This is a genomic window from Proteus vulgaris (assembly GCF_033708015.1).
Taxonomy (GTDB): Bacteria; Pseudomonadota; Gammaproteobacteria; order Enterobacterales; family Enterobacteriaceae; genus Proteus.
In genome coordinates, this window is the sequence record NZ_CP137920.1 from 2,651,917 (window position 1) to 2,709,587 (window position 57,671).

General features: G+C 38.5%; 55 protein-coding genes (2 of these 55 only partly in view). 17 read left to right on the forward strand and 38 right to left on the reverse strand.

What is annotated here, in order from left to right; genetic code table 11:
* Positions 1 to 303, reverse strand: partial view of an NADH-quinone oxidoreductase subunit A gene (locus SB028_RS12610; protein WP_036912633.1) — the 5' portion only. 150 nt of this gene lie to the left of the window's left edge; 303 of the gene's 453 nt are visible here — the first part of the coding sequence; its start codon is at positions 301 to 303; its stop codon lies off the left edge, out of view.
* A 799-nt stretch (positions 304 to 1,102) separates the two neighbouring features.
* On the reverse strand, positions 1,103 to 2,020 hold the full coding sequence (gene hexA / locus SB028_RS12615) for a transcriptional regulator HexA (RefSeq protein WP_069367985.1): 918 nt from the start codon (positions 2,018 to 2,020) through the stop codon (positions 1,103 to 1,105).
* 867 nt (positions 2,021 to 2,887) lie between these two features.
* On the opposite strand from hexA, the gene SB028_RS12620 reads away from it, so the two are divergent.
* Both SB028_RS12620 and yfbR read left to right on the forward strand, forming a co-directional pair.
* A complete protein-coding gene (locus tag SB028_RS12620) occupies positions 2,888 to 4,102 on the forward strand; it encodes a pyridoxal phosphate-dependent aminotransferase (protein ID WP_069367984.1) in 1,215 nt (404 codons plus the stop codon).
* Between the two features lie 135 nt (positions 4,103 to 4,237).
* Positions 4,238 to 4,819: a 5'-deoxynucleotidase gene (gene yfbR, locus SB028_RS12625; protein WP_069367983.1), complete on the forward strand. Its 582-nt coding sequence runs from the start codon at positions 4,238 to 4,240 to the stop codon at positions 4,817 to 4,819.
* A gap of 56 nt (positions 4,820 to 4,875) precedes the next feature.
* Here the strand turns inward: yfbR and SB028_RS12630 are convergent, their stop codons facing one another.
* The 5 genes from SB028_RS12630 to yfbV all read right to left on the reverse strand — a co-directional run bounded on the left by SB028_RS12630 (position 4,876) and on the right by yfbV (position 9,302).
* Complete coding sequence (locus tag SB028_RS12630) at positions 4,876 to 5,376, reverse strand: hypothetical protein (RefSeq protein WP_069367982.1); 501 nt, start codon at positions 5,374 to 5,376, stop codon at positions 4,876 to 4,878.
* A 180-nt stretch (positions 5,377 to 5,556) separates the two neighbouring features.
* Positions 5,557 to 7,386, reverse strand: coding sequence for an SLC13 family permease (locus SB028_RS12635; RefSeq protein ID WP_069367981.1), 1,830 nt, complete (start codon positions 7,384 to 7,386; stop codon positions 5,557 to 5,559).
* A gap of 97 nt (positions 7,387 to 7,483) precedes the next feature.
* A complete protein-coding gene (locus SB028_RS12640) occupies positions 7,484 to 8,158 on the reverse strand; it encodes a sugar phosphatase (RefSeq protein ID WP_069367980.1) in 675 nt (224 codons plus the stop codon).
* Positions 8,159 to 8,212: 54 nt separating this feature from the next.
* Positions 8,213 to 8,707, reverse strand: a complete 495-nt coding sequence (locus SB028_RS12645) for a YfbU family protein (RefSeq protein WP_069367979.1) — start codon at positions 8,705 to 8,707, stop codon at positions 8,213 to 8,215.
* A 139-nt stretch (positions 8,708 to 8,846) separates the two neighbouring features.
* Positions 8,847 to 9,302, reverse strand: coding sequence for a terminus macrodomain insulation protein YfbV (gene yfbV / locus SB028_RS12650; protein WP_069367978.1), 456 nt, complete (start codon positions 9,300 to 9,302; stop codon positions 8,847 to 8,849).
* Positions 9,303 to 9,694: 392 nt separating this feature from the next.
* Between yfbV and ackA the strand changes: the two genes are divergently transcribed.
* The 4 genes from ackA (at position 9,695) to SB028_RS12670 (ending at position 16,299) form a co-directional block, all read left to right on the forward strand.
* A complete protein-coding gene (gene ackA / locus SB028_RS12655; protein ID WP_023581716.1) occupies positions 9,695 to 10,897 on the forward strand; it encodes an acetate kinase in 1,203 nt (400 codons plus the stop codon).
* A 77-nt stretch (positions 10,898 to 10,974) separates the two neighbouring features.
* Positions 10,975 to 13,119, forward strand: coding sequence for a phosphate acetyltransferase (gene pta, locus SB028_RS12660; protein WP_069367977.1), 2,145 nt, complete (start codon positions 10,975 to 10,977; stop codon positions 13,117 to 13,119).
* Positions 13,120 to 13,518: 399 nt separating this feature from the next.
* The gene (locus SB028_RS12665; protein WP_074454076.1) at positions 13,519 to 13,662 is read left to right on the forward strand and encodes a Hok/Gef family protein; all 144 of its coding nucleotides are present in this window, start codon (positions 13,519 to 13,521) and stop codon (positions 13,660 to 13,662) included.
* A 237-nt stretch (positions 13,663 to 13,899) separates the two neighbouring features.
* Entirely contained in the window at positions 13,900 to 16,299 is a 2,400-nt protein-coding gene (locus tag SB028_RS12670; protein WP_069367976.1) for a membrane-bound PQQ-dependent dehydrogenase, glucose/quinate/shikimate family, read from the forward strand.
* A 77-nt stretch (positions 16,300 to 16,376) separates the two neighbouring features.
* Here the strand turns inward: SB028_RS12670 and alr are convergent, their stop codons facing one another.
* The 4 genes from alr to SB028_RS12690 form a co-directional block, all read right to left on the reverse strand.
* Positions 16,377 to 17,600, reverse strand: a complete 1,224-nt coding sequence (gene alr, locus SB028_RS12675; RefSeq protein ID WP_069367975.1) for an alanine racemase — start codon at positions 17,598 to 17,600, stop codon at positions 16,377 to 16,379.
* A 204-nt stretch (positions 17,601 to 17,804) separates the two neighbouring features.
* Positions 17,805 to 19,061 (reverse strand): PTS ascorbate transporter subunit IIC, encoded by a 1,257-nt coding sequence (locus tag SB028_RS12680; RefSeq protein WP_069367974.1) that lies wholly within the window; start codon positions 19,059 to 19,061, stop codon positions 17,805 to 17,807.
* A 10-nt stretch (positions 19,062 to 19,071) separates the two neighbouring features.
* Positions 19,072 to 19,359 (reverse strand): PTS sugar transporter subunit IIB, encoded by a 288-nt coding sequence (locus SB028_RS12685; RefSeq protein ID WP_069367973.1) that lies wholly within the window; start codon positions 19,357 to 19,359, stop codon positions 19,072 to 19,074.
* Positions 19,360 to 19,388: 29 nt separating this feature from the next.
* On the reverse strand, positions 19,389 to 19,832 hold the full coding sequence (locus tag SB028_RS12690; protein WP_069367972.1) for a PTS sugar transporter subunit IIA: 444 nt from the start codon (positions 19,830 to 19,832) through the stop codon (positions 19,389 to 19,391).
* A gap of 227 nt (positions 19,833 to 20,059) precedes the next feature.
* On the opposite strand from SB028_RS12690, the gene SB028_RS12695 reads away from it, so the two are divergent.
* A complete protein-coding gene (locus SB028_RS12695; RefSeq protein WP_069367971.1) occupies positions 20,060 to 21,106 on the forward strand; it encodes a LacI family DNA-binding transcriptional regulator in 1,047 nt (348 codons plus the stop codon).
* Here SB028_RS12695 and yfcD read toward each other — a convergent pair.
* Positions 21,103 to 21,645, reverse strand: a complete 543-nt coding sequence (yfcD, locus tag SB028_RS12700) for an NUDIX hydrolase YfcD (protein WP_069367970.1) — start codon at positions 21,643 to 21,645, stop codon at positions 21,103 to 21,105. The two genes, SB028_RS12695 and yfcD, sit on opposite strands and share 4 nt — an antisense overlap.
* 198 nt (positions 21,646 to 21,843) lie before the next feature.
* On the opposite strand from yfcD, the gene SB028_RS12705 reads away from it, so the two are divergent.
* Entirely contained in the window at positions 21,844 to 22,458 is a 615-nt protein-coding gene (locus tag SB028_RS12705) for a glutathione binding-like protein (RefSeq protein ID WP_069367969.1), read from the forward strand.
* Between the two features lie 66 nt (positions 22,459 to 22,524).
* The gene (locus SB028_RS12710) at positions 22,525 to 23,430 is read left to right on the forward strand and encodes a TIGR01777 family oxidoreductase (protein ID WP_069367968.1); all 906 of its coding nucleotides are present in this window, start codon (positions 22,525 to 22,527) and stop codon (positions 23,428 to 23,430) included.
* 163 nt (positions 23,431 to 23,593) lie between these two features.
* On the opposite strand, the gene SB028_RS12715 is transcribed toward SB028_RS12710, so the two are convergent.
* From SB028_RS12715 to SB028_RS12765, 11 genes are all read right to left on the reverse strand, one after another.
* Positions 23,594 to 24,175 carry a UbiX family flavin prenyltransferase gene (locus SB028_RS12715; protein ID WP_069367967.1) on the reverse strand — a complete coding sequence of 194 codons (582 nt, stop codon included), beginning with the start codon at positions 24,173 to 24,175 and terminating at the stop codon, positions 23,594 to 23,596.
* A 119-nt stretch (positions 24,176 to 24,294) separates the two neighbouring features.
* Entirely contained in the window at positions 24,295 to 25,812 is a 1,518-nt protein-coding gene (purF, locus tag SB028_RS12720) for an amidophosphoribosyltransferase (RefSeq protein WP_069367966.1), read from the reverse strand.
* A 30-nt stretch (positions 25,813 to 25,842) separates the two neighbouring features.
* Positions 25,843 to 26,334 carry a colicin V production protein gene (cvpA, locus tag SB028_RS12725; RefSeq protein ID WP_023581692.1) on the reverse strand — a complete coding sequence of 164 codons (492 nt, stop codon included), beginning with the start codon at positions 26,332 to 26,334 and terminating at the stop codon, positions 25,843 to 25,845.
* A gap of 185 nt (positions 26,335 to 26,519) precedes the next feature.
* The gene (gene dedD / locus SB028_RS12730) at positions 26,520 to 27,170 is read right to left on the reverse strand and encodes a cell division protein DedD (protein WP_069367965.1); all 651 of its coding nucleotides are present in this window, start codon (positions 27,168 to 27,170) and stop codon (positions 26,520 to 26,522) included.
* Positions 27,160 to 28,458, reverse strand: coding sequence for a bifunctional tetrahydrofolate synthase/dihydrofolate synthase (folC, locus tag SB028_RS12735; protein ID WP_069367964.1), 1,299 nt, complete (start codon positions 28,456 to 28,458; stop codon positions 27,160 to 27,162). The genes dedD and folC overlap by 11 nt, the downstream gene beginning before the upstream one ends.
* Positions 28,451 to 29,419 carry an acetyl-CoA carboxylase, carboxyltransferase subunit beta gene (gene accD / locus SB028_RS12740; RefSeq protein ID WP_069367963.1) on the reverse strand — a complete coding sequence of 323 codons (969 nt, stop codon included), beginning with the start codon at positions 29,417 to 29,419 and terminating at the stop codon, positions 28,451 to 28,453. The genes folC and accD overlap by 8 nt, the downstream gene beginning before the upstream one ends.
* A gap of 169 nt (positions 29,420 to 29,588) precedes the next feature.
* Positions 29,589 to 30,290 carry a DedA family protein gene (locus tag SB028_RS12745; RefSeq protein WP_069367962.1) on the reverse strand — a complete coding sequence of 234 codons (702 nt, stop codon included), beginning with the start codon at positions 30,288 to 30,290 and terminating at the stop codon, positions 29,589 to 29,591.
* 24 nt (positions 30,291 to 30,314) lie between these two features.
* Positions 30,315 to 31,175 (reverse strand): tRNA pseudouridine(38-40) synthase TruA, encoded by an 861-nt coding sequence (gene truA, locus SB028_RS12750; RefSeq protein ID WP_069368040.1) that lies wholly within the window; start codon positions 31,173 to 31,175, stop codon positions 30,315 to 30,317.
* A 23-nt stretch (positions 31,176 to 31,198) separates the two neighbouring features.
* Complete coding sequence (locus SB028_RS12755; RefSeq protein WP_069367961.1) at positions 31,199 to 32,209, reverse strand: aspartate-semialdehyde dehydrogenase; 1,011 nt, start codon at positions 32,207 to 32,209, stop codon at positions 31,199 to 31,201.
* Positions 32,210 to 32,254: 45 nt separating this feature from the next.
* Entirely contained in the window at positions 32,255 to 33,397 is a 1,143-nt protein-coding gene (gene pdxB / locus SB028_RS12760) for a 4-phosphoerythronate dehydrogenase PdxB (protein ID WP_069367960.1), read from the reverse strand.
* 149 nt (positions 33,398 to 33,546) lie between these two features.
* On the reverse strand, positions 33,547 to 34,329 hold the full coding sequence (locus SB028_RS12765; protein WP_069367959.1) for an AraC family transcriptional regulator: 783 nt from the start codon (positions 34,327 to 34,329) through the stop codon (positions 33,547 to 33,549).
* A 121-nt stretch (positions 34,330 to 34,450) separates the two neighbouring features.
* Between SB028_RS12765 and SB028_RS12770 the strand changes: the two genes are divergently transcribed.
* Entirely contained in the window at positions 34,451 to 35,371 is a 921-nt protein-coding gene (locus tag SB028_RS12770) for a DMT family transporter (protein WP_069367958.1), read from the forward strand.
* A gap of 563 nt (positions 35,372 to 35,934) precedes the next feature.
* On the opposite strand, the gene fabB is transcribed toward SB028_RS12770, so the two are convergent.
* Positions 35,935 to 37,146 (reverse strand): beta-ketoacyl-ACP synthase I, encoded by a 1,212-nt coding sequence (gene fabB, locus SB028_RS12775; protein WP_069367957.1) that lies wholly within the window; start codon positions 37,144 to 37,146, stop codon positions 35,935 to 35,937.
* A gap of 205 nt (positions 37,147 to 37,351) precedes the next feature.
* Between fabB and mnmC the strand changes: the two genes are divergently transcribed.
* The 3 genes from mnmC to SB028_RS12790 all read left to right on the forward strand — a co-directional run bounded on the left by mnmC (position 37,352) and on the right by SB028_RS12790 (position 40,801).
* On the forward strand, positions 37,352 to 39,403 hold the full coding sequence (mnmC, locus tag SB028_RS12780) for a bifunctional tRNA (5-methylaminomethyl-2-thiouridine)(34)-methyltransferase MnmD/FAD-dependent 5-carboxymethylaminomethyl-2-thiouridine(34) oxidoreductase MnmC (protein ID WP_069367956.1): 2,052 nt from the start codon (positions 37,352 to 37,354) through the stop codon (positions 39,401 to 39,403).
* A 143-nt stretch (positions 39,404 to 39,546) separates the two neighbouring features.
* Positions 39,547 to 39,981: an STM0539 family protein gene (locus tag SB028_RS12785; protein ID WP_069367955.1), complete on the forward strand. Its 435-nt coding sequence runs from the start codon at positions 39,547 to 39,549 to the stop codon at positions 39,979 to 39,981.
* Between the two features lies 1 nt (position 39,982).
* Positions 39,983 to 40,801: a DUF2145 domain-containing protein gene (locus SB028_RS12790; protein WP_286138854.1), complete on the forward strand. Its 819-nt coding sequence runs from the start codon at positions 39,983 to 39,985 to the stop codon at positions 40,799 to 40,801.
* A 68-nt stretch (positions 40,802 to 40,869) separates the two neighbouring features.
* Here SB028_RS12790 and SB028_RS12795 read toward each other — a convergent pair whose 3' ends face one another.
* The 7 genes from SB028_RS12795 to prmB form a co-directional block, all read right to left on the reverse strand.
* Positions 40,870 to 41,430, reverse strand: coding sequence for a GNAT family N-acetyltransferase (locus SB028_RS12795; RefSeq protein ID WP_069367954.1), 561 nt, complete (start codon positions 41,428 to 41,430; stop codon positions 40,870 to 40,872).
* Positions 41,431 to 41,531: 101 nt separating this feature from the next.
* On the reverse strand, positions 41,532 to 42,428 hold the full coding sequence (locus SB028_RS12800) for a hypothetical protein (RefSeq protein ID WP_069367953.1): 897 nt from the start codon (positions 42,426 to 42,428) through the stop codon (positions 41,532 to 41,534).
* Between the two features lie 325 nt (positions 42,429 to 42,753).
* The gene (locus SB028_RS12805) at positions 42,754 to 43,026 is read right to left on the reverse strand and encodes a YfcL family protein (RefSeq protein ID WP_006533359.1); all 273 of its coding nucleotides are present in this window, start codon (positions 43,024 to 43,026) and stop codon (positions 42,754 to 42,756) included.
* Positions 43,027 to 43,179: 153 nt separating this feature from the next.
* Positions 43,180 to 43,734 (reverse strand): elongation factor P hydroxylase, encoded by a 555-nt coding sequence (locus tag SB028_RS12810; protein ID WP_069367952.1) that lies wholly within the window; start codon positions 43,732 to 43,734, stop codon positions 43,180 to 43,182.
* 17 nt (positions 43,735 to 43,751) lie between these two features.
* Complete coding sequence (locus SB028_RS12815; RefSeq protein WP_069367951.1) at positions 43,752 to 44,552, reverse strand: sulfite exporter TauE/SafE family protein; 801 nt, start codon at positions 44,550 to 44,552, stop codon at positions 43,752 to 43,754.
* 166 nt (positions 44,553 to 44,718) lie between these two features.
* Positions 44,719 to 45,804, reverse strand: coding sequence for a chorismate synthase (gene aroC / locus SB028_RS12820; RefSeq protein ID WP_069367950.1), 1,086 nt, complete (start codon positions 45,802 to 45,804; stop codon positions 44,719 to 44,721).
* Between the two features lie 80 nt (positions 45,805 to 45,884).
* Positions 45,885 to 46,817, reverse strand: coding sequence for a 50S ribosomal protein L3 N(5)-glutamine methyltransferase (gene prmB / locus SB028_RS12825; RefSeq protein WP_074454075.1), 933 nt, complete (start codon positions 46,815 to 46,817; stop codon positions 45,885 to 45,887).
* 382 nt (positions 46,818 to 47,199) lie between these two features.
* Between prmB and SB028_RS12830 the strand changes: the two genes are divergently transcribed.
* Both SB028_RS12830 and smrB read left to right on the forward strand, forming a co-directional pair.
* Complete coding sequence (locus tag SB028_RS12830; RefSeq protein ID WP_069367948.1) at positions 47,200 to 47,754, forward strand: Dps family protein; 555 nt, start codon at positions 47,200 to 47,202, stop codon at positions 47,752 to 47,754.
* A 152-nt stretch (positions 47,755 to 47,906) separates the two neighbouring features.
* Positions 47,907 to 48,449 (forward strand): endonuclease SmrB, encoded by a 543-nt coding sequence (smrB, locus tag SB028_RS12835; RefSeq protein WP_069367947.1) that lies wholly within the window; start codon positions 47,907 to 47,909, stop codon positions 48,447 to 48,449.
* Between the two features lie 84 nt (positions 48,450 to 48,533).
* Here the strand turns inward: smrB and sixA are convergent, their stop codons facing one another.
* The 4 genes from sixA to SB028_RS12855 form a co-directional block, all read right to left on the reverse strand.
* Entirely contained in the window at positions 48,534 to 49,007 is a 474-nt protein-coding gene (gene sixA / locus SB028_RS12840) for a phosphohistidine phosphatase SixA (RefSeq protein WP_069367946.1), read from the reverse strand.
* Between the two features lie 389 nt (positions 49,008 to 49,396).
* Positions 49,397 to 51,553: a fatty acid oxidation complex subunit alpha FadJ gene (fadJ, locus tag SB028_RS12845; RefSeq protein WP_069367944.1), complete on the reverse strand. Its 2,157-nt coding sequence runs from the start codon at positions 51,551 to 51,553 to the stop codon at positions 49,397 to 49,399.
* Positions 51,553 to 52,857 carry an acetyl-CoA C-acyltransferase FadI gene (gene fadI / locus SB028_RS12850; protein ID WP_069367943.1) on the reverse strand — a complete coding sequence of 435 codons (1,305 nt, stop codon included), beginning with the start codon at positions 52,855 to 52,857 and terminating at the stop codon, positions 51,553 to 51,555. Before fadI ends, fadJ begins: the two co-directional genes overlap by 1 nt.
* Before the next feature lie 234 nt (positions 52,858 to 53,091).
* Positions 53,092 to 53,388: a YfcZ/YiiS family protein gene (locus SB028_RS12855; protein WP_006533378.1), complete on the reverse strand. Its 297-nt coding sequence runs from the start codon at positions 53,386 to 53,388 to the stop codon at positions 53,092 to 53,094.
* 345 nt (positions 53,389 to 53,733) lie between these two features.
* On the opposite strand from SB028_RS12855, the gene fadL reads away from it, so the two are divergent.
* Positions 53,734 to 55,044 carry a long-chain fatty acid transporter FadL gene (fadL, locus tag SB028_RS12860; RefSeq protein WP_069367942.1) on the forward strand — a complete coding sequence of 437 codons (1,311 nt, stop codon included), beginning with the start codon at positions 53,734 to 53,736 and terminating at the stop codon, positions 55,042 to 55,044.
* A 78-nt stretch (positions 55,045 to 55,122) separates the two neighbouring features.
* On the opposite strand, the gene mlaA is transcribed toward fadL, so the two are convergent.
* Positions 55,123 to 55,860, reverse strand: coding sequence for a phospholipid-binding lipoprotein MlaA (gene mlaA, locus SB028_RS12865; protein WP_069367941.1), 738 nt, complete (start codon positions 55,858 to 55,860; stop codon positions 55,123 to 55,125).
* Between the two features lie 294 nt (positions 55,861 to 56,154).
* Positions 56,155 to 56,730: a fused DSP-PTPase phosphatase/NAD kinase-like protein gene (locus SB028_RS12870; protein WP_069367940.1), complete on the reverse strand. Its 576-nt coding sequence runs from the start codon at positions 56,728 to 56,730 to the stop codon at positions 56,155 to 56,157.
* Positions 56,731 to 57,064: 334 nt separating this feature from the next.
* Between SB028_RS12870 and SB028_RS12875 the strand changes: the two genes are divergently transcribed.
* Complete coding sequence (locus tag SB028_RS12875) at positions 57,065 to 57,295, forward strand: DNA polymerase III subunit theta (RefSeq protein WP_318859498.1); 231 nt, start codon at positions 57,065 to 57,067, stop codon at positions 57,293 to 57,295.
* Positions 57,296 to 57,299: 4 nt separating this feature from the next.
* Here SB028_RS12875 and SB028_RS12880 read toward each other — a convergent pair whose 3' ends face one another.
* Positions 57,300 to 57,671, reverse strand: the final stretch of a protein-coding gene (locus SB028_RS12880) for a hypothetical protein (RefSeq protein WP_318859499.1). The gene runs 1,011 nt beyond the window's last position; the window shows 372 of its 1,383 coding nt (coding positions 1,012-1,383); its start codon lies beyond the right edge, outside the window; its stop codon occupies positions 57,300 to 57,302.

Genomic DNA, 57,671 nt, shown 5'->3' on the forward strand with positions numbered 1-57,671 from the left:
AATAAAGCCTAACCAGCCAACTTCACGAACGGAAACAGCCCAGGCATAAAGAAACAGTGCTTCAACATCGAAAATAACGAAAAACATGGCAACTAAATAGAATTTAGCTGACATGCGCAGACGAGCGCTGCCAACAGAATCAAGACCAGATTCATAAGGAACATGTTTTGCCCTTGCCTGTGCGCGTCCGCCTAAATAGCGGGCACCCAACAACATGAGCGAACATAACCCCAATGCGCCTATGAGGAAGACAGCAAATGCCCAATGATGGGCGATAACTTCGGTGGTTGTAGACATACTCATTGCTTACTCATCAAAGGTGGTGTCAATTAACCAACTCTTATCCGGCGGTTTACACCACATTTCTAATTACGAAAAAAAAGGCGAATTAAACAGACTTGCTAATTAAAGAAATAATAACAGTCTATTTATACCTTTCTTCTTTTTTAGAAAACTTTGCGACAAATCACTCAGTTTTCTATCGCGATTTAACAAATTTAACACTCATTTTTAACACGCAATTACCGGCTAATGCTAAAACGTGTCAGTCAACCGACAAACTTTATGCTAACACGCTTAGTCTAACCGATAATTCGATTTTACTACACCAGTATCTCAGGAAAAACCTGATTCAACACAGGCAAATGTGCCTTATTTTTTTGATCAAACTCACAAAATAGTCGAAAAAATACTTAATCAGTTTAAAATTTATCCAAATTTTAACAAATTAACTTTCTAATATTGTGGCAGAGGTCAAATATCCGTTTAGATTTACTTTTTTATTCTCTTAAAACCTAGACAATCTTTTTATTTGTTAACAAATCCTACAAGTGATTAACCAAGGGGGAAGGTAAACATTTTTTTAACAAGCAATTAAGGTAGTTATGGAATGAAATGTCACAAAGATAAATACATAAAACAACATAATTATTAACATAATGTTATTATTTCAAAAAAGAGCAATAAAAAAACGGAAATAAATGCACTTCATTGCATCTATTCCCGTTTATCATTATTCATCACTATCCAGTTTTATTTGACTCTTTTTTAATCTTTAATTTTTGTGTTTTAACGCTAAAAATTCACACAATTATTAATGTGATTATTCAAGTTCAGTAGAGCTAATATCTTCAGATGCAGTGACAGTATAAGGTGTTTTCTTGTTTTCAATCGCATTGAATACAGTTAATACCGCTTCATTTTGTTCATCCGTGTTACGATACAACCAATATTGTGTTTCAGGTAAACGAGGTAATCCTTCACTTTCACCTAAAATACGTAAATCGGCATTTTGCATTTCAAGTGGACGAGCAGTAATCCCCACTTCTGCATTAACGGCGGCACGAACAGCTGATAAAGAAGCGGCTTCATAAGCAATGCGCCATTGGATCCCGGCATCATCTAGCGTGTTTATTGCTAATTGACGGAATGGGTTAGTTTCATCCATTACAACTAAAGGAATAGGCTCATTCATTTGTAATTGGAAATCTGGCGCACAATGCCATAGCACAGGTGCAGTACGTAACGCTGTACGTGGGTGATGACCAATACGTGCTGTTGTTAATGCTAAATCAATTTCATGATTATCTAGCATCGTCTCAATATATTGAGAGCGCTTAATGCGTACATCAACCGCTAAACGTGGATACACTGACGCGATACGATTTAATAAAAACGGTAATAAAGTATCGACAGAGTCATCAGAAGCACCAATACGTAGCTCCCCTTCTGCATCGCTATACGTTAATGATGCCGTTGCATCATCATTTGCACGCAAAATCTGACGCGCATAACCTAACAGTTGTAGACCATGCTCTGTTAAAAGTTTATTACGACCATGACGGGCGAAAAGCTCTCTGCCCACTAATTGCTCTAAACGTTGCATCTGCTGACTCACAGCAGATTGGGTTCGACATACAGCAGCCGCAGCGGCTGCAAAAGTGTTCAAATCTGCTACAGCTACAAACGTTCTAAGCAGATCGAGGTCGAGATTCATTATCGGACGATTTGCATTAATCATTGTTTATTCTTCACTTATTTTTGATTTTTAAATTACATATACCTGGTGTTTTATATCAAAAGTCTAAAAAAGACTTCCGATTCAGACAGTACTCTACTCTGAAAAGGAGAGCAAAGACATACTGAATACTTTACATTTGTTTCTTATCGTTTACACCTCCTAGATAGAAAGGAATTGCATCTTTTTGTAACAAATTAAATTTTATTATCATTTTAAGTATTCACAAGAAAGAACTGTATACCGTCATCACAAGTTAGACTTGGATCATACTATCTTGCTTTCCTATTAATAAATTTTAACATTTTGAAAATAATTTAAATTATCTTAACTATGCATTCAAGTTTAAGTATCTTCCCCTATAAACTAAATTTAAGATTTAAATTTAATTTATACTTAAACTAATTGATTGCTATCTAATAAAGTAGATTTAACCATATTATTTGAAAATTTAATATATTAAGTCAGATAATACAAATCCGATAAAATTATTCAATAATTGATTATGCAACATTTCGTTTACCTACCTATCACCCAAACTTATTTCTAATCACCACACTAAAAACCACCTTTTCAACAGAATAATATTTCAGTTTATTAATAAAAACCAAAACATAGACCTACCATAAGTAATACAATCAGTCATCAAAATAACATTATAAGAATAAACTGACCTTTTACACCAAAAATTACCTAGCATCTTCAAAAGTTTGTAACGTAAGAGTAGAGTGATAGCACAGTTATTTGCTGGGACAGCCTTTTCATTTATATCTTTCTATATGAATCATCTTTGGCGATAAATGTCGCTAATCGCCACAGTGTTCATCACAGTGTATAGATATGAATCAGACCCTATTAGGTAAACGCGCTATGAATCAGATTAAAAAATCAAACAAACTCGAACATGTCTGTTACGACATTAGAGGTCCGGTTTTGCAAGAAGCAAAACGTCTGGAAGAAGAAGGTAACAAAGTTTTAAAACTCAATATCGGTAACCCGGCACCTTTTGGCTTTGAAGCGCCTGATGAGATTTTAGTAGATGTTATCCGTAATCTACCCAGCTCTCAGGGTTACAGTGATTCCAAAGGGCTATTTTCTGCGCGTAAAGCTATCATGCAGCATTATCAAGCCCGTGATATGCGCGATGTCACTGTTGAAGATATTTATATTGGCAATGGTGTTTCTGAATTAATCGTACAAGCGATGCAAGCCTTATTAAATAATGGCGATGAAATGCTAGTACCTGCTCCAGATTATCCTTTATGGACAGCAGCCGTTTCCCTTTCTGGCGGAAATGCCGTTCATTATATGTGTGACGAGCAACAAGGTTGGTTCCCTGATTTAGATGATATCCGTAGTAAAATTACAAAAAATACCCGCGGTATTGTTATTATTAACCCAAACAACCCAACAGGTGCGGTGTATAGCAAAGAGATTCTGATGGAAATCGTTGAAATAGCACGTCAACATAACCTCATTATCTTTGCTGACGAGATCTACGATAAAATTCTGTATGATGATGCTCAGCATCATTCTATTGCAGCGATGGCGCCCGATTTATTAACTGTAACATTTAATGGTTTATCAAAAACCTACCGTGTTGCGGGCTTCCGTCAAGGTTGGATGGTATTAAACGGCCCTAAAAAACACGCTAAAAGCTATATTGAAGGCCTGAATATGTTAGCGTCTATGCGTTTATGCGCCAACGTTCCGATGCAACATGCCATTCAAACTGCATTAGGGGGTTATCAAAGTATTAGTGAATTTATCCTGCCGGGTGGTCGTTTATATGAGCAACGTAATCGCGCTTGGGAACTGATTAATCAAATTCCGGGGGTTTCTTGCGTTAAGCCAATGGGTGCGCTTTATATGTTCCCTAAAATTGATTTAAATCGCTACAGTATTAAAGACGATCAAAAAATGATCCTCGATTTATTATTGCAAGAAAAAGTGCTATTAGTACAAGGAACAGCATTTAACTGGCCATACCCAGACCATTTCCGTATTGTGACGCTTCCCCGTGAAGATGATTTAGATATGGCAATTCAAAAATTTGGTCGCTTTATTGTGGGTTATCACCAATAAAATTATTCTCTATTTAAATAAAACGCAGTATAACAGCCCGTTATATTGCGTTTTTTATTTTCTTTTTTATTGTCGTTTACATCTGTTAATTATCCACTCACAATAATATCTTCAATCACGCAATTGGGAGATATTATGAGTTACTTTTTTGCCCACCTTTCTCGCTTAAAACTCATTACTCGTTGGCCTTTAATGCGTAACATTCGCCAAGAAAACGTGTCTGAACACAGTTTACAAGTTGCTTTTGTTGCTCATGCGTTAGCGGTGATTAAAAATCGTAAATTTGGAGGTAATGTCAATGCCGAGCGTATTGCATTACAAGCGATGTATCATGATGCTAGCGAAGTGATCACTGGCGATATGCCTACCCCCATTAAATATCACAACCCACAAATTGCGCATGAATATAAAAAAATAGAAAAATACGCACAGCAAAAACTGATTGAAATGTTACCCGAAGAGTTACAAGATGATTTTCGTCCGCTGATCGATGAACAATTACATAGTGAAGAAGAAACCTTTATTGTTAAGCAAGCAGATAGTCTGTGCGCTTATTTAAAATGTCTTGAAGAGTTAGCCGCAGGCAATAGTGAATTTAATTTGGCTAAAAATCGATTAGAAAAAACGCTAGCAGAAAGACATAGCCCAGAAATGGACTATTTTATAAAGGTGTTTGTACCCGGCTTTAGTTTATCGCTGGATGAAATTAGTGAGTAGAAAAAATAAGTGGGTTATTTAAATAAATAACCCACTCTATTATTTATGATTAAAGTTTAATTTGAATTATTAATGTTTTCGATTTTTTTAAAAGAAGAAAAATTCATTTTTCGTTCAGTTATCTCCATATTATTATTCGATTGCAGTAATTCGTCAATATTAAAATCATTTCCTTTTTTCAAAAAATAACCGTTATCTCCTTTAATACTACTATTAGTATTACTTTCGACTGATACTTGCTCAATATTTTTTTGACTTCGAACTACTATTTTATTGAATTTATTATTTTTTACCCTATTACTAATATGTAATTTACTTAAATCTTCTCTTTCTTTTAATATATTATCTTTGTCTTTTTTTTCATTTGTTATTTGGGCTAGAGAGATATTATAAATATCTTCACTTTTAGTTTCTTGAGTTCTAAAAAAATTAGCAATACCATTTTTTATATTACTGATGCTAGATGCTAATTTTTTTAAAATAGATTTCGTTTCTTTGCCATTAACATCAAACTTTGTGTTAATGTTGGTAACATTTGAATTAATATTAATTGTCATATTATACCTTTATCTATAAAATTAATTAATAGATAAAGAATACGCCTTAAACTCAACTCTGTTTTTCAAAAAAAACACACGCATAGTCGACATCTATACAACAAATAAAAAATAACCGACCAATAAATAAAAAACGTCGTTTATTAATTAATAAACGACGTTTCAGCAACATTCAATTATTTAGAATGGGAATAATAGTGGAATTAGGAAAACACTAATCAGCATTACGATTATCGTAAATGGCACACCTATTTTAAGGAAATCAGCAAACTTATAGCCACCCGGCTCAAGAATAAGTGTATTAACAGGGGATGAAACTGGCGTCATAAACGCAGCTGATGCTGCCACACCAATCACCATTGCAAATGGTAATGGAGAAACATTCATTTGATTCGCCGCAGCAATGGCAATGGGCGCCATTAATACCGCTGTTGCGGTATTTGAGATAAATAAACCAATAGTGGCACACAGTACAAATAAACAGACTAGCATCACTTGAGGGCCTGCACTACCCGCAACATCCATTAAGCCATTGACAATCAGCTCTATACCACCTGTTTTTTGTAATGCCGCCGCAAAAGGCATCATACCAACAATTAAAATAATACTTGGCCAATGAATAGAGCGATAAGCACTTTCCATATCAATACAACGGAATTTACCCATTAATAAACAGGCAATAAGTGCCGCAATAAAGTTAGGGACTTCATTCGTTACCATCAATGCCACCATTAACGCTAACGAAAATAATGCATGAGGGGCTTGGGATGAAGCGGGCGCAACAGTTTCAATTTCTGCCGCTAAATTGAGTACAATAAAATTACGAGGTTTAGTTGATAAAATACGGATAAGTTTCCAATCACCAATCACTAATAACACATCACCAAGACGTAATGGCTCATCGACTATTTTACCCGGTAAGGCGTTACCTTCTCGACGAATAGCAACCACATTTAACCCATAGCGAGTACGGAATTTAATCTCTCTTAATGATTTTCCTAATAACTCTGAGTCTGGGTTCATTGAAACTTCAGCAAGCCCTACATCACGAGATTGTTCAGAGAAATATTCACCTCGCAATACCATTGGCTCTAACATCTGTTCACGACAAAACTCTCGTAAATCGACATCACTCGCTGACATATCAACTAATAAAACATCACGCTCTCTTAATTCAGTGCCACCGGTTGCGCTAACCATAACACGCCGAAACCGCCTCCAACGTTCAATACCGACAACATTTGCACCATAACGAGAACGTAAGTGAAGTTCATCCAGTGAATGACCTACTAGCGGGGAACCTTTACGGATCGCTAAACGACGAGCACGCCCTGCTAACTGATAATCACGAATAAGATCGCGGAAAGTACGACGATAAGCTTCTTTTTGCTTACCATTATCGTTATTTCCTAGCCATCGACGTACCACCAGCATATAGAGAATACCTGCGAATAATACAGCGATACCAATAGGCGTAATGGAAAAAAACTGAAAACTGGGTAAACCTTCTCTGACTAATTCACTGTTAACCACCATATTAGGTGGTGTTGCCACTAAGGTCATTAATCCACTAATAAGCCCAGCAAAACCTAATGGCATCATTAAACGACCTGGCGATGTTTTCATTCGAGCAGCAACACTCAATACAACAGGAATAAAGATCGCAACAACCCCTGTTGAACTCATGAAAGCACCTAAACTTGCAACACATATCATTAATAGCACAAGCATTTTAACTTCACTGCTACCCGCAACACGAACTAGCCAATCCCCCATTTGATAAGCCACACCTGTTCTCACTAACCCTTCACCAATCACAAAAAGGGCAGCAATAAGTAATACGTTAGGATCGCTAAATCCTATCGTGGCTTCATTTAATGAGAGTGTACCGCTAAGAACGAATGCGATGATGACAAGTAAAGCGACCACATCCATGCGGATTTTGTTGGTCGTAAAAAGGACAATAGCTATCAATAGCAGGCTTAAAACCCATAATAATTCGCTATTCAAAATGGCCTCGATCAGCAATAAGTGAAAACAGGTTAAAACATCAATTCACTACATTGATAAGTAGACCATTTTTACAACAATAAGTCTTCTAGTATGATCAAAGAAAAGACTCTCTTTTGTGCTTTATTACAACCTTTTCAGTTTGTTTTTCAACTTGAATATCATTCAATGATTCAATAATTAAATGAATCTCATTACGGCGAGGAAGAGAAAGAGGTGCATGAACGGCGACGACTTGGCATCCTGCATCTAAACCAGAGTAAATACCCGCAGCTGCATCTTCAAAAACCACACAATCTTGTGGTAATAAACCCAATTTTTGGGCGCCTAAAAGATAAGGTTCAGGATGAGGTTTACCTTTACTAATACATTCCGCTGTCACCCAATACTTAGGTTCAGGAATACCCGATACAGATTGGCGCGTTGAGGCAATAGGAACCGTACCTGATGTGACAATCGCCCATGGAATATTTAAGTCATTAAGGCGATTAATCAATGCAATAGCCCCTGGAAGCGGGGCTAAACCTTCTGTTTGCGTTGACTCTAATTTTTCGAGCCAACGAAACGTTTCTGTTATCTCTTGTTCGCTTGCATTAGGCATAAAATGGCGAATCGACTCAATCGCAGGCTTTCCGTGGATGTAGTCATTAATCTCTTGTGTTGAAACACCAACGCGTTCACCAAATAGTGCCCAACAATGTTCAACAACAGGTAATGAATCAACTAATGTTCCATCAAGATCAAACAGAAAACCTTTACATGTGATTGCCATCTTTTATGCCTACCTTTACCTTACAGTGGTACGTCAACTATGATGTACTTTCGATTACGCATTAAGTATTTGCTGAATTTCAACGACGCTAAGGTGATATTGACGAGGGCATGCTAACCAAACAGCAAGCATTCTTTGGTATTTTTCCCACATGGGTGTTTGAGAGTTAAAACCATGACTACCACTATCGAAATGCGTGTAACGCCCTTCTGTATTCACCATAAAACGCACATAACTAAGATAGCGGGATTCTGTCGCTGCATCAAAGCCTATAAATGCGACACGGCGAGCATCTGGCATCTCTTGTTCTTTTAAATTATCACGAGAAACTTGCAGTGCATGATACATTTCCATGATGTTAATAATGGTACGGCAAGTCTCTTCTGACATTTCATCGAAGTCACGGTCAAGTTCACGTAATTGTAATCCATAGCCACGTTCAATAATTGTCTGATAGCGACGATAACGTTCAGCGTTATCAGGATCCATCATCGTCATCATTTTATATTGATTAGAGAGGATCAGGCGTTGGGCGTGTGTCATTTCCATCATTAATTCTCCAAAGAAATTATTGGAAGGATCATGTCATTAATCAAAAGTATTGAGTAGTACTAACTACGCGTTTTTTGATCTCAACGGGGTAATTCAGATGACAATCATGACAAACGAAGAAGGTAGAACAGATGTTCTACACATCATCAAGAAAAGAACGATCAAGTTGCTTAAAAGCACGTTTTAATAAATGAGCTAAAGAAAGGTACGTCGGCGTTTGTTCAACGGGTGCTAAAGCAATACCTGCTTCTTCAAATTTCTCACGAATTTCATAAAACCAGCGTAATAACGTAGCAGGAAGTGGCGTTGCTGCGCGCTTACCTAACCACCATAACCCTTGCATTGGCAAGCTACACGCAAAGAGTGCTGTGGTAATCGCAGGCCCTAAATTGCCGCCTAATGCGATTTGCCATGTCATTGTAAAAATGGCGATAGGTGGCATATAACGAATACCAAAGCGTGTCGCTTTGACAATACGATTTTCAGGGAAAACAGGCGCTAACTGTTTTTCAACCGGCCAGGTTTTTAAATACTCGTTACCCAAACGAAGCTTCTTAAAAAAGCCGGGGGGAGTCACTGTCGGTTCGCTCATAATGACCTCAATCAATTTCTTCTGTAACTTTTAAAAAATATCTATAAAGAATAAAAATCTTTTAGTAGAATTAAGTATATTTTGTCTTTGTTGCCTTTACTCTGTATCCTGTGCCCATTCTAAAGGTTTGTGGCAATAAAGCGCTATATTTTGTTTGCCGGCGTGATTTTCAACCCTTTTCGCCGATTTTAACGCGAAAAGCTAATGGGTGAATAAAAATCGTCCAATTAATGATTGGCAACTATAATTAGCATCAAGTTTTTTACTTTAAGCATGATGCGCGTCATTAATGTCATCATAGGAATGCGATAGGCTTTTATGATTGACGTTTTATTAACCACCGTCTTTATAATATAAAAGACACTACGACAACAAGATAAATAGGTAATTCCATGTCAAGTAAGCTGGTGCTGGTACTGAACTGCGGTAGTTCTTCTCTTAAATTTGCAATTATCAACCCAGAAAATGGTGAAGAATTCCTGTCAGGTTTGGCTGAATGCTTCAACCTTCCTGAAGCCCGTCTGAAGTGGAAAATGGATGGCCAGAAACACGAAGCTGCGTTAGGCGCAGGCGCTGCTCATAGCGAAGCATTAAACTTCATCGTAAATACTATTCTGGCTCAAAAACCAGAACTTTCTGCACAAATCGCGTCTATTGGTCACCGTATTGTTCACGGTGGCGAAAAATTCACTAAATCTGTCGTGATCACTGACGAAGTTATCAAAGGTATTGAAGCAGCTATTCCATTTGCACCATTGCATAACCCAGCTCACCTTATTGGTATTGAAGAAGCGCGTAAAGCATTCCCTCATTTAATTGAAAAAATGGTTGCCGTTTTTGACACCGCTTTCCATCAAACAATGCCAGAAGAAGCTTATTTGTATGCTCTGCCATACAGCTTATATAAAGATCACAGCATCCGTCGTTACGGCGCTCACGGAACTAGCCATTTCTACGTTTCTCGTGAAGCCGCTAAAATGTTAAATAAACCTGTTGATGAACTGAACGTAATCACTTGCCACTTAGGTAATGGGGGTTCCGTTTCTGCTGTTGTTAACGGTAAATGTGTTGATACCTCTATGGGTCTGACGCCATTAGAAGGCTTAGTAATGGGTACTCGTAGTGGTGATATTGATCCTGCTATCGTGTTCCATTTACATGACACGTTAGGTATGAGCGTTGAAGACATCAACAAACTGCTGACTAAAGAATCAGGTCTGTTAGGTTTAACCGAAGTCACTAGTGACTGCCGTTATGTTGAAGATAACTACGACACTAAAGCTGATGCTAAACGTGCAATGGACGTTTACTGCCATCGTTTAGCGAAATACATCGGTTCTTATTGCGCACTGATGGAAGGTCGTTTAGATGCGATTATCTTTACTGGTGGTATCGGTGAAAACGCCGCAATGGTACGTGAATTATCGCTGAAAAAACTGGCTCTGTTAGGTTTTGAAGTTGATCATCAACGTAACTTAGATGCACGTTTCGGTAAATCAGGCACTATCACTACCGATAACAGCCGTCTTGCTGTTGTTATCCCAACTAACGAAGAGTTAGTTATCGCTCAGGACGCAAGTCGCCTGACCGCTTAAGTTCTTTGATGTACTGCCAGTATAATACTGGCAGTACTGTTTTACATAACGAGCAACCGATATTTAAAGAGGTTTCCGTGTCCCGTACAATTATGCTAGTCCCAACTGATACACGCGTAGGTTTAACCAGCGTCAGCTTGGGTGTTATCCGTTCTATGGAACAAAAAGGCGTTCGCCTTAGCGTGTTCAAGCCAATTGCACAACCTCGTGTAAAAGGCGCGTTAGATCAGACAACCGCGATTATCCGCTCTCACTCCACTATTCAATCATCAGAACCTTTAAACATGGATTATGTTGAGTCCCTACTCAGCTCAAACCAAAAAGATGTTTTGATGGAAGAAATTGTTGCTAGATACCATGAAAACACCGCTGATGCAGAAGTTATTCTCATTGAAGGTTTGGTACCTATGCGTAAGCACCCTTTTGCACAATCATTAAACTATGAAATAGCAAAAACATTAGGTGCTGAAATTGTTTTCGTTACTGCATTAGGTAACAACACGGTTGAACAGCTAAAAGAGCGTATCGAATTTGCTCGTGCTGAATTCGGCGGTGTAAAAAACCAAAATATCACAGGCGTTATTGTTAACAAACTAAATGCCCCTGTTGATGATCAAGGCCGTACTCGCCCTGACTTATCTGAAATCTTTGATGATTCAAGTAAGGCGATTATCTCTAATGTCGATTTAAAAACCATCGAAAAAAATAGCCCACTGCCTTTACTGGGTTGCATTCCATGGAACTTCGATTTAATTGCCACTCGTGCAACAGATATGGCAAAACACTTAAATGCGACTATCGTCAATAAAGGCGATATTGAAACCCGTCGTATTAAGTCTGTGACTTTCTGTGCCCGTAGCATTCCACACATGTTAGAGCATTTCCGTCCAGGTTCACTTTTAGTGACTTCAGCGGATCGCCCTGATGTATTAGTTTCAGCATGTCTTGCAGCAATGAATGGCGTTGAAATTGGTGCAATTCTACTAACAGGTGGCTACCAAATCGATGCACCAATCAAACAACTTTGTGAACGTGCATTCGAAACTGGTTTACCTATCTTTATGGTTAACGCAAATACTTGGCAGACCTCTTTAAATCTGCAAAGCTTTAGCTTAGAAGTACCTGCTGATGACCATGAACGTATTGAAAAAATTCAGAACTATGTTGCTCAACATATCAATTCACAATGGATTGATTCACTAACCGCTAACTCTGAACGCCCTAACCGTTTATCACCACCTGCATTCCGTTATCAATTAACAGAATTAGCACGTAAAGCGAAAAAACGTATCGTTTTACCAGAAGGTGACGAACCACGTACAGTTAAAGCCGCAGCGATTTGTGCTGATCGTGGTATCGCAACTTGCGTACTGTTAGGCGATCCTGAAGAAATTCGTCGCGTAGCAACCGCACAAGGCGTTGAATTAGGTACAGGTATTGAGTTAGTCAATCCTAAAGAAGTCCGTGAAATCTATGTACCTCGCTTAGTTGAACTACGCAAAAACAAAGGGATGACAGAAGTTGTTGCTCGTGAACAGTTAGAAGATAACGTTGTTCTCGGCACATTAATGTTAGAAAAAGGCGAAGTAGATGGTCTGGTTTCTGGTGCTGTTCATACGACGGCTAACACTATTCGCCCACCATTACAGTTAATTAAAACTGCGCCAGGTAGCTCATTAGTGTCTTCTGTGTTCTTTATGCTGTTACCAGAACAAGTTTATGTTTATGGTGACTGTGCAATTAATCCAGATCCAACAGCAGAACAACTGGCTGAAATCGCAATTCAATCTGCAGATTCTGCAATTGCATTCGGTATCGACCCTCGCGTTGCGATGATCTCTTATTCTACGGGTAACTCTGGTGCTGGTAGCGATGTAGAGAAAGTGCGTGAAGCGACACGTTTAGCACAAGAAAAACGTCCTGATCTGATGATTGATGGTCCTTTACAATATGACGCAGCCGTTATGGCTGACGTTGCTAAATCTAAAGCGCCAAATTCACCTGTTGCAGGTAAAGCGACTGTGTTTATCTTCCCTGATCTGAACACCGGTAACACCACTTATAAAGCGGTACAACGTTCAGCTGACTTGGTTTCAATCGGACCAATGTTACAAGGTATGCGTAAACCCGTAAATGACCTTTCTCGTGGTGCATTAGTCGACGATATCGTCTACACCGTTGCGTTAACAGCAATTCAAGCTAGCCAACAAGAAAACGCATAATTATTGAAGTTCGTTTCAAATAGAAAAACGCCAGATAATTAATTTCATCTGGCGTTTTTTATTCTACAGATTTCCTATTTAACTCACTTCGAACTTATTTCAACGTCGATTTTGTCTCCTTTATAAAGGAAAGACAAATAAAATCACACATATAAACACCCGATATAAAAACAATTAACACATTGATTTTAATTACTTATTTATGTCTTTGTTATTCAGAAAAAGATGGGAATGAGGTGCGTTTCTGTTAGTATGCGGGTGGGTGCTTGGATCATTTTGGTTCAAGCATTAACGAGAGCCAAAAAGACGAAAGCCCCGAATTTTAATTTACTAAAATCCGAGGCAGTCTCAAAACCGACAACTTGATTCTGTCTCCTTTAAAAAGGAGTGTCAAGAGAAATGGCTAAATTTGCCCTGATAGGGCTGATTGCTGTCTGTGTGACAGCACTGTGTTTATCATTACTGAAGCATGAAAGACTATGCTCTTTCAATATTCGTAGTGGTCATACAGTAGTTCAAGCGACTTTATCTTGCGATAAATAGCTTTGTGGGGGAAATTCCCCCACAATTTCTCTCAAAAAAGTTGTTGCGATTGGTGATCACAAGCACCCTACTTTAAACAATCATATCACTTGCGTTCAATACTAATGCTAGTGCTTTATATTAAAATTTCTCATAAATGCATATTAATGCAATGGTTATTAGAAACAAACAGGTGAGCTAATAAATTATTGTCTATTCTATTTATAAGATGGTAAGAAAGAATAGGACGATAGCATTATGAAAATATCACATTTCTATCTATGGATAGTATTCATCATACTCACAATATTGGCTCTTTACTTTACTGTACTCGGAGGGTATTTAGTTTCATTAGCAGGATCGCCTTTTTATCTCTTTACCGGTGTCATGCTTCTTATTATTGCAGTTTGCTTTCTAAGTCGAAAGAAAAGCACCCTATTACTCTTTAACTTTCTATTTTTAATAACGATTGTCTGGAGTATCTGGGAGTCAGGATTTGATTTTTGGGCACTCGCCCCTCGCTTAGATATTATTTTTATTCTAGGCTTACTCCTTATTCCTTTCACACTCAATAATAATGTTTACACTTGTCGTACCAATAAAATTGGCTTATTCACACTATTAGCCACTACACTTATCATTATATTAGGTAGTTCACTAACCGATCCTCATGCCATTAATGGTCAATTTACACAACAACAGCCCACCAACTCTATATCTCCTATCGGAGTAAATGATAATGACTGGCCTGCTTATGGCAGAACGCAAGCCGGAATACGCTATTCACCATTAACTCAAATCAACAGTGATAATGTTGATAAGTTAGTTGAGAAATGGACTTTTCATACCGGTGATGAAAAAAGGGCTAATGATGCCGTTGAGATAACCAACGAAGTTACGCCTATAAAAATTGAAGATAATCTCTTTCTATGTACACCTCACCAATATTTAATTAGCTTAGATCCCGCAACAGGTAAAGAGAAGTGGCGTTTTGATTCTAAATTGCAATATAACAAAAGCTTCCAGCATATGACTTGCCGAGGGGTTGCCTATTATAATCAAAATAATAGTGCCGAATTTGCCAAAAGCCTCGACGTTCGCCAACCAAGCATATCAGATGAATGTCCTGAAAAAGTCTTTCTTCCAGTCAATGATGGCCGCCTAATCGCAGTTAATGCGCAAACGGGTAATGCATGCCGTGATTTTGGTCAGAATGGAGAAATCAATCTGTTAGCTTCTATGCCTTATGCTTATTTGGGTGGATATAACCCAACATCTCCCCCTATCGTCACTGGTAATACTATTATTATTGGTGGCTCTGTTACTGATAACTTATCAACTCAAGAGCCTTCTGGTGTGATCCGTGGCTATGATGTTAATAGCGGAAAATTAATATGGGTATTTGATACTGGCGCAGAAGATCCCAATGCGATGCCAGGTAAAGAGACTCAATTTGTTCATAACTCCCCTAATGCATGGGCGCCTTTAGCTTATGATGCACAAACGGATGTGGTCTATATTCCGACAGGAGTAGGTACACCCGATATTTGGGGAGGCGATCGTCATCCATTAAAAGAGCGTTACGCTAATTCAGTTTTAGCACTAAAAGGATCGACAGGTGAGCTATTGTGGCATTTCCAAACCACCCATCATGATTTATGGGATATGGATGTTCCTTCGCAACCATCAATGGTTGATATCAAAACTGATAAAAATGAAACAATACCTGCCATTTATATCGTCACGAAAACAGGGAATGTGTTTGTTCTTGATAGAAGAGACGGTACACCTATTGTTCCTGTGACAGAAAAACCGGTTCCTACTAGTGTCAAATATGGTCCACAAACACAAGGTGAGCATTACTCACCCACTCAGCCTTTTTCAGCACTTAATTTAGCACCAAAAAATAAGTTGCAAGGTTCAGATATGTGGGGCGGCACAATGGCAGATCAGCTGTTATGTCGTATCGCTTTCCATCAGCTAAATTATGAGGGAATTTATACACCACCATCAGAAAACGGTACGCTTGTTTTTCCTGGTAACCTCGGTATTTTTGAATGGGGCGGTATTTCTGTTAATCAAGATAGACAAGTCGCGGTAATGAATTTTATTACCTTGCCTTTTATCTCAAAACTTTATTTAAAAGATCCTCAAGACAGTCAAGTAATTGGTGGAGGCCACGGAGAGCAAGGTTTACAACCCATGACGGGAACCCCTTATAGTGTTGATATTCATCCATTCTTATCACCACTTGGATTACCTTGTAAACAACCCCCTTGGGGATTTGTTGCTGGTGTTGATTTAACAAAAAATGAGCTTGTTTGGCAACAACGATTTGGCACCATTAGGGATAGTTTGCCTAATTTAGTGGAGTTACCACCATTAAAAATTGGTGTTCCTGGGCTAGGAGGCGCTATCTCAACCGCAGGTAATGTGATGTTTGTTGCTGCTTCTCAGGATAATTATATTCGAGCATTTAATGTGACGAATGGCAAAATGTTATGGGAAGCACGATTACCCGCAGGTGGACAAGCAACGCCAATGACCTACTCTATTGGAGGTAAGCAATATGTGGTCATTATGGCCGGCGGACATGGTTCATTTGGTACTAAAATGGGCGATAGCTTAGTGGCTTATGGGTTACCTGATAATTTATAGCTTTAAATTATCAATAATATCAGGCGATTGATATTTTCAATCGCCTTTTTATTATTTGGTAATACTCACAACCTCGTTTAATCCACTAATACCCGTTGATTGGTTGCTCCCCATAAAATTGACATTTCGGTAAACAATGCACCACTGATATCTTCAATTTCTTCTGCGGTAATTTCGCTATTACCTTGTTTGCCAAAAAATACAACTTCATCACCTGGTTTGATATTGTTAAGATCTGTAATATCAACCATAACGGTATTCATTGATGTTTTCCCTAAAACAGATACACGTTGCCCTGCAATTAAAGCATGCCCAGCATTACTAAAAACACGACGATAACCATCTGCATAACCGACAGGGATATTGGCTAGGACAGAGTCACGTTTAAGTGTGTAAGTACGGTCATAACCCACTGTATTACCTTTAGGATAATAATTGATTGATGCAATATTTGATTTAAAGGTCATCACACGTTTGTAGTCTGTACTTGCAATCGTATCACCATAGAAAATTCCGCCTACACGCACCATATCTAGCCATGATTCAGGTACGGTAATTGTGGCAAATGTATTTGCCATATGCAGAGTGACATCTTTACGATTTAACCCAGTAACATCCAATATTTTTTGTGATTGCTGTTTAAAACGAGCAAGATCTTCTTTTACTTTATTAGCATCTTCTTCAGGGTAGTGAGACATAATACCAACCACTTTCAGGTTAGTTAATTGAGCTATTTGCTTCGCCTCTTCAAGCCCTGCATTGTTATTAACTTCTAAGCCATTACGAGACATACCACCTGAATTTAAGGCAAGATGAATAGCGATCACTTTATTTTGTTGTTTAGCAATGGCGTCTAATTTTTTCGCCATATCTAAATTACCAATCAGTTCTTCTACGTTATAGCTTGTCGCCTGAGCCATTTCTTGCTCTGTGGCATTACGTACACGCATTAACCGACCTTGAAATCCTAGATCACGCACTTCTTTTAGCTCTTGGTTATTTGTTACACCAATACATTGCACATTATTTTCAATCATTACCGGTGCAACGAGTGATAAATCGTGACCATAAGCATCTCCTTTTAATACTGCACAAAGCGAAGATTTATCGCCTAACAGCGATTGGACTTTTCTCACATTAAAATCAAGCGCACTACGTGAGATTTCAATCCATGAGTTATTCACGATTGCAGGTTGAACCTGAGCCGTTTGAGTCACGGGTGGATTATGATTAACGGGTTGTTGGCAAGCAGTGATAACAAAAAGTGGTAACAACGCAAGATATCGAATACCAAAAGACATCTTATTTTTCCTTAGTGATTGTGATGTAAACCTATTTTTATAATTAATTAGGTACGAAAATATACACACAGTGAATATTCACTCAGGATGATAGCATTATTATTCACAAAATAAACATATAAATTCATATAAAAATTTTGTAAAAAAAACGCCCCAATGAATTAATTTCAATGAGGCGTCTCTATATCTTAATTCTTTAAACAATCAGCGAACAATAATACCTAGCAGAATACCGATAACACCGAAATCTGCGTCACTAAATGTGGTGTTCGCAATACCAATATCGCCCAATACAGGTAAAAGGAATACTGGTAAGAAGGTAATTAATAAACCTTGAACGAATGCGCCTAAAATAGCACCACGGCGTCCACCAGTTGCATTACCAAATACCCCTGCGGTTGCACCCACAAAGAAGTGAGGAACAACACCCGGAATGATGACGGTCCAATCTAAGGCATATAGAATAAACATGCCAATAACACCTGCTGCAAAGCTACTTAAAAAACCCACTAATACTGCATTGGGTGCATAAGGAAATACAACAGGGCAATCTAAAGCGGGCTTGGCATTAGGGACTAATTTATCTGAAATCCCTTTAAATGCAGGAACGATCTCAGCAATAACCATACGTACACCTTGCAGAATAATATAAACACCTGCCGCAAAGGTTATAGATTGCATCAATGAGAACATAAACCAGTTTTTACCACCACTGACTTCACGAACAAAGGTATCGCCCGCAAATAAACAAGTAATGATAAAAATAATGCCCATAGTAAAAGCAATAGCAACGGGTGTGTCACGTAAAAAGAGTAAGCTTTTAGGCACATTCATCTCTTCTGTTGAATGCTCTTTATTTCCCAATTTACTCCCAATAAAACCAGCAACAACATAAGAGATCGTTGAGAAGTGCCCTAATGCCACATCATCAGAACCCGTAATTTTTTTCATATAAGGGTGTGCAATGGCGGGGAAAAACACCATTGAAACCCCAACAACTAATGAACCTACCGCAACTAATACAGTGCCTTCTAAGCCCGCGGTCGCCAAAATAACCGCCACCATCATCGACATAAATAATGTATGATGACCCGTTAAGAAAATAAATTTCCACGGTGTTAAACGTGCAATTAAGATATTAATCAACATGGCAAAAAACATAATTAATGCCATCTCTTTACCAAAGCTTTTTTGTGCAATAGAGACAATTGCCTCATTATTAGGCACTACACCTTGAATACCGAATGCATGTTGGAAAATCGTTGAAAAATCACCTAATGAGTTAATAACAAGACCAGCACCAGCACCTAAAATAACAAAACCCATAATGGTTTTTACGGTACCTTTAATACATTCTGTAACCGGTTTTTTTTGGGCAATTAAACCAATCAATGCGATCAAACCAACTAAAATAGCAGGCTCTGAAAGCACATCACTCATTAGAAAGCGGAAAAAGTCCATGATAGGCTCCTTATAACGCGCCTAATTCACGTAACGCGACTGAAAGCTTCTCTTTCATCGCCACTTTATCAATCATGTTATCCAATGAAACAACCTTGCCATTTACCGCTTGTGAATTGAGTTGCTCTGCAATATCACGTGTACCTACATAGATATCACTTGGTGTACCTTTTGCAGAACCGAGATCAACATGATCCACTTCTGCATTCACAGAAAGATCTTTTAGGATGCTTTTAATGCTCATTTCCATCATTAAACTACTGCCTAAACCATTTCCACACACAACTGTAATTTTCATGATATTCCCCTTGGTAATTTAAATTGTCATTAATAGTTGTTGATAACGGCTAATACATCCGCTTTGCTTTTTGCATTAAATAGCTTTTGAATATCGGTATCGTTATCAAAAAGTTCGGCTAATTTCACAATGGCATTAATATGGCTATCGTTATCTGTTGCAGCCAACACAATCAATAATTTCACAGGATCGTTTTCATTTGCACCAAACTCAACACCTTGCTCAATAATGGTTAAAGCAAGTGAAAGTTGATTAACGCCATCTTCGGGACGCGCATGAGGCATCGCAATTCCTGGACCTAATACATAATATGGCCCTATTTTCTCGTGTGATTTGTAAATTGCATCGATATAACGAGGTTCAATACAACCGTTATCAATTAATGGCTGGCACGCCACTTTAACGGCTTCTCGCCAATCGCTAACGTTTGGAACCACTTGCACCACATCAGGTGTTAATAACGTTTTAAGCATACTTGTCACCTCGATAAGACTCTCTTTGAGCTTCGTTATTAAGGATAGTAATCATTAATGGTAGCGCTATCTAGATAGTTCATTCGTAATTGTGATAGCGCTATCATTTTAATGAAATGTTAATTGCAGAAAATGTCAACAATTGACACTGTATTGTTTCAGCATAATAGGAAGATTTCAGGTAGGATCTGCGGTTAATAAAATAGGCTACGCAAGCATAATTACAAATGATCAAAACACGTAAGCGCCGAAATACAGGTCGCGTCACATTACAAGATGTCGCTAAACTCGCAGGAGTCGGATCCATGACCGTCTCTCGTGCATTGCGAACCCCTGAATTAGTTTCTGATAAGTTACGAGAAAAAGTTAATCAAGCCGTAGAAGAGCTTGGCTATATTCCGAATGCCTCTGCGGGTGCTTTAGCTTCAGCACAAAGTCATATTATTGCGGTACTGCTACCTTCTTTTACAGATAGAGCCAGTGCTGATTTTATGCAGTCTTTACAACAAATACTCAATCGCCATCAGTATCAAATTTTAGTGGGTTGCTATGAGCATCAGCCTCATAAAGCCAGTGGTGTGATTAATATGCTATTACAAAGTAATCCTGCCGCATTAGTTGCCTTTGGTTCACAGCTTAGTCCAACTCATTTTTTACATATCAGTAACGCTAATGTCCCTGTTGTCAGTGTTGCCAGCCAATCAGATGAACAAGCGGCTATTAGTATTGATTGTTCTTATGAGCAAGCTGCATATGATTTAACAAATCATTTAGTCACCCAAGGAAAGCGTTGTATTGGCTATATTGGAGCGTTACAAGGACAACGTCTGCACCACCAGCAAATAACAGGTTGGTCACGAGCGTTACTCAAAAATTATTTAAATGCTGAGCAAAGTGTTACTACGCCTGATCCCGCATCTATGGCATATGGTCGGCAAGCATTAACCGAAATTTTATTGCGCCAACCCGAACTAGATGCGGTTATTTGTAGCCATGAGAGTATTGCACTAGGTATGATTTTTGAGTGTCAACGTCGATTAATTAAGATCCCACAAGATCTGGCTATCGCATGTTTAGAAGGCTCTGAAAATAGCAATCAAATATCGCCTTCTCTCACCTCAATTCGTTTTGATTATCACAAAATGGGAAAAGAGGCAGGAAAACATCTGATAGCACTTTTACAACGTTTAAGAGACGAAGATGATAACGCTATATTCGAAGATACCGTTATCAACTATGCTTATCGATTTGAATTAGGACAAAGCGCCCCTTAGTCTACGGTTTCTCTCTTTTCTAGGCGTGTACTGTTATTACGTGTTAACCAAAGAGAAAGGGCTTTTAATGAATCAGGCGTAAATTCATCACAGCGCTCAGTAATTTCAGAGGGAGTTAGCCAACACACTTCCTCAATTTCTTCTGCTTGCAGCGCGAAAGGTCCATGAGAAACACAGCTAAACAAGCTTCCCCACACACGGCAACTTTCATCATCATAATAAAATTGACCATGTTCAGCAAAAGGAACCCCTGCAATACCCAACTCTTCTTCTGCTTCACGACGCGCACTTTCAAGTAAATTCTCACCTTGTTGAACCACACCACCCGCAGTAGCATCTAACCAACCAGGATAAAAATCTTTTATTTCCGTTCGACGTTGCGCCAAGATTTTGCCCATCCCATCATGAACAACGATATAAGTTGCTCTATGTCTAAGATTTTCAGCTCGCATTTGTTGACGTGTTGCTTGTGCAACGACTTCATTTTTATCATCAACAATATCAACCCATTCAACCAATGCCGTCTTTTCTTGTTCCATCCTCAACAAACCTTTTTTAACCGATACTAAACGATCGTAATTTTTATCCTGAATATACCAAAATCACTATTTTTCACCACTACAATAATCATACGTAACTTGTTTTATCCATCTTGCGCTTTTTTGCTTTTTATGTTGTTAGAAGGCAGACTGTGATTATCTAGTGTATTGAGTGCCTACTTTATTTTGGAGCTTTTAATGATTGACTTATATTATGCGGATACCCCAAATGGCCAAAAAATAACGCTTTTTCTTGAAGAAACGGGCATACCTTATCAGTTACATCGCATCGATATTAGTAAAGGTGATCAATTTAAACCTGAATTTTTAGCTATTTCTCCCAATAATAAAATTCCCGCTATTGTAGATAACACCCCTATTGATGGTGGTGAACCTATCTCTATTTTTGAATCAGGTGCTATTCTTATCTATCTAGCCGAAAAAAGTGGTAAATTGCTCAGTCAAAATTTACGAGAAAAAACAACACAACTGCAATGGCTATTTTGGCAAGTGGGTGGATTTGGTCCCATGTTGGGACAAAATCATCACTTCACCCGCTATGCCACAGAAAAAGTGCCTTATGCTATTAAACGTTATACTGAAGAAACACAGCGTCTATACAGCGTATTAGAGAAAAGGTTAGCGCAATCACCTTATCTTGGTGGAAAAGAGTACAGCATTGCGGATATCGCCACATATACATGGGCTCGTCTGCACGATCACCACAATATTGATTTGGCGAATTATCCAGCAATTAATAAATGGCTAAACAACATTAACCAGCGCCCAGCAACGAAAAAACTCTTTGGTTAATATAAGAAATTCATATATCAGGATGATAGTTATTCTTTATCAAGCAAGCAGATCAGGAGGATTGTGATGAAAATACTTATCACTGGTGGTACAGGGTTAATTGGCAAAGCATTAGTTTGTGAGCTCGCACTCGCTGATAACGATATTACGGTGCTTTCTCGTTCACCTCAAAAAGTTTATTCGCATTTTTGTAATGAAATCACCTGTTGGACTCAGCTCAACGATAAACAAAATCTTAATGAATTTGATGCCGTTATTAATCTTGCTGGAGAGCCTATTGCTGATAATCGTTGGACGCCTTCTCAAAAGCAAAAACTGGTTAATAGCCGTTGTCATTTAACCCAAAAATTGGTTGATTTGATTAAGGCTAGTGAGTCTCCTCCAGCGGTTTTTATTTCTGGCTCCGCAGTCGGTTTTTATGGTGATCAACGTGATACACGAGTCACAGAAGAGACGCCAGCAAATCCTGAATTTACTCATGAGCTTTGTGCAAAATGGGAACGGATCGCCCTTGAAGCTCAAACACCATTAACTCGTGTTTGCTTGTTGCGTACAGGGATCGTACTTTCAACCCTTGGTGGTGCACTGCCTAAAATGAGCAAGCCTTTTAAATTAGGATTAGGTGGTAAATTGGGAAGCGGAAAACAGTATATGCCGTGGATCCATATTGATGATATGGTTAGTGCAATTATTTTCTTGCTTAATACTCAAGATGCTAAAGGTGCTTTTAACTTAACAGCGCCTAATCCTGTACAAAATAAAGAGTTTACTCGCTTATTAGGAAAAACGTTTCATCGCCCAGCCTTAATGACCGTACCTGAAAGTATATTACGTTTAATTATGGGAGAAAGTGCCACATTGGTGTTAGGTGGGCAACAGGCAATCCCAGAAAAGCTACTTAATGCTGGCTTTGAATTTCGCTACCCTCATTTAGAAGAGGCACTAAAAGATATTATAACCACAGGAAAATAATCTCTTTTTATTTGGAATAGATATTCTACCTAATAAATACTCTAAATAATTCAAGATGTAGCTAGGCGACAAGTAAATGAGTCGCTAGGAGCATACACTAGTATGTCACTAGTGCGAATGAACTCAGTCAACAACGCTACACCTTGAAGTATGACGAACATACTTAACGAGTGGGCTTATCACCCTCCCACCGTTGAAACAAATCGTCAGGCAACTCAATCTCAAACTGATCAAGTACACGATTCACCGTTTGATTAACAATATCATCAATCGTTTTGGGCTGAAAATAAAATGCCGGTACTGGTGGCATAATCACAGCACCTAACTCAGCAGCTTGCGTCATTAATCGCAAATGACCTAAATGCAGTGGCGTTTCACGCACACATAGCACTAATTTACGTCCTTCTTTTAAGACCACATCCGCCGCACGAGTGACTAAGGTATCTGTATAGCTATGAACAATACCTGACAAACTTTTGATTGAGCAAGGTAATATGACCATTCCATTGACTCGGAATGAGCCTGAAGAGATCGATGCGCCAATATCGCGATCGTCATAAATCACATCCGCTAAAGCATGAATATCTTTTAGCGAATAATCTGTTTCTAATGAAATAGTACGGCGTGCAGCTTGGCTAATCACTAAATGTGTTTCAACTGACGGCACAGATTTTAGTATTTCTAATAAACGTATACCGTAAATTGCACCACTAGCACCTGTTAGCCCAACTATCAGCTTTTTCATTATAATCCTCAGAATATATACCTTTGTTAATCATTATGATGATTAACCCTCAAAAAACAAGCGTCGATGCAGAACACACTGGCATCGACGCTTTATAAGGGAGATATCTTACCGAAAAATTAGCCTTCGTTATAGATTTCCAAATTTTCTATTTCATTCTGATCACGAATTTTATGTTCATCATCACGACGTAGATTTTCTAAATAATCTAAATAATCTTGATCAATATCTTTCGTGATATAAACACCATCAAATACAGAACATTCAAACTGATTGATATCAGGGTTTTCTTCTTGTACTGCGGCGATTAAATCAGTGAGATCTTGGAAAATAAGCCCATCAGCACCAATTAATTTACGAATTTCATCCACTTCACGTCCATGAGCAATAAGCTCATTGGCATTTGGCATATCAATTCCATATACATTGGGGAAGCGAACTTCTGGCGCTGCTGAAGCAAAATAAACTTTCTTCGCGCCTGCTTCTCTTGCGAGTTCGACAATTTGCTCTGACGTTGTACCACGTACTATAGAATCATCAATCAACAGAACATTTTTATCACGAAACTCTGCGCGATTAGCATTCAGTTTACGTCTAACAGACTTACGACGCTCTTGCTGCCCCGGCATAATAAAGGTACGACCCACATAGCGATTTTTTACAAAGCCTTGGCGATAAGGTTTATTAAGAATATGGGCAATTTCTAACGCAATATCACAAGATGTTTCAGGAATGGGGATCACAACATCAATCTGTAAATCATCCCACTCTTTGGCAATTTTAGCGCCTAATTTCTGTCCCATACGTAAACGTGCATTATAGACTGAAATTTTATCGATAAAAGAATCAGGGCGAGCAAAGTAAACATACTCAAATAAACAAGGCATTAACTGTGGATTTTCGGCACATTGACGCGTAAAAAGTTGCCCTTGCTCTGTGATATAAATCGCTTCACCCGGTGCAACATCGCGTAAAAACTCAAAACCTAAAGTATCAAGCGCAACACTTTCAGATGCGACCATATATTCATAACGCCCCCCTTCTAAGGTACGTTTACCCAAGACTAAAGGACGAATACCAAAAGGATCACGAAAAGCTAACAAACCATGACCAATGATTAATGCAACACAAGCATAAGCACCACGGAGTTTTTTATGCATTGCCGCAACGGCTGCAAAAATATTATCAGGCTCAAGTGGAAAATGGTCAAAACGGTCTAATTCATATGCCAATACATTAAGCAAGATTTCAGAATCAGAGGTGGTATTGATATGGCGACGCGCTGTTTCAAATAATTGGCGACGTAATAAATGCGCATTGGTTAAATTACCATTGTGCGCTAACGTAATACCAAAAGGTGAATTCACATAAAAAGGCTGCGCTTCTGATGCACTAGAACTACCCGCTGTTGGATAACGGACATGCCCTATCCCGATAGTACCTTTTAAACGCAACATATGACGGGTTTCGAACACATCTTTAACCAGTCCGTTCGCTTTGCGAAGACGGAAACCGTTGTTACCGTCTATCGTTGCAATGCCTGCTGCATCTTGACCTCGGTGTTGTAACACCGTTAACGCATCATAAATTGATTGGTTTACTGGATTAGCTCCAGCGATACCGACAATACCGCACATGAATAGATCCTCATCAGCCAGACGGAGAGGTTATATTCTCTCCGACACGAAACTTGACGCATTTTGTAGGTAGTCAAAGAACCACCTAATAATATGGTTGAATTGAGGAATAAGCTCAGAACGTTGCCAATCAGCGCTATCTGCCATAGGTGTAAATGCGCCTAAAACAAACAGTAATGCTGAGACTATCAGCACGCCTCTTAAAGCCCCGAAACAGACCCCCAATACACGATCTGTACCTGATAACCCTGTGCGTTGAACAAGAGAGCTAATCACATAATTCACAACAGCACCAACAATCAGTGTCGCAATAAATAACGTGACTATTGCAATCCCGTTACGAACCAGCTCATCTTCAAACCGGGTAAAATAGACGGCAAGATAAGGATAAAACTGACTAGCAACAAAGAAACCACAACCCCAGGTGATGAGTGACAATGCTTCACGAACAAAGCCACGGATCAGGCTCACTAATGCGGAAAAACCAATAATGGCAATGATGGCGTAATCTATCCAGACCATAAATTCTTTATCCAATAATGATGCTCCGCATTAATACGGAAGCATTCTAACAGAAAACGAAAACGTTTGCGTAATGCTAATTTTCGCTAATTTCAAAATAATTTACGGCGATATGAAAAATCATAATCGCCGCAATAAGTTAACGCTTTGTTACACAACTCATCTGATGACTCGTTTAGAAAAAATTAAGGCTTATATGCCCTTACCTCACCTTGTAAGCCCGTAAGCTCTTTTAAATGAGGCAGAATAGCCTGTAATTCTGACTTAGATGCACTAGGACCAATGTAAATTCGAGTCACTTGCCCTGAAACGGGGCGTGCGGGTATGGTATATACGGGATAACCTGAGAAATGCATTTTAGCAATAATCTCTTCTACCTTCGCCGCATTTTTCAATGCACCTAATTGAACAACCCAAGCCTCTCCCTTCGGTGGCTTAGTTTCTTGTACTGGTGGTGCGGGTGGTTGTACTGGTGGCGTAACCACAGCAGGAGGCACCTGCGTTGGCTGCTGTTGTGGTTGTTGTTCCGAGGGTTGAACAGGTACAACAGCAGGTGGTTCCGGTGTTGTCACCACAGATTGCTCCATGCCTGTCACTGCTTCAGAAATCATACCTTCAGATGCGCCTTCTGACGGTGTAGAAGGCACAGCAGTTTGTTCTATCGGTGCGATAGATTCTATTTCTTGCTCATCACCTGGTTTTGGTACTAAAGGAATAGAGGCGAACTGGTCTTCGTTATATTTCTTATCGCCGTCAAGCAGTGCAGGTAAAAAAATAACCCCGACTGCCACCAATACAACGGCACCGACTAAGCGATTTTGAAATTTACTCGCCACCCACACTCTCCTTTTCCAAAAGTTCCATCACATGTGCAACAGTATGAAATGAGCCACAAACCACAACAATATCGTTAGAAGCAGCATCAGACATTGCTTGTTGCCATGCATTTTCAACACTATCGAATACCATTGGTTTCTCAAGATGCTGAGCTAACACATCAGCAGAAGCACCACGAAACTCATTAAGTGGAGCGACATACCAATGATCAGCCAATGGTGTTAAGCACGCCAATGTTCCTGCAATATCTTTATCACCCAGCATACCAACAACAATACGCACCTGAGTATCAGATTTTTGTGGTAATTGTGATAATTTTTCTGCTAAATATCCTGCCGCATGCGGATTATGAGCCACATCAAATATAACCAAAGGATGTTGAGAAATTACCTGAAAACGACCGGGTAATTGTGCACGAGACATACCTTCGACAATACTTTGCTGTGTTATTGCTTGGCTGACTTTGTCATCAGATTGGAGCAAGCAACGAATAACGCCCATTGCTGTCGCCGCATTAGCGAGTGGAATGTTCGGAATGGGTAAGGCATTAAATTCACAGTCAACACAACGCCAATGCCAGTGATCACCTTCAATAACAAAAGACCAATCCGTTCCTCGACGGAAAAGCTTAGCTTGTTTTTCATGGGCAACTTGGGCGATGGATTGAGGCATATCTGGCTCACCCACAACAGCATAGTGATTAGCTCGGAAAATGCCCGCTTTCTCATGACCAATATGCTCTCTATCCGCACCTAACCAATCCGTATGATCAAGTGCAATACTCGTGATAGCAGCAATATCCGCATCAACAATATTCGTCGCATCTAGTCGACCGCCTAATCCTACTTCAAGAATAACAACATCAAGTTGTGCTTGTTGAAATAACTTCAGCGCAGCCAACGTGCCATATTCAAAAAAGGTGAGTGAGATATCGCCTCTCGCTTGTTCAATTTCTGCAAAAACTTCGCAAAAAGCATCTTCGGAAAGCTCTTTTCCTTGAATACGAACACGTTCTGTATAACGAACAAGATGAGGGGAGCTATAAACGCCGACATTCAATCCTGATGCCATCAAGATTGACTCTAGCATATGACAAGTTGTGCCTTTTCCATTTGTGCCTGAGACAGTGATTACCTTAGACGCAGGGCGTAACACGTTTATTATTTTTCCTACCTTGCCTACTCGTTCTAACCCCATATCAATGGCGCTGGAGTGTAAATGTTCAAGATAAGAAAGCCACATCGACAAAGGTGATGTGGCTTTAGGCGCAGTGATGATATTAGACATCTTCTTTTTTATTCGTTTCGATGTTAATTTCTGGCTCGTTATCTGTAGACTCAATCTCATCAGCAATCATTTCTTCACCGATGATTTCATCTTCATTTTCATCTTCGACTAAATCATACTGAGTCAGCTTAGCCAGCAATTCAGCCAGCTCATCGCGCATTTCAGGACGGCGAATAATCATATCAATCGCCCCTTTTTCTAGCAGAAACTCACTACGTTGGAAACCAGCAGGTAGTTTTTCACGTACTGTTTGTTCAATAACCCGAGGGCCTGCAAAACCGATCAGCGCTTTAGGTTCAGCAACATTGATATCACCTAACATCGCTAAACTAGCAGAAACGCCGCCCATCGTAGGGTCAGTCATAACTGAAATATAAGGTAAACCACGTTCTTGCATTTTTGCTAATGCGGCACTGGTTTTTGCCATTTGCATTAATGACATCAGCGCTTCTTGCATACGCGCGCCACCACTTGCCGAGAAGCAAACTAATGGGCAGTTATCTTCTAGTGCTTGTTCAACCGCACGCACAAAACGGGCACCTACAACAGATGCCATTGAACCACCCATAAACGCAAATTCAAAGGATGCAGCAACAATAGGCATTTTTTTCAGCGTACCTTTCATCACGATCAATGCGTCTTTTTCTTGCGTTTGTTTTTGGGCTGCGCTGATTCTGTCTTTATATTTTTTAGAGTCGCGAAATTTCAGAATATCTTTAGGTTCTAATTCGCTACCTAATTCTGTTGTACTTCCTGTATCAAGGAAAGTCTCAAGGCGACGGCGCGCTGAAATGCGCATATGGTGATCACATTTAGGGCAAACCTCTAAATTGCGCTCTAATTCTGCGCGATAGAGTACCTGCCCACAGCTGTCACATTTAGTCCAAACCCCTTCAGGGATATTAGCTTTACGTGAACTTGTGATAGTGCTTTTGTTTAGAATTTTTTCAATCCAGCTCATTAATGGACCTTTTCGTCTGAATCTGACCTTCGCCAGTAAAATTATTGTTAGCGTATCAACCACAATGCACTGGCTGTGTGGTTAGCAAAGTTTATGATGATACCGCTTACTGAATTTCAGCGCATCTCTTTATTATGGCTATTCTACGGCAAAAACTGATGATAACTGCTCAAACCTCTTTGTTATCATTTTCTTTCTTTGCTTTTGCACTCGCTCTGCGGTGGCGTAAGATCTCAATAACGCCCGGTAAAATAGAAATAACAATAATGGCAACAATTAGCAATTTTAAGTTCTTTTGAACTATATCTAAGTCACCAAAAAAGTATCCGGCATAAGTAAATAACAGCACCCATGCAATTGCCCCAGTAACATTATAAAAGGCAAAGTGACGATATGACATTTTACCCATTCCTGCAACGAATGGCGCAAAAGTTCGGATAATCGGCACAAATCTTGCCAAAATTATTGCTTTACCACCATGCTTTTCATAAAAAGCATGGGTTTTATCTAGGTATTCACGTCGGAAAATCTTTGAATCAGGTTTACTAAATAGCTTTTCACCAAAAAGTCGCCCAATGGAATAGTTAACGGCATCACCTAAAATAGCGGCGCAAAGTAACAGTAAAACAATAATATGAACATTCACATCATTGGTTTCTAACGAAGCTAAAGCACCAGCAACAAATAATAAAGAGTCTCCGGGTAAGAACGGTGTTACGACCAACCCTGTTTCACAAAAAACAATCAGAAACAAAATGGCATAAACCCATGTTCCATATTGTGCGACAAGCTCTGCTAAATGCGCATCAATATGCAAAATAAAATCAACAAGAAATTTAATTAAATCAACAAATTGTGTTAATATTTCCATAAATCCTCAGAAAACGGGGTGTTCTTATGATTGAGATATCTCAATAGGATTATCCGCTAAAAATAGTGGACCCATTGCAGGTTTTGGTAATTCAAAATGATCAGGATAATCCACAGAGACTAAATACAATCCATTTGCTTTCGCTGTGGCTGCAGCTTTAGTTCTGTCTTTTAAGGCTAATAATTCAGCCATCCAAGTAATATCCTGATTGCCACACCCTATTTCTAAAAGGCTGCCAACAATATTTCTCACCATATGATGAACAAATGCATTTGCTTTAATATCCACAACAACATAGTCACCATATCGAGAAACATTGACATGCATAACGTTACGCCAAGGCGTTCGTGATTGACATTGAACAGCTCTAAAAGAAGTAAAATCATTTTCACCCAGTAAACATTGCGCTGCTTGATGCATACGTTCAACGTCTAGAGGGTAATGAAAATGTGTCACGCCAGATGACAAGATAGCGGGACGATAACGATGATTAAAAATCACATAGCGATAACGTCTTGCTGTTGCGCTAAAGCGGGCATGAAAATCATCAGAAACGGTTTTTACCCAACGTACAGCAATATCCGCAGGTAAATGTGTGTTAACACCCATTGTCCATGCCGGATCTTTGCGGTGCGCCGTCGTTTCAAAATGGACAACTTGCCCTGTTGCATGTACGCCAGCGTCGGTTCTCCCCGCACAAAACACAGATATAGGTTCATTAGCAACTTGTGAAAGTGCTTTTTCTAGCCGTTCTTGTACACTGCGCACTTCATTTTGGCGTTGCCAACCATAATAACGGCTACCATCATATTCAACGCCTAAAGCAATTTTGATTGTTGTGCTTTCAGACGTCACCGCTGACTCCGTCAAGGGGTGTTCTGTCATTTCAGCACTCACTTGCGCATTCATTAGTAAAACTGCTCCTGCATTAATTGCTCTGCGACTTCAACAGCCATTAATGCCCCACCAAAGCGCACGTTATCTGCTACTGACCAAAATTGTAAAGCTTCAGGCATACCATAATCATTACGGAAACAGCCTAAATTTAAACTCACATTACCAGATGCATCAGTGACTTGAGTTGGAAAGTCATTTTCATCACTAATATTAATCTCTTCATTTTCTTGTAATGTTTCACGCGCTTCATCACTTCCCATTGGGCGTGAGGTTTCTAATTGTACTGACTGTGCATTACCATAGAAAACCGGTGCTTGCAGTGTAGTAACGGAGATTGGCAAGCCTTCATCTTGTAAAATTTTACGAATTTGGTCAACCATGCGACGCTCTTCTTGTATAGCGCCTTCGTCATCAACCATTAAAGGTAAAATGTTAAATGCTAACTGCTTATTAAAGCGACCTAATTCAGGCGGAATACCGTTAAGTAAACGAGCACTTTGCCCTGCCAGTTCATCTACGGCTTGTTTTCCAAAACGAGAAACAGACATTAAATTTGTCACACTAAGGCGTGTTAAGCCTGCGGATTCTGTTAAGGGATTAATGGCACGTAATAATTGGCTCACCATGCTATCAGCAATTGAAACAATATTACGAGTACGATATTCCGCTAACATTGCACTATTCACACCAGGAACAACCAACGGGACATCCCAATCCATTGCAAAGATGCCACTACAATCAATGACGATACAGCCAGCATCAGCGGCTTGTTGTGCATATTGCACACTGATTTCTGTCGGTGCTGCAAAAAAAGCTAATTGAATATCAGCCCACTCGATATTGTGAATACCTTGAACCGCAACACTTTTGCTGTTTACTCGCACTGATTTTCCAATGCTATCTTCACTTGCGATTGCGGTTAATTCACCAATGGGAAATTCACGCTCTTGTAGCAGTTCTAAAATCGCTTCACCAACAGCGCCTGTTGCACCAACAACTGCAATATTCCAACCTTCTCCCATAAGATATCCTCCAATACCATAAAAATTTTTAAATAATATTTTGCTTTATTTATGTGTTGCACTTTTATATGTAGCGCTAAAGCCAATTGCATTTAATGTATCAGCCGTGGTTTGATGGTCACAAATAACGTGTAGTGAAGACCATTCACGACGTACAGGGTAAAATTTGCGTAACTTATCAAACTCCCCTTTTATTCCTGCTACTTTTCGTAATGGAGCATCATCACGGCGTACATCATAAACAAGATGAATAAGTTGTTTTAAAAGTGTTTGTGTTAACTCACCTTGTACTGAAATGGTGGAAATAGTCGGTGCAGGCAACAGCGTTGATAATTCAACTTGTTGAGGCTGCCCAATAAAATCACAATAAGCTTCAAAAACTTGAGTTGTACCACGCGCCTTACCTTCTAAGGTATAACCAGCAATATGTGGTGTTCCTATATCAACTTTATTTAATAATTCAATAGAGAGATCAGGCTCAGGCTCCCAAACATCCAATACAACGCGTAAAGATTTACCTTTTTCGAGCACTGATAATAATGCTTGATTATCAATGACCTCGCCACGGCTCGCATTAATTAAAATACGTCCTTCAGGTAATTTTTCGAGATTGCTCTCATTCATTAAATGATAACTTTGATATAAGCCTGATTTATTGAGAGGTGTATGGAAAGTTAGAATATCTGCTTTTTCTAACAATGTTTCCAATGGATGAAACGCTTCGTCATCACCATTATCAGCTCTTGGTGGATCACAAAGTAAAACATTGACCCCCAACGCACGAAGCCGTGTTGCTAATCGACCACCTACATTTCCTACACCAACAATACCGACAACTTTATCAGTTAATTGAAAGCTATCTTGTTCTGCTAGCATCATCAGCGCAGAAAACACATATTCGACAACCGCGATAGCATTACAACCAGGGGCTGATGAAAAACCAATTTGTTGCTGTTCTAGCCATGCAATATCGACATGATCGAAACCCGCCGTCGCAGTTCCAACAAATTTTACTGGCTTGCCCGATAATAAGGATTCATTGACTTTAGTAATTGATCTCACCATTAAGGCATCAGAATCATTAAGCTCATCAGTAGGTAATGGGCGACCAGAAACAGCTTTTACCTCACCTAATTGGCGGAAAAGTTGTTCCGCATAAGGCATATTTTCATCAACCAGAATTTTCACGGTGTTATCTCACTGATTTGGTATTTATATGTATAAACAATCAATCGAAAAATAAAATTAAGCGGTCTATTTTGCCACTTATTCATAACAAAGCCTATTATTGACAGTAAAATCCGCCTAGATTTTAAGTAAATATATGAAAAGAGTGCTTAACAATTGGGTAATCGACGGAAACGTTCCGGTGTTGTGCCAGCAAATTGTTGAAACATCGCAATAAATGAAGACGAAGAGCTATACCCCACATCAAATGCAATTTCATTCACGCTTTTCCCTTGCTCTAATAAAGAAATTGCATGTAAAAAGCGTAAGCGCTTCCGCCATTCACTAAATGACATACCTAATTCTTGTTGGCAACGGCGTGAAAGCGTTCTTTCTGAGGTATAACGTTTTTTAGCCCATTCTTCTAGTGAGGTATTATCTGCTGGATTTTGCTCTAATACAGAAAGTATGGGAGCAAGTAATTTATCTTTAGAAGACGGTAAATAAGTATGATGTATTGGCGAAGCTTTAAGTTGATCAATCAGTACTTGAGCTAAGCGAAAATCTTCTTCTGTTTGTGGTTTACATACACCACGATGAAAAAAGTCAGAAAATATGGTTGAAAAAATAGCACTTAATTGAATCAAACAAGGTTTATCTAATAATCCATCGCACCAACTTGGTGCGATATCTAGCACTTTAAAAGAGAGTGTTTTTTTATTGTAACTGGCATGCCCTACATTTTTGGGGATCCATACACTAAATTCTGGTGGTGCTAAAAACCGCTGTCCTCCAGCTTCTAAATCCATAACACCAGAAATCACATAAAGTAACTGGCCAAAATCATGTTGATGATAAACAAACTCTGTTTCAGCTAACAGTTGCTCATCACGGAATCGAACTGTATCTGGATCAGATAATAACCATTGCATTTTTTGTTGTTCAATTGTCATTTTTATGTTGTTCTCTTGTCATGTTGTCTTTATTGGCCTATCTGTTGTCTGGTTTTCATTATATATATCTAATCAGACAGGCTTACAATAGCCGCCTGGTTTAAAAATAGATGTGAGAACAATGAAAAACGCAATTTTTCCGCTTTTAGCGGTGTTAATCTGGTCAATTAATGCAGTCGTCAATAAAGCAGCCGCGTCTGTTATCGATCCTGCTGCAATCTCTTTTTATCGTTGGTTCCTCGCCTTTTTAATTATGACACCTTTTTTGATCATGCCCGTTTGGCATCATCGTAAAACCGTCAAACAGTATTGGTGGAAATTATTTATTCTTGGTGCATTAGGGATGGTGATGTACCAAAGTTTGGCTTATTATGCCGCGCATTATGTTAGTGCAACATTTATGGGGATCCTAAACTCTCTTATCCCATTATTAACCGTTATTATTAGTATTTTTGTTTTACGTGTTGTACCTACGGTAGGTATTGTTTTAGGCACAGTGCTTTCAATTAGTGGCTTAGTTTGGTTAATTAGCCGAGGCGAACCTTCTCAGTTACTTTCCCAAGGTTTGGGGTATGGTGAGCTGATGATGTTTATTGCTTCGGCATCATATGCCCTTTATGGTGTATTAACAAAACGATGGTCAATAACCCTACCTAACTGGCAATCACTTTATGTACAAATTGGATTTGGTGTTCTGTTATTACTGCCAAACTTCTTTCTTGCCGACAATGTTGCGTTAACAAAAGATAATATTGGATTAGTTATCTTCGCAGGTATCGGAGCTTCTATTCTTGCGCCTTATCTGTGGATTTTAGGTGTGATGAAGTTAGGCGCAAATACGACCTCTATTTTTATGAACCTAATGCCGTTATTTACCGCAATGATTGCTATCGCGCTTCTCGGTGAAGAAATGCATAGTTATCACTTAGTAGGTGGTGGGATTGTGTTACTCGGTGTGCTCTTAGTTCAACAACTTAGAACACCGCTGAATTTCCGACGTCAGCCTGCCCAGAAAAAAGCAGATTGTCATCAGGAGATGTGAGTCAATGTCAAAAAGACTACAATAAAAAAATGCCGGCTAAAGTATTAGCCGGTCACATTCATAATGTGAGGTTTTATAAATAAAACTGACACAAGAAATCAAAGTACAAAATATAAAGTAATACAAGTATCCGTGGCAAACATTACCAACTTTTATATTAAATAGCTCCTATTTATTTGTAATAAAATAATCCAGATCAATTTTTTCACGCTCTTTTTCTATTATTCCATTTTCCAATTCATCTAACCCCATATAAAACAAAACATTTAGTGATTTTAGGTAAAATTAAATTAAACGATTGAAATAAAATGGACTCGATTCATTTTTATTAATATAAACAATATATTAACAAAAATCGTCTATTTATTAGAATGATGAATTGAGTAACTATCAGTTGAGGTATTTCTAAACCTTATTTATATAATCTTTTTTTAATGATTTTTATCCGAAAGATATCTTTATTAAAATAATAAATTATTTTGCATAATAATTTTCCAAATAAAAAAGCAGACCTCATAAAATGAAGCCTGCTTGTTTAAATAGAGAAATATAAGTATATCTAACTATTTTTTATATTTACTCATGACTAATGAAGCATTTGTACCACCAAAACCAAAACTATTTGACATGACAGTCTCCAGTTTCTGTTCTGTTGGTTGAGTAATGATGTTCATCCCCATTGCTTTATCGTCTAGTTCTTCAATATTGATGCTTGGTGCAATAAATCCATGCTCTAACATCAGTAGACTATAAATAGCTTCATGCACACCAGCTGCACCTAATGAGTGACCAGTCATTGCTTTTGTTGCTGAGATGGCGGGTGTCTGCGAACCAAACACTTCAGTGATAGCTTCAAGCTCTTTTAAATCGCCAACTGGCGTTGAAGTACCATGTGTATTGATATAATCTACTTTATCAATACCTTGCATTGCCATTTGCATACAACGTACAGCACCTTCACCTGACGGTGCAACCATGTCTGCACCGTCAGACGTGGCACCATAACCTACGATTTCACCATAGATATGTGCACCACGTGCTAATGCATGTTCTAACTCTTCAACCACTACAATACCGCCACCACCAGCGATAACAAAACCATCACGGTTTTTATCGTAAGTACGAGAAGCTTTGGTTGGCGTTTCGTTATATTTAGTTGAAAGTGCACCCATTGCATCAAATTCGCAGGTCATTTCCCAACTTAACTCTTCACCACCACCAGCAAATACAATATCTTGTTTGCCTAACTGAATAAGTTCAACGGCATGACCAATACAGTGTGCTGATGTTGAACAAGCCGAACTGATTGAATAGTTAACGCCTTTAATTTTGAAAGGTGTTGCTAAACAAGCTGAAACACCTGATGCCATTGCACGAGTTACCATATAAGGACCTACGCCACGTAGACCTTTTGCCCTCATGCCATCAGAACCTTGAACTTGGTTACGTGGCGAACCACCACCAGAACCAACGACTAAGCCAGAACGAATATTAGAAACTTGATCTTCGGTCAGACCTGAATCAGCTATCGCCTCTTGCATAGATAAATAGGCATAAACCGATGCGTCGCTCATAAAACGGCGGATTTTACGGTCAATAAGACCTTCAGTATCAAGCTTAACGTTGCCCCAAATGTGGCTACGAAGCCCCATCTCTTTAAATTCTTCTGAGAAAGTTATCCCGGAACGACCTTCTTTTAAAGAATCCAGCACTTCTTTCTGGTTATTACCAATGCTCGAAACAATACCCAGACCCGTGATCACTGCGCGCTTCATTCATACCTCTTTACAATAATAGTTGTAGCTGCGGGATTTCTGAGTAGCACTTTAGCGTACAGTTGTACGCCGAACAAGTCCGATCAGGATCTTTTTTACAAAAATAAAGATAAGCAGATAAAACACTTTCCCCTTTAAGGCTGGTACAAGTCACTTAACGGCGTTAAGATATTGGTTAATTTTTTCGAGAAATACAGGCAGTTCCGTGAATAATAGCCCGATAAATACTGCATCTTTAAGTTGGAATGAACTTGGTACACCTATCTCTGAACAATTTGGCGATATTTACTTTTCAAACCAAGATGGTCTAGAAGAAACGCGACATGTCTTCTTACATGGAAATCATTTTCCATCACGTTTTGGTACACATGTACGCTCTGAATGTATTATCGCAGAAACAGGATTTGGTACTGGGCTTAATTTTTTAACACTGTGGCAAGCTTTCGAGCAATTTAGGCAAACATCTCCTGACGCTTGTTTAAAACGTCTTCATTATGTCAGTTTCGAAAAATTTCCTCTTACAAAAAGTGACTTACAATCTGCACATGACCATTGGCCAGAACTCAAAAAATATTCACAAGCGCTTTGTTCTCAATGGCCATTAGCTATTGCGGGTTGCCATCGCATTATCCTTGCTGATGGAGCAGTGACTCTGGATTTATGGTTTGGTGATATCAATACCTTGTTACCTCAAACTCGCCAAGCGCTACATAACAAAGTCGATGCATGGTTCTTAGATGGTTTTGCACCTTCTAAAAATCCACAAATGTGGAGTGAAACACTTTTCCAATCGATGGCTGATTCAATGAGAGAAAACGGCACATTTGCAACGTTTACCGCTGCTGGGATTGTCAAGCGAGGTTTGCAACGTGTTGGTTTTGAGATAAATAAAATCAAAGGATTTGGTCAAAAAAGAGAAATGCTGACAGGTATTTTCCGACAAGCTCCATCCCCAGAGTTTCTCCCTTACTATGCAAGACCCAGTGCGACTAAAGCACAGAATATTGCAATTATAGGTGGCGGTATTGCCAGCACATTTGCGGCAATTTCCTGCCTAAGAAGAGGTGCCAATGTCACCTTATATTGTGAAGATAAACAACCTGCAACTAATGCCTCAGGCAATCGACAAGGTGTGTTATATCCTTTACTCAATGGCAAATCTGATGAACTAGAACAATTTTTTACAACTGCATTTCTATTTGCTCATCGCACTTATGATAATCTGAGTAAAGCAGGTATTCCTTTTTCACATCAATGGTCTGGCGTTACACAGGTTATTTATAACGAGAAAGTTCGTAAGAAAGTGCAGCGAATTATAGATAATTCCATTCCTTTTTCTCAAATAGCGTGTTATCTCGATGAAGATGAAGTCAATAAACTTAGCGGAATAGACGTTAATTGTGATGCTTTGTTTTATCCAAAAGCGGGCTGGCTTTCCCCGACTGAGCTCACAATCAATACATTAAAATACGCTGAAAAATTAGGATTAACATTGCGATTTAATCATCAAGTCACTCAAATACGTGAGCAAGATGCTTCTTGGTGCTTAGATATTGTTCATCACGATGGAGAAAATGCAATACCACTTCAATCACAACATGATTGCGTTATTTTAGCAAATGGGCATCGAATTACAGACTTTACTCAAAGTAAAAAATTACCCATCAGCGCAGTCAGAGGTCAAGTTAGCCATATTCCAACAACCAAGACATTATCAAAACTAAAAACTGTGCTTTGTTATGATGGTTATTTTACACCTGTTGATAAGCAAGATAACTTACATTGTGTAGGAGCAAGCTTTCGTCGCGATCGATTAGATTTAGCGGTCTCGACTCAAGAACAAGAAAACAACCAAGCTCATCTGATACAGTGTTTAGCAAAAGCACCTTGGGTTAACGAAGTTGATTTTAGCCGAAATGAAGCCCGAATAGGTATTCGATGCACGATCCGCGATCACCTCCCCTTATTAGGCGAAGTACCTGATTTTGAAAAATTGCGAGTTGCATACACACATTTAGACAGATTTAAACGTAGAAGACAAACCCCCGCTTCAGCACCTGCTTATCATCAACTTTATATTATCAGCGCATTAGGCTCTCGTGGGCTATGTTCAGCGCCTTTATCAGCTGAAATTCTTGCAAGCCAAATTTTTGATGAACCTTTTCCGATTGAAGATAATGTATTGAATGCCTTACACCCTAATCGTTTTTGGGTAAGATCCTTACTACGAGGAAAACCAATAGATATAAAACAATAGAATTATTTATAAATATAAAATAATATCTTATTAATAAAGGCAAGAATAAAAACATAAGCAATTAATTAAACCCTGTTTTTTTATTTATTAATAGTTTTTAGATATATGGTTTATTCAGTTTAATTACTTAATAAGGATATTATATGAAAAAATCACTTTCAGCGTTACTTATTGGTTCTATTGCATTTATCTCATTACCAATATCTGCGGGTAACCATTCAACAGGTGAAATTTATTCTGCTATGAGTGTCATCAGTAGCGTTGGAAGTTCAGCGCTTGTCAGTGGGATCCTTTTATCTCCTATTGGATTACCTGTTATATTGGTACAAATTTCGGTTGAGAAAAGTAATAAACCTGATGAAAAAATCATTAAAGCAAAAACTGAAAAAGGTGAAGATGTCGAAATAGTTGTTCCCGCCGATGCATTAGAAAAAAATCCAATTAAACCTGATGACAAACTCACTCTCGAACCCGTTGAAAAAGGTACTGGTGCGTATTTGAAAAAAGGCGATACCATTATTTCTCATGTTGTAACACAAGATGAGCGCTCACTTTCTCATCAGGAAAAACTGAATTAAGATGTGCACAAATAAAATCAAACTGATTGTTATGCTTATTAATTTGAGCATAACTTCTTTTTCTTATGCGAGTAGCTATAATTGTGCCGATAAAATATCATCAACACCTCAAGATATCGCCTTACGCACTGAACAAGCTAAAATTCTACGACAATATCTAGATCATAGTGGTGATCGAGTTATTGCCCTTTTTCGTCAAGGACAATCTTTATCTGATTATGGTTTAACATTTTCTCATGGCGCTTATGCAGTAAAAACATTGTCGGGTCATTGGCGTGTTTATCATAACCTGAATGAATGTGGCACCGATAAATCAAGCCTGTATATTCAAGGGCTGTATCAATTTCTCGATGATGACTTATCAGAAAATACGATAGCAACGCTGCATTTTTCTTCTGATTTACAACAGCAACTACTCACAACACTAACTAATCGCCAAAAACGCCAAGATTTACACCAATCTCACTACAATATGATTGCCTATCCATTTTCAACTGAAATGCAAAACTCTAATGGATGGATATTAATGATTTTAGGTGCCGCGATGTCTTCACAAGTCACCTCACTTTCAACTGGCGTTGATTGGTTGGTATCTCAACGTTATGTCGCATCCTCGACAAGTGTTAGCACGGTAAAACGCGCTATGGCTAATATGTTTATGCCTCATATATCAACGAGTGATCAACCTGATGCTAGCCTTATTTATTTTAGCTCAGGCGATAGTTTACTTAATTTTATGAACAACTACGGGGAAAAACAGATCCATTGTGAACACGGTACGTGGGGCACATCTATCTGCTTATTGGCATTACCCAAATAAGGTAACTACATTAGCGTTACCTCTATCGACTGCATAAAATATGGACTAAATGGCAAACTTAGTATTATTTATTTTTGTTCTTTAATCTCAAACTTCATCGCACAACGTGTTTCTTTTGCAAATCCCCCTCTTTCAACTTCATTATCTAAAACTGCTTGCAAAGAACTTGGAATTTCGCTTTCTGGTAAAATTGAAAAACCTAAGCGTTGATAATACGGCGCATTCCAAGGTACATGACGAAATGTTGTCAATGTAATAGCATCAAACTTATGTAGTTTGGCTTCATCTTTTACTTTTTGAATAAGTAATTTACCAATCCCTCTATTTTGCCAATCTAGGCTCACTGAAAGCTCATGAATAAATAAGCTTTCAGGTAAAGATGTCGTCATAATAAAACCAACGGGCTCATTATCACGATTAACCGCAACCCAATGTCCTTGTTGACGAATAAACGCTACATGTTTTTCAACACTTTGTACGCCACTTTCACTTATCCAGCGCAAATCCTCTAAAGTGCTAAAAAGTTGCCCTGCCGATAACTCAATAGCAGGTAGTTTAGTAGCATCGTCGATCTGTGTTTGGCGGATCGTAATATTGTTATTTTTTATTTTAGTTTGTGTCGTTGTCATCTCGTTTTCCAGCTCAGATATTTTTATGATTAATTTATTAAAAAGCCACCCTACTGGATGGCTTGTGTTAATACTAAAATAATGACTTATTCTTGAACTCGTTAATTTTTAGGCAGTATACCGTAAGATTGGAACTTCTGAGTCTCTTTAATAAAATGACCATAGTATTTATTGTCTTCAACGGAATTTTTAACCGCCCGATTACCATACGCGCTAGAAATAGCAAGTGTCGCCTTATAAAGTTTATCTTTTAATGTACTATGGATCTTCGGATCTTCACTTTCTTGAATTTGATTTAATAATGAAACTAGCTCTTCTGCTTCAGCTTGAATATCAGGATCAGTAAATTCTGCTGCCGGCAACATATAGTCTAAATCAAGGTTAACAGAATCGTTATATTCATCTTCTTGAGTAAACGGGGCTAAATCTTTATTATATTCCGCTGAAATATATTGAATAAATTCAGGTTTATCAAAGCATTTATTTTTTATGCCACCGTCATTATTTTTATTACGAGTACGAATTTCATTAGGAAATGGCTCGCCTAAAGCATAGGTACACTGAAAAACATTACCATCAATTAATGTGGCATTAGTACTACGCACTGGAAGTTCAAATTCATAGCCATTAATAATAACGGGGTAATCGACAGGTTTAAACTGATCCGTTTTTCCCTTTACTGCATAAACTTCAGAAAGGGTGTAATACATAAAATTATCAGGATTTAATATGCCACCATTATTATTGTCATAAACCATAAATCGAGCATCATTACCGGCACTATCTTTCAAATTATGTTCACCTGGTGACAGCGTTATATAGCCATTTTTACCCGGTTCAACCTGATATTCTTTACCATCGACACTAAAACTAATGACTTTTTCGCTTGGATTACTGTAATAAAACTTATTTTTTTTATTATCTAAATCAAATTGATCACAAGCAGATAGAAACAAAACAGTGCTAGTCAGTAGGCCTATTTTAAAGAAATTTTTCATCGTATCGTTATCCTTATCATAAATATTCTATGCAAATCATTTGCATCCCGAGAAACATTCCTAAAAACATTTAAAAGTAATTTTACAGAAATGGCAAGGAGTTACAAAAGATAGCACTATTATGCTTAATCAATGAGAGATACATCGACTTTGAAAAATCAAATAAAAACAATTGATAAATAATGAAGATCAATTTTTGTATAAAAACCAATCTAATTCAACAGAAAATATCTTAAATATCATGTAGAGACTATGATTTTAATAAGACATTAAGAAAGAAAAAACAACCGATTTATGCCGGTTGTTCTCTTAGTAACATGCCGAATTAATTAATTGAGTTAACTAAATCATGCCATGTAGATAAAACTAACGCTTGATCTGGTGGCGAAAGCTCACCTGCTTTTATCGCCTTTTGAATGCTCTCTTCTACACGCGCTCTTAACGCTTCTAACTGTGTATTATTTTCTTGCTCAAGTTCAGCAATAGCCAATGTAATATGACCTTGTAAATACCCGCCTGCAAATAATTCATCGTCAGTGGCATGTTCAACACGGCTATCAATTTTATCTAATAAGTACGCTTCATACTCAGAAAGCATTATTTATCCTCAATATATAATGTTGCTATCTTTTATATTTACCTTGTATTAGCAAGGTATAAATACATATTTTCTCGCAACCTTATTACTTCAGACTCCACCCTATTGGGTAAAACCTTCACAGTGGATAGGCGATAGTTATTCTCGCAATCCTTAATTAACTAAAGGATTTTCCTGATAAGGAAACATCTCTTCCGTTAGCTCTGGAGTATTGTAAAACAAATGTAACGCATTAATAAATAGCTGTGCGCGAGGTGGGGTGTTTTTGTCTCGTAGATAAGCGAGTACTTGTTCTCTCACTTTGTTTCTAAATTCATAACGATCAGGTTCAAAGTTACCTTCTAAATTGTCACAACTGACATTGAAAGGATAACCAGCAGCTTGGCAGAATAACCAATCTAATGCTTGAGGTTTGATTTCTACCACTTCGAACTGCCCTTGGGTAACTTCATCTCGCCCATCTGGGCAATACCAGTAACCATAATCAACTTGTTGGCGACGGGCCTCTCCAGCGATACACCAATGTGATATTTCATGTAATGCGCTAGCATAAAAACCATGAGCAAAAATAATTTGGTGATAAGGTGTCTCTTCATTTGCAGGCAAATAAATCGGCTCATCATCCCCTTTGACTAAACGGGTTTGAAAACTTTCGCTAAAACATTGATTAAAGATATCAATTAACTGTTGATAATGATGTGCTGACATTTAAAAACCATCTATTCCTAATTAAAAAGTGCAGAAAACCAAAGTGCAATAGTATCGCCATGATTGTCATAGATGAGTTTGATGCTCATCAAAAAGGAGATAATGACCAGCATAGGTCTGATTAATTTTTGCCCTTTTGTTAATACTAAACCTGCACCTAAGCGAGCACCAATAAACTGCCCACAAAGCATAACTAAACCAATAGTCCAAATAACCTGCCCACCAATAATAAAAAACAGTAAAGAGCCAAAATTGGAGGTGAAGTTAAGTAACTTAGCATGCGCTGTTGCTTTTGAAAGATTATATCCAAGTAACATGACATAACCTAAAGCAAAAAAAGATCCTGTACCAGGTCCAAAAATACCATCATAAAAACCGACGCCACCACCTAATATTGCACCAAAAGTATAGTAACCAATACGTTGTTTACTGTCTTGAACACCTATTGATGGAGTCAGAAGAAAATAGAGACCTATAGCTATGGTAAGAATAGGAAGCGCTTGTTTAAGGATTTCTGGATTAATAAACTGCACCAACATTGCACCAGAAACGGCACCAATAAATGTCATTAAAATTGCAAATCGCTGCGCTTTTAAATCAATCACTTTTCGACGTATAAAATAAAGCGTCGCCGAAAAAGAGCCACCGACTGATTGCAGTTTATTCGTTGCGAGAGCTTGAACAGGCGAGATCCCCGCTGATAACAAAGCTGGAATAGTAATTAATCCACCTCCACCAGCAATTGAATCAATAAAACCTGCGATTAAAGCAACAAAGAAGAGAAGAAGGTAGATGCCATCTGAAAAGAGCCAATCCATTTATCTATCCGAATTATTAGGAATGAAGGACGCGTTGCTGTGTTTATCTCATTTATTTAAAAAACACAGCAACACGATCTGAGCATAATAAAATTAGGCGCTCACACCTTTAAAGCTAACATCAAACTTACAACAGTTTATCAACTACGTTATTGACGTAGAATGATTACCATTGCATTAGCGGAGGTACAACATCTCCACATTGACCACGTTGGCGCAATGCATGATCAAGCAATACAATTGCCATCATTGCTTCGGCAATAGGGATAGCCCGTATTCCTACGCAAGGATCGTGACGGCCTTTAGTTATCATATCGACTTCGTCACCATCACGATTAATCGTTTTGCCCGCAATAGTAATGCTAGATGTGGGTTTTAAAGCGATATGAGCAACAATTGGCTGACCACTGCTAATTCCACCTAAAATGCCACCGGCATGATTGCTAGTAAAACCATCCTTCGTGATTTCATCTCGGTTTTCAGTGCCTTTTAAGGTTACAACACCAAAACCATCACCTATTTCAATGCCTTTAACAGCATTGATACTCATTAATGCATGTGCTAAATCTGCATCCAGCCGGTCAAAAACAGGCTCACCAAATCCTGCAGGCACACCCTCCGCAATCACTGTCACTTTGGCACCAATCGAGTTACCTTCTTTTTTAAGCGCACGCATATATTCATCAAGCGCGTCTAAACGAGAAGGATCTGGGCAGAAAAACGGATTTGTTTCAACGATAGACCAATCGACAAGATCACAAGTAATTGGGCCTAATTGAGAAAGGTAACCTTTTACTTCAATCCCCATTTTCTCTTTTAAGTATTTTTTTGCGATTGCACCAGCCGCAACACGCATTGCAGTTTCTCGTGCAGAAGAGCGCCCTCCGCCACGATAATCCCGCAAACCATATTTTTGCTCGTAGGTATAATCAGCATGACCAGGACGAAAAACATCTTTGATGTCACTGTAATCTTGAGAACGCTGATCCGTATTTTCAATCAGTAAACCAATGCTTGTTCCTGTTGTAACACCATTAAATACACCTGATAAAATGCGAACTTGGTCAGGTTCACGGCGTTGAGTGGTATAACGTGATGTTCCAGGTCTACGTCTATCTAGATCAACTTGTAAATCGGCTTCTGTTAAAGGCAATCCAGGAGGTACACCATCAACAATGCAACCTAATGCAATACCATGAGACTCACCAAAAGTCGTGACTCTGAATAATTGTCCGATACTGTTTCCTGCCATCCCTTTATTCCTATTACTATGTGATGTTATCGATATGTTATTTGCAATAAATAACAATCTACCGTCTCATTGCTGTTACATCAACGCCTATCAGTAGAAAAACACGCTGAATATTCGACGAGCTGTTCACGAGTCAACATAAAGACACCGAGTCCACCATTTTCAAATTCAAGCCATGTAAATGGAACCTCAGGGAATTGCTCAATAAGATGAACCATACTATTACCCACTTCACACACTAAAATCCCTTTTTCACTCAGATATTCAGGGGCTTTTAGTAAAATTTGTCTCGTAATATCTAGGCCATCAATACCTGAAGCTAATGCTAATTCAGGTTCAACTTGGTATTCATCAGGTAAATCTCCCATATCTTCGACATCAACATACGGAGGATTCGTCACAATAATATCGTAAGGCGTAGGCACAATGGCGTTAAATAAATCGGATTGCATTGGATAAACGCGATGTACTAAACCGTGGTTTTCAATATTAAATTCAGCCACTTCCAGTGCATCTTCAGAAATATCAACCGCATCGACTTCAGCGTCTTCAAACTCATGAGCACAAGCAATCGCAATACAGCCACTTCCCGTGCATAAATCGAGAATGCGTGTCGGCTCTTGATGAATTAAACCATCAAAATGGTTATTAATTAACTCACCAATAGGAGAGCGAGGGATAAGAACACGTTCATCAACATAAAATTCGTGACCACAGAACCAAGCGCGATGAGTTAAATAAGGAACGGGAATTTTTTGCTCAATTCGGCTTTCGACAAGCGTAATAATGTCCATCTTTTCAGAAGTTGTTAACTTGGTTGATAGCAGTGCATCTGGAATATCTAAAGGAAGTGCAATCGTCGGTAATACAAGCTGCAATGCTTCATCCCACGCGTTATCTGTGCCATGACCATAATAAATATCAGATGAATTAAACTGGCTCATAGCCCAACGTAACATATCTAGGATTGTGCTTAGATCAGTAACCGCTTCCTCTTTTAGTGTTATATCCAAAACTGTTGTCCTCTGAAGAAATAGAAAGTTTGTAGTTTGCCATGAAGAGGGGGATAAATCAGCGCTAAGCACTAAAAAAAGGTAACCTTATTAAATATTCTCACCTTCTAATGGTTCTCAAAAACCACCCCCAAAAAGCGAAACAAACCAAATAAAAAACACAATTCAAAGTTAAAAACCAAATTAAATATAACTTGAAGAATAAATAACTTAATTTTTACCTTTAGGTGGGAATAATAAAAAATGGGATCATACTTAAAAAGTACAATTAATTATTGAGCAGAAAAACAAATAGCATCAAAAAAGTATTCATTCTTCATTTGTTACTCTATTGATTATGTTGCTCTCTCAATAATATTTCTTTGATTTTTAGGAGACAAAAATGAGCAGTAAAAAATTAACCCCATCTGAAGTTAATGATGTACGCAAACTGCAAACCCGTCCTCTAACAACGCCCACTGATCTAAAACCTAAAGCAACAAAAGAAGTCAGTGCTGCGATGAATGCAATCCTATCCGATGTTTTTGCATTATACCTAAAAACAAAAAATTTCCATTGGCATGTAAGCGGCCCTCATTTCCGTGATTATCACCTCATGTTAGATGAACAAGGTGATCAATTATTTGCGATGACCGATCCTATTGCTGAACGTGTGCGTAAAATTGGTGGCCTAACATTACGCTCTATTAGTCAAATCTCAAAAATGCAACGTATTGAAGATAACAATGCGGAATATGTTGAGCCTTTAGATATGCTTGCTGAACTGTGCCAAGATAACCAACTCCTTGCAGCAGAGTTAAGAAAAGCACACGTTGTTTGTGACGAAAATAACGATATATCAACTGCAAGCTTAATTGAAAACTGGATTGATGAGACTGAACGTCGTACATGGTTCTTATTTGAAGCCTGTCGACGCGCTGAAACCTCAGGTCATTAATTCATCTATTTTCTAGCTATGTGACTATTTCGGCAGGGTAAATTCCCTGCCTTTTTTTATCCTAAATTTATGACCTATACTTTTTTATCTCTGACACTATTTCATGTACTATTGCCTTATAACAACAGTAACACTATGAAGAATCGTAAAAAATGAATAAAAAATTTTCATTACCGCCGTCTGAAATTGAGTTATTTCAGGAGATGATAAAAGGCACCAAAAAATTACCTCAAGATAAAATACTTCATTCACCTAAACGTAAAAAAGTGACGCACTACGCTGTTGAACGTTTGCAACAAGAGCAAGTTGATGCTTCTTATTATTTTTCAGATGAATTTCAGCCTAACTTGGCCACAGAAGGTCCGATGCGCTATTTAAGAGAAGGCGCTAATGCTTATGAATTAAAAAAGCTACGTCGGGGTGATTATATACCTGAGTTCTTTCTAGATTTGCATGGATTAACACAGTTAATTGCAAAACAAGAGATTGGCGCATTGATTGCAGCATGTAGACGAGAACATGTTTATTGTGCCTGTATTATGCACGGCCATGGCAAACATATTTTAAAACAGCAAACACCACTTTGGTTAGCGCAACACCCTGATATTATAGCTTTTCATCAAGCCCCTAAAGAATGGGGTGGCGATGCTGCGTTATTAGTATTAGTGGAAAACGACGATATTGCTCGCCGCTAATCCTCAAAATTCTATTGCATTAACCCTTAAATCACTTATTCGAGTGAAATAAGGTGTTAATTTTTTAACTTATTAATTTAAATTTTATTTCAATGTTGAGGGTGATACTTGCCATAGTAACCCCCCTGTACCTTTTGATAAGTCAAAATCAACACAAGCAATGGTTGATGTTGAAAACATGGGGGCACATACCGCAGGACAAAGCTCAGCGACAACATAGCCAACTAAGGGTAGATGAGAAATAACAAGAATATTTTTATATCCTGTATCCCCCAAGGCACGTAAGTAATGTGCAATATGTGAAGGATTCCCTCCTGGGATAAGCCCTTCATCTGTTTCTATTTTGTTAGGTAGTACTAAATCTACTTTTACTGCATCCAATGTCTGTTGAGCACGTAAATAAGGACTGACTAAAACATAATCGATTGTATGTCCCTGTTTTGTCATCCATTCAGCCATTTCTATTGATTCACGTTTTCCACGTTCAGTCAGTGGTCTTAGTGCATCGCTGGCAGCATCAATAGCCGCTTCTCCGTGGCGCATAATAAAAATTTGCATAGTAAGTTATTAAACCTATTTTATTTTTGTAATTACGGGTATTTACACTTTTAAAATATTTAATTTAATTCAGTTTAAATCAATATATTCCCATATAAAATCTTCAACACCCTAATTCAATAGCATTATTAATCTTTTTAATGTCATGCGATTGGTTTACAAATTAACATCATTTTCAGCGTTTTATTTTAAAAAGCGTCATTTTTAAATTTATTTTCAAATAACTATTTTGCCATATTTGGCTATCATTAACACTTTTGACCCTTTTTTTCATTAAAAATTCACCAATTATTAATCTGACGCAAAAAGTACAAGAAAAAAGGCGCCTAAGCGCCTCAATCAAAACAAATGTCACAAAAGGGAAAAGCAATGGTAATGCAATGATGATATTAATCGTAAAAACGTTCATTTCGTTTAGCCATTTCAACTAAACGCTCACAAGGGCGATATTTTTCACCATATTTATCGGCAAGTTGGTTAAGTTTTTCTGCCACTTTTGTTGTTCCCATACTGTCCATATAACGGAATGGACCACCAAAAAAAGGAGGAAAACCAATACCAAATACAGCACCTATATCACCATCTCGAGGTTGCTTTATAATATTTTCATCTAAACAACGAACAGCTTCATTTAACATTAATAATAAACAGCGTTCCGTAATTTCAGAGGAAGACAGTTGGCTTTTAGGTTTAATTTGTAATAGTCGATATATCGCCGGATCAGGTTGTTTTTTATTTTTACCTAATGAAAAAGGTAATGCATGTTTTGCATAAAGATAAAAACCTCTTCCATTTTTACGCCCCTTTCTATCATCAGCAATAATAGCATCCACAGTAGAAGGAGCTGCAAATCTTTCACCAAAGGCATCCACTAATATTGGTGTAATTTTTGTGCCGATATCAATCCCGACTTCATCCAATAACTGAATAGGTCCAACGGGAAAACCAAACTGAACAAGAGCTTTATCAATATGTTCAATAGGCTCTCCTTGTATTAAGCATGTCAATGCTTCACTGATATAAGGAGCAAGAATACGGTTAACATAGAATCCAGGTTGATCACCAACAACGATTGCAATTTTTCCCTGTTTTTTAGCAAAAGCTACCGTTGTAGCAATCGTTTTTTCATCCGTATTTGCGTGTGGAATAACTTCAACTAAAGGCATTTTTTCGACTGGACTAAAATAGTGAAGCCCGATCACTTTTTCTGGGTATTTTGCTGTTTCTGCAATTTTATGAATAGGAAGCGAAGAAGTATTCGAAGCAAAAATAATTTTACCTTTACCCACGTCTTCAATATCTGCAACCATCTTCTGTTTTAAAGCCAAATCTTCAAAAACGGCTTCAACAATAATATTTGATTGATGAAAACCACTGTAATCTAAGGCTCCCGAAAGTAGTCCCATTTGGCGCTGACGTTCACGTACTGATAATCTTTTCTTACTCACCTTAGCTGAAAGCGCTTTCCAACTATAATTCAGTGCCTGAGCAATTCCCTTATCGCTGATATCTTTAATTCTTGCAGGTAGATTACCTTTTGTCGCAGTGACAAAGGCAATACCGCCCCCCATTAATCCACCACCTAAAATACCAATATGGTGCAAATTATCTGGCTTTTCAGATGATCCTGTTTCATTTTTAAGTGCCGTTGAAGCAAAAAAGAGATGCCTCAATGCTGATGAAACAGGCGTCATAGCCAGCTCACCAAACGCATTTGCCTCTTCTTTAAATCCCGTTTGAATATCTCTTTCAAGACCGCGTTCTATAACATAAAGAATTCGCTCTGCGGCTGGATAGTGGCCTTTTGTCTTAGCTAATGTTCGTTTTTTGGCTTGCCCAAACAGTATATTCCTACCTAACGTTGTGTTTGCCCAGAAACGATCCATTACCGAATGCTTTCTCTGCTCTTTTTTACCCGTTAAAATCCATTTAGCAGCAACTTCTAATAGAATATCTTGTGAGACGACATCATTAACAAGGCCCAATTTTAAGGCTCGTTTCGCATTAACTTGCCTACCTGTTAAGATCATATCTAAGGCGGATGTTACACCAATAAGACGAGGTAAGCGTTGAGTTCCACCAGATCCTGGCAGTAATCCTAGTTGTACTTCAGGAAGCCCTAAACGCGTTTTGCTATTATCAGAACAAATTCGCCCATGACAGGCTAAGGCTAATTCAAGCCCCCCACCAAGGCATACACCATTAATTGCAGCCACAACTGGCAATGGGTAGTTTTCAAGTTGCGTAAAAAGATCTTGTCCTGCTTTTGCGAGTGCGCTCGCTTCTTCCTTGGATTTACAACCCGCAATCATGGCGATATCCGCACCTGCAATAAAACTGTCAGTTTTGCCTGAGGTGATTATTAATCCTTTTACGCCAGAATGTTGCTGAGCTTTCTTTAAAACATCTTGAAATTGCTGCACAAACTCTGCTTTTAGTGTATTTACTTTTTCACCAACAACATCAATGGTTATCACGCCGACTTTATCGTTACGAACTGAAAAGTGAAAAACAGATGATTTTTCTAATGATGTTTGTTGTTCCATTATTCCACCTCCAAAATCATCGCTGCACCTAATCCACCTGCGGCACAAGCGGTGGTTAATCCAAACCCTCCACCTCGGCGTTTAAGCTCATGGAGTGTCTGTGTAACCATTCTTGCGCCAGTCGCAGCAAATGGATGTCCATAAGCAATAGAACCACCTAGCACATTAAATTTATCCATATCCACTTCTCCAATCGCTTTGGATAATCCTAGTTGTTCTTTAGCAAACCGTTCACTGGCAAATAACGTCAAATTACTGAGTGTTTGTGCAGCAAAAGCTTCATGCATATCAATTAACGTTAGATCACTTAATGCAAGACCTGCCCGAGAAAGCGCAAGTGGTGTGGCATATGATGGCCCCAATAACATATCTTTCCAGACATCTGTCGCTGTAAATGCATAACTGCGCAAATAACCTAAAGGTTGATAACCAAGACTTTTGGCAACAGACTCTTTCATCATTAATACCGCTGCTGCACCATCAGTTAATGGCGTACTGTTTGCGGCAGTGACACTACCGTGACGGCGATCAAAAGCAGGTTTGAGTTTGGCATAAGAATCAAGAACAGAGTTTTTACGAATATTATTATCTTGATGAATACCTTCTTTATAAGGCGGGAAAAAAGCGGTCATGACTTCATTATCTAGTTTTCCCATTTCCCATGCTTTAGTTGCTAATTGATGAGAGCGGTGCGCTAATTCATCTTGAGCAGCTCTTGAAATATGGTAAGTTTTCGCCATTTGCTCCGCGGTATCTCCCATACGTAATCCAGTTGAATACTCAGCCACAGCAGGAGCAACAGGGAGAAGATCACGAAACCGTAATTGACTTAAATAACTTAAGCGCTGGCCTAATGATTTTGCTTTATTAAGACTTAGCAACACATCTGCTAATTTTTTACTGACACCAATGGGTAAAACAGATGATGAATCAGCACCACCAGCAATACCGACTGAGACATGTCCTGCCATCATACTTTCAGCAACATTAGCAATCGCTTGAAAGCTTGTTGCACACGCTCTTGTAACACTATACGCATCCGTTTTTACACTTAAGCCAGCGCCGAGCACAATTTCTCTGGCAATGTTAGGAGCTTCCGGCATTTGAACGACTTGCCCGAAAACAAGCTGATCAATAATTTCAGGTGGAATTTCATTGCGAGTCACTAATTCTTGAACCACTGAACGCCCTAATTCAACCGCAGGTATTCCTCGATACGCAGTCGCTTGTTTAGCAAAAGGTAAGCGTAGCCCGTTGACAATAGCAATGCGATCTTTCATAGCACTGTTCGTTAATGACTTCATAACGGCTCCTGACAAAATGATTTCCTAACACCAAAGAGGTCTGACCTGATAATAGTGTTAACAAAAATTTCACTTTTCAGAAACGTGATTTTACGAGAAGTGGGAGTTAGCGCTCAATATTTCGATGAAATGTCTTAAACTTAACAATAATGATAGGAAAGATAATCGCGTGATGAAGGGATATAAAAAAGGCTGTTAAATTTCAACAGCCTTAAATCTATTAATTTCAGTAAATTAGCGTAATCCTAATTGAAAAATTAGGTTTTCTGCTTCACAAGAGAATGTAAAATCAGCGGTAAGTTGAACACCACCATCAACATCAGCAAATTGTTGATTAATTTTGCAAGGCTCAGAGGCGATAGATTGTGCTTTTGCACTGAGTTGATCTAACATTGCTTGCGCTTGTACTTTATCAGCGAAGACATGCTGATATGACGCTGTGCAATTTTTATTGTCAATAATAGTACCCACATCTACACAACAGCAAGCAGCGGTTTCTTCTGCACTACAACGATTAATTGCGTCTGCCATTTTAGTCTCCCAACGAAAGAAATGTTAATTATCTATCATAATTACAAAAAAATAAAATAAACTGCTTTAGCTCAAATTTTATTATAATTTTACAAAAAAAATTGATTATTCTGTTTATTTAACAATCAAAAATATCTTTATTGGCATATTTTGTGAAAAATATGTTAACCAAATCCCAATTATTGAATCCAAATGGCAATATTTTAAAAACATACTTGCAACATTTAGGGTAATCAACTTTATACTTAATCAACTGGTCTGATTTGTCATAACGACAACCGCACCTAAAATCCAGCGCTTCTAATCAGAAGTTACTAACTTAAAAAAATTATGAGGGTTTAGGTCATGAACCGTAAAAACCTGTTTACTCGCACAGCACTAGCTGCCATTGTAGGAGCAATTTCCTCTCAAGCAGGCGCTGCCGGTTTTCAGTTAAATGAATATTCTACTTCAGCACTAGGGCGTGCATTTTCAGGGGAAGGTGTTATTGCCGATGACGCCAGCGTAGGTAGCCGTAACCCTGCTGCGCTCACTATGTTCGACCGCCCTGAGTTTTCTGTCGGTGCTATCCATATTAATCCAAGTGTTGATATTAAAGGTCAATCACCTATTGGCACCCATGCTAGCACTAATGCTGGTGATATTGCACCCAGTGCATTAGTCCCTAATATCCATTTTGTCGCCCCCATCAATGATAAATGGGCGATTGGCGCATCTGGTACAACAAACTTTGGTTTAGCCACTGATTTTAAAAAAGATTATGCTGCTGGTCTTATTGGCGGTAAAACTGATTTAAAAACCATGAACCTAAATTTAAGTGCGGGTTACCGTGTTAATAATCAATTTAGCGTAGGTTTAGGGTTAAATGCCCTTTATGCTGATGCAGAAATTACACGCCATGCTGGTGAATTACCAGGACTGCTCGGTCTTCCAGTTTCACCTTCAGCACGAGTTGCCCAACTTAAAGGTGACGCATGGGGTTTTGGCTGGAATGCGGGTTTATTATATGAGTTTGATGAAGGTAACCGTGTGAGTTTCACTTATCGTTCTAAAGTAAAAGTGAAATTTAAAGACGGTGAATACCAAAATGATCTTCCACCGTTACCAATGCTTGATAATCTGGGTATTGTTGCTACTAACGGTGACACCATTAAAGGTAAGCTAGACCTTAATCTACCTGAAATTTGGGAATTTGCAGCCTATCACCGTGTTGCCCCAAAATGGGCAATTCACTATAACTTCGCTTATACAAGCTGGAGTGAGTTTAAAGAGTTAAGAGCTACACGTAAAAGCGATGGTCAGCAACTCTTCAAGAAAGAAGAAGGCTTCCGTGATGCATGGCGTGTTGCTTTAGGAACAACCTATTATCACGATGATAACTGGACATTCCGTACCGGTATTGCTTTCGATGATAGCCCAGTTCCTGCGGATAAACGTTCGATCTCAATTCCTGACCAAGATCGTTTCTGGTTAAGTGCGGGGGCAACTTATGCATTTAACAAAGATATGTCTGTTGATGTTGGGTTAGCGTATATGCACGGTAAAAAAGTCACAATTAAAGAAAAACTCGCTGAAACACCACTCTCGCCTACTTATGAATTTGAATCATCAGGTAAAGCATGGTTATACGGCATGAACTTTAATTACCGTTTCTAATTTTTCACCGTATCTTTTATACAAAAAATGGTCTTCTAGAAGACCATTTTTTATTTATCAAACTAAAAAGATAATTCACTAATCAATTGAATCTAAATCATCTTCAATGGCTTTCGCATTAGGGTTCTCTTTTACTGTACCCGCTTGGAAGTCATTACTTTGGAAATAAGCTTCACGCATCATTAAGTAAGGATCAGACGAGTTTTGTAAAATCGCATCTGAATCGAGCAATTGTGCGCGAGTTTCAATACCTTCTAATGCCCATTTACCTGCTGACATCCAAAATGTTAAATAACTCAACATAGGATACGTCAAGTCAGCCCAATCACCACCCTCTTCACGGACAGTAAAGCTACCATAGCCTGGCACAACCACATAGGGACCATAATCCATACCATAATGACCTAACGTACTACCAAATCGCATTGGCACTTCTTTTTCCATCGTTTCTTTAGACATCCCTGCGACATCGATTAATCCCCCCATACCAAAAACGGTATTAATCCAGAAGCGACCAAAATGTTTAGCTCCCTTTTCAAAGTCACCACGCAATATACTGTTCACCATACTTGCGGGCTCTTCTAAATTACCTAAAAAATTTGATAAACCATTTCTTGCTGGTGGTGGCACATAATCACGCCAAACCACGGCAACTGGACGTAAGATATAGGGATCTAAAACATAGTAGTTAAAATCAAACATCTGGCGGTTAAACCCTTCCAATGGGTCAGAGCGCCCCTCCCCATTATTAGGGGTACTTGCACATCCTGAAAGTAAGGCGACTGAAAGAGCAACACCGCACAGGCGATACTTCATAATGTTCTCCGCTAATTATCTTATGATGAACAACATCATCGTTCGCATATTCATAAACTCTACACATAATACTGTCAATGAATGATAAGTGGTACTTTTATTAAGTGTTGATCTTATAAGATAATTCGGTTTTTGTGATTATCTTATTGAGCTGATTTAAAATAGTAGTCCAATATCATGGCTAATATAAAAATCTATGATGTTATTTAATTATATTCTTTTATCATTAATCGCTCTTCTGGAACTGGGTACGAAAAATGCTGTGTAATAAAATCAAACTCTACTTCTGTGGTTTTAATTATCTGTAAGTTGCCGATGAAAGACTTGTTGTTTGATTGCGGAAATATCAACTTCTTCTAGATATTGAACAATATTAGGGAAAAAAAGTTCGTGATAGCCATACTCTTTTTTTCTTAATTCAGCAATTGCCTGCTCTTTAGTCCAATTTTCAAATACAAGCCGATACATTGCTATAACAGTTCCTGTGCGATCACTACCATGCCAACAATGTACTAACACAGGATCAGACGTACTGTTTATTTTACGTAATACCTCAATGAGATCCTTATCATTAATTCTACCTGCATTCATTTTTACGTGAAAAGTGTCTAATTGCGTGCCTTTTACATCATCACTATCACTATGATATTCACGTAAGTTAATAATCGTTTTTATACCCTGAGCTTCTAGCCACTTCATTTCACCTGAGGTTGGTTGCCCAGAGCGATACACTTTTTCTGATACTTGATAAAAATTTTCAGGAGGTACAAGGATATCTGTAGGCCTAGAGTTACAGCCCACCAGAAGAAAAAAATAAGCAATAAATAAAAACTTTAAATATCGGGTATCATTAATTGATTTTATATCCATATAAAAACCTAAATTTATTGTTGGTTATTGAATGAGGAAGCAAAACAATAGCGATAATAGCGTGAATTGATAAACACTGCTCTAGAAATAATTTCTACACTGACAAAATAGATAATCGATGGCGTTCCCTACAAACTTCACAAATAACAATTATAGTGTTGATTTAAAGCGATAATTTATGAAACTTTAAATATTTTACCCATAATTTTACCCAATTAGGGAAAATGGAACTGATTTGGAGATCGAACCTGTGAGAAAGGTGATACTTTTATACCACCTCCTCATTTTTAATTCCACACCCTGCTATACTCTCCAAAAACTAACCGGATCTACTATGAACCTCGCAAACCTAACCCAAGAAGAAAAAGACAAAATCAATGTCGATTTAGCTGCCTCAGGTGTCGCATATAAAGAACGACTCAATATGCCAGTTGTCGCGTCCGAAGTTGAACGACAGCAACCAGCACATTTGCGCGAGTACTTTAATGAACGATTAGCGTTTTATCGTGAGAGACGCAAGAAACTGCCGGATGGGAATTCTGTGCAGTATTTGAAAGCAGAGTAACTAGCTATAGTAACGCGTCACTCTCACTCAGCCCGAATTGAGCCTTCATTTCCTCTTCCGCTTTCTGCGCTTCTTCCATCTCACGCATTCTCACGTTATAGATTGATTGCTCTGGCATCTGTACACGAACGGAAATAAAACGACCATCAGGGATATCAATCGGATTACCATCGCTATAACCGTCAATATCATTACGAGCAAACTCAGGTGCATTAGGATGAGTGCGGTGATAAGTCTTAACGAGAATCGAACCATCTTTGTTAACTTTAGAGTTAACCCATATCAGTGGCTGTTTATTTACATCGAGTGGAATTTCAATACCACCATCAACACCGCCCCATCCTGCATCTGAGTTAAAGCCCAGTACGCCTTCAAT

Coding starts and splice junctions, on each gene's coding strand:
- hexA (WP_069367985.1), bottom strand. CDS start 2,020: ATGATTAATGCAAATCGTCCGATAATGAATCTCGACCTCGATCTGCTT.
- SB028_RS12620 (WP_069367984.1), top strand. CDS start 2,888: ATGAATCAGATTAAAAAATCAAACAAACTCGAACATGTCTGTTACGAC.
- yfbR (WP_069367983.1), top strand. CDS start 4,238: ATGAGTTACTTTTTTGCCCACCTTTCTCGCTTAAAACTCATTACTCGT.
- SB028_RS12630 (WP_069367982.1), bottom strand. CDS start 5,376: ATGACAATTAATATTAATTCAAATGTTACCAACATTAACACAAAGTTT.
- SB028_RS12640 (WP_069367980.1), bottom strand. CDS start 8,158: ATGGCAATCACATGTAAAGGTTTTCTGTTTGATCTTGATGGAACATTA.
- SB028_RS12645 (WP_069367979.1), bottom strand. CDS start 8,707: ATGGAAATGACACACGCCCAACGCCTGATCCTCTCTAATCAATATAAA.
- yfbV (WP_069367978.1), bottom strand. CDS start 9,302: ATGAGCGAACCGACAGTGACTCCCCCCGGCTTTTTTAAGAAGCTTCGT.
- ackA (WP_023581716.1), top strand. CDS start 9,695: ATGTCAAGTAAGCTGGTGCTGGTACTGAACTGCGGTAGTTCTTCTCTT.
- SB028_RS12665 (WP_074454076.1), top strand. CDS start 13,519: ATGGCTAAATTTGCCCTGATAGGGCTGATTGCTGTCTGTGTGACAGCA.
- SB028_RS12670 (WP_069367976.1), top strand. CDS start 13,900: ATGAAAATATCACATTTCTATCTATGGATAGTATTCATCATACTCACA.
- alr (WP_069367975.1), bottom strand. CDS start 17,600: ATGTCTTTTGGTATTCGATATCTTGCGTTGTTACCACTTTTTGTTATC.
- SB028_RS12680 (WP_069367974.1), bottom strand. CDS start 19,061: ATGGACTTTTTCCGCTTTCTAATGAGTGATGTGCTTTCAGAGCCTGCT.
- SB028_RS12685 (WP_069367973.1), bottom strand. CDS start 19,359: ATGAAAATTACAGTTGTGTGTGGAAATGGTTTAGGCAGTAGTTTAATG.
- SB028_RS12690 (WP_069367972.1), bottom strand. CDS start 19,832: ATGCTTAAAACGTTATTAACACCTGATGTGGTGCAAGTGGTTCCAAAC.
- SB028_RS12695 (WP_069367971.1), top strand. CDS start 20,060: ATGATCAAAACACGTAAGCGCCGAAATACAGGTCGCGTCACATTACAA.
- yfcD (WP_069367970.1), bottom strand. CDS start 21,645: ATGGAACAAGAAAAGACGGCATTGGTTGAATGGGTTGATATTGTTGAT.
- SB028_RS12705 (WP_069367969.1), top strand. CDS start 21,844: ATGATTGACTTATATTATGCGGATACCCCAAATGGCCAAAAAATAACG.
- SB028_RS12710 (WP_069367968.1), top strand. CDS start 22,525: ATGAAAATACTTATCACTGGTGGTACAGGGTTAATTGGCAAAGCATTA.
- SB028_RS12715 (WP_069367967.1), bottom strand. CDS start 24,175: ATGAAAAAGCTGATAGTTGGGCTAACAGGTGCTAGTGGTGCAATTTAC.
- purF (WP_069367966.1), bottom strand. CDS start 25,812: ATGTGCGGTATTGTCGGTATCGCTGGAGCTAATCCAGTAAACCAATCA.
- cvpA (WP_023581692.1), bottom strand. CDS start 26,334: ATGGTCTGGATAGATTACGCCATCATTGCCATTATTGGTTTTTCCGCA.
- folC (WP_069367964.1), bottom strand. CDS start 28,458: ATGTCTAATATCATCACTGCGCCTAAAGCCACATCACCTTTGTCGATG.
- accD (WP_069367963.1), bottom strand. CDS start 29,419: ATGAGCTGGATTGAAAAAATTCTAAACAAAAGCACTATCACAAGTTCA.
- SB028_RS12745 (WP_069367962.1), bottom strand. CDS start 30,290: ATGGAAATATTAACACAATTTGTTGATTTAATTAAATTTCTTGTTGAT.
- truA (WP_069368040.1), bottom strand. CDS start 31,175: ATGACAGAACACCCCTTGACGGAGTCAGCGGTGACGTCTGAAAGCACA.
- SB028_RS12755 (WP_069367961.1), bottom strand. CDS start 32,209: ATGGGAGAAGGTTGGAATATTGCAGTTGTTGGTGCAACAGGCGCTGTT.
- SB028_RS12765 (WP_069367959.1), bottom strand. CDS start 34,329: ATGACAATTGAACAACAAAAAATGCAATGGTTATTATCTGATCCAGAT.
- SB028_RS12770 (WP_069367958.1), top strand. CDS start 34,451: ATGAAAAACGCAATTTTTCCGCTTTTAGCGGTGTTAATCTGGTCAATT.
- fabB (WP_069367957.1), bottom strand. CDS start 37,146: ATGAAGCGCGCAGTGATCACGGGTCTGGGTATTGTTTCGAGCATTGGT.
- SB028_RS12785 (WP_069367955.1), top strand. CDS start 39,547: ATGAAAAAATCACTTTCAGCGTTACTTATTGGTTCTATTGCATTTATC.
- SB028_RS12790 (WP_286138854.1), top strand. CDS start 39,983: ATGTGCACAAATAAAATCAAACTGATTGTTATGCTTATTAATTTGAGC.
- SB028_RS12795 (WP_069367954.1), bottom strand. CDS start 41,430: ATGACAACGACACAAACTAAAATAAAAAATAACAATATTACGATCCGC.
- SB028_RS12800 (WP_069367953.1), bottom strand. CDS start 42,428: ATGAAAAATTTCTTTAAAATAGGCCTACTGACTAGCACTGTTTTGTTT.
- SB028_RS12805 (WP_006533359.1), bottom strand. CDS start 43,026: ATGCTTTCTGAGTATGAAGCGTACTTATTAGATAAAATTGATAGCCGT.
- SB028_RS12810 (WP_069367952.1), bottom strand. CDS start 43,734: ATGTCAGCACATCATTATCAACAGTTAATTGATATCTTTAATCAATGT.
- SB028_RS12815 (WP_069367951.1), bottom strand. CDS start 44,552: ATGGATTGGCTCTTTTCAGATGGCATCTACCTTCTTCTCTTCTTTGTT.
- aroC (WP_069367950.1), bottom strand. CDS start 45,804: ATGGCAGGAAACAGTATCGGACAATTATTCAGAGTCACGACTTTTGGT.
- SB028_RS12830 (WP_069367948.1), top strand. CDS start 47,200: ATGAGCAGTAAAAAATTAACCCCATCTGAAGTTAATGATGTACGCAAA.
- smrB (WP_069367947.1), top strand. CDS start 47,907: ATGAATAAAAAATTTTCATTACCGCCGTCTGAAATTGAGTTATTTCAG.
- sixA (WP_069367946.1), bottom strand. CDS start 49,007: ATGCAAATTTTTATTATGCGCCACGGAGAAGCGGCTATTGATGCTGCC.
- fadJ (WP_069367944.1), bottom strand. CDS start 51,553: ATGGAACAACAAACATCATTAGAAAAATCATCTGTTTTTCACTTTTCA.
- fadI (WP_069367943.1), bottom strand. CDS start 52,857: ATGAAGTCATTAACGAACAGTGCTATGAAAGATCGCATTGCTATTGTC.
- SB028_RS12855 (WP_006533378.1), bottom strand. CDS start 53,388: ATGGCAGACGCAATTAATCGTTGTAGTGCAGAAGAAACCGCTGCTTGC.
- fadL (WP_069367942.1), top strand. CDS start 53,734: ATGAACCGTAAAAACCTGTTTACTCGCACAGCACTAGCTGCCATTGTA.
- mlaA (WP_069367941.1), bottom strand. CDS start 55,860: ATGAAGTATCGCCTGTGCGGTGTTGCTCTTTCAGTCGCCTTACTTTCA.
- SB028_RS12870 (WP_069367940.1), bottom strand. CDS start 56,730: ATGGATATAAAATCAATTAATGATACCCGATATTTAAAGTTTTTATTT.
- SB028_RS12875 (WP_318859498.1), top strand. CDS start 57,065: ATGAACCTCGCAAACCTAACCCAAGAAGAAAAAGACAAAATCAATGTC.